Below are 52,213 nucleotides of genomic sequence, written 5' to 3' on the forward strand. Positions count from 1 at the left end.
TGGACGAGACTCACGTCAGTACCACCCGTCGGTCGGCCACCGCGTACAGCACGTCCGCGACGGCGTTGGCGAGGACCACGAAGAAGCCGACGACGAGGACCACGCCGACGACGACGGGCAGGTCGACCACGCTGACGGCGTGCACGAGTTCCTGGCCGAGGCCGGGCAGTCCGAACAGCGTCTCGGTGAGCACGGCGCCGCCGACGGCCGAGCCGAAGTTGTTGGCGTTCAGCGCGATGACCGGCGCCAGCGCCCCGCGCAGGGCGTGCCGCCCGACGATCGACCGCTCGCTCACGCCGTACGCGCGGAAGGTGCGGATGTGGTCCTCGGCCAGGGTCTCCAGCATCGACGCGCGGGTCATCCGGGCGAACGCGGCGGACTCGATGAGGGCGAGGGAGAGCCAGGGCAGCAGCAGGTTCCACGCCCACTGTTCGGGATCGTCGGTGAACTTCACGTACTGCGGGAAGGGCAGCAGTTGCAGTTCGCCGCAGACGACGATCATCAGGACCAGGCCGATGACGAAGACCGGCGTGGCCCAGCCCGCCAGCGTGAGGCCGGTCAGCACCCGCTCGGTGAGCCGGCCGCGCCGCCACACGGAGAGCACGCCCGTGCCGACGCCCAGGACCAGCCACAGCACCATCGCGCCGAACACCAGCGAGAGGCTGACCGGAAGCCTGGTCAGGATGATGCTCAGGACCTGCTGGTCGGTCTGGTAGGACAGGCCGAGGCAGGGCGCGGAGCAGTGCTCCACGGAGGTGCCGGTGGAGTAGTCCTGGCCGACGACCAGGCCCTGGAGGAAGTGCCAGTAGCGCACGTACAGGGGGTCGTCGAGATGCAGTTGCTGGGCGACCTGGTGCACCTGCTCCGGGGAGCAGCGCGGGCCGCAGGTGATCTGGGCGACGTTGCCCGGGGTGACGTAGAAGACGACGTAGACGATCACCGAGATGGCGAGCAGGGTCGCCAGGGTGCCGATGGTGCGGCGGAGCAGGAAGCCGCCGAAGCCGTTCACGCGGATTCCTCCTTCGCCGTCGTCACGGCCTCGCGCCTGCGGCCGGTGCCGACGCCGAGCCGGGAGGCGGCGCGCGGGTCCAGGGCGGTGCGGACGCCGTCGCCGAGGACGGTCATCGCGAGGACGGTCACGAACAGCGCGCCGGCCGGCAGGAGCAGGTACTGCGGGGCCGCCTGGTACCAGACGTCGGCGGCGGTGAGCATCTGGCCCCAGGAGGGCGTCGGCGGCTTCACCCCGATGCCGAGGAAGGACAGGGCCGCCTCGGCGCTGATGTTGACCGGGATGAGGATCGAGGCGTACGTGATGACCGGCGCGGCGAGGCCGGGCAGCAGTTCGCGGCGGGCGATGCGCCAGGCACCCCAGCCGCTGAGCCGCGCGGCGGCGACGTAGTCGAGCCCCTTCAGGGTGAGCGTCTGGGCGCGCACGATCTTCGCGATGTTGCCCCAGGAGATGAGCCCGATGACGAGGGTGACCAGGACGGGCCGGGGGAAGCTCTGCGGCACGATCGCGAGCAGCGCCAGCGACATGACCATCAGGGGCAGCGCGACGAAGATGTCCGTGATCCGGCTCAACAGTTGATCAATCCATCCACCGCCGAGCGCGGCCGCCACCCCGACGAGCAGTCCGAGGAAGACCTGGATCACGGTCGCCGAGAACGCGACGCCCAGGGAGACCCGGGCCCCGTACACCAGCCGCGCGAACAGGTCACGCCCTGTCTGCGGCTCCACGCCCAGCCAGTGGTGGCCGGAGATGCCGCCGAGGGAGCCGGTCGGCACGCCGCCGCGCGCGGAGTCGATGAGCGACGGGTGGTAGGTGGTCGGATCCTGGCCCTCCAGTGCGGTGAGCAGTGGCGCGGCGAGCGCGACCAGGACGAGCAGCGCGACGATCCCCGCCGCGACCGTGGCGGCCCGCTGCGTCCGCAGCCGCCGCCAGAACCGACGAGCCCCCGAAGCCCCCGAGGCGGACGCCTCGGGGGCCTGGGTGGCGACAAGTGCCTCGCTCACGGCGCTACTTCACCGCGACCTGGGAGATGTCCAGGACACCGGTCCAGTCGCTGATCACGACGTTCTTGATGTCCTTGCCGACGAGCCGCTTGTAGACCGGGTGGAACAGCGGCACGGTCAGGGCCTGCGCGCCGATCTTCTTGTCCAGTGCACCCCACCGCTGGGCGGCCGCGTCAAGGTCGGTCAACTTGTTGATCGCGTCAATCTCGGCATTGACCGAAGCATCGTTGAGCTGGGACGCGTTGAAGTTCGCGCCGTCCTTGACGATCTGTCGGCCGTCGAAGATCGGGGCGAGGAAGGGACCGCCGGAGGGCCAGTCGGCACCCCACGCGGCGAGGAAGAAGCCCGGCTCGGTCTTCACGCTGTGGACCGTGTCGGAGTAGTTGTTGTCCTCCAGGCCCTGGAGCTTGACCGTGATGCCGGCCTTCTTGAGGGCGTCCTGGATCGCGGTGGCGATCTCGGGGCTCGTCTTGAAGTTGTCGGCGTTGTCGTGGGTCAGCGTGATCGTGAGCCCGTTCGGGTAACCGGCCTCCTTCAGCAGCTCCTTGGCCTTGGCCGCGTTCCCGGTGTCACCCGCCGGGAAGAGGTCGTACGGCGTGTAGCCGAAGGACTTCTGGTTCGGCAGGAAGGTGGTCGCGGGCTCGGCGAGGGCGCTGCCGCCCGCCGCGTTGATCACGGACGACCGGTCGACGGCGTACGAGATCGCCTGCCGCACCTTGGGGTTGTCGAACGGCTTGACCTTCGGGTTGAACGCTATGTAGTTCGTGTAGCCGAAGTGGCCGGTGCCGACGCGCGCGGCGAGTTCCTTGTCGCCCGTCACCTTGGCGAGTTCGGCCGGGCCGAGGTTGGTGTCCGTCGTCACGGCGGCCGCGTCCGTCCCCTGGGACGCCGACAGCCGCTGGTTGATCACGGACGAGTCGAGGCCGGACTGCACGTCGATCTTGTCCGGGTACGCCTTGCGCTGGTCGTCGACGGCCGCGGACCAGTACTTGTTCCGCTCCAGGATCAGGTGCTCACCGTCGTTCTCGTTCTTCACGACCTTGTAGGGGCCGGACGAGACCGGGTGTTCCTCGTACTTGGTGCCGGTGTCCTTGGCCTGCGGGACCGGCGTGAACTGCGTCTGCGTGGCCAGGAACGGGAACTCGCCCTCGGGCTTGTTCAGGTGGAAGACGATGGTGCGGTCGTCCGGCGTCTCGATCGCCGACAGCCCCTTCTTGTCCTTGTACGGCCCCTGGTAGTCGGCGGCGCCGACCAACCAGTCCCGCAGGTAGGGGGCGCCGCCGGAGAGCTCGGGGGCGAAGGAGCGCTCGATGCCGTACTTGATGTCGGCGGACGTGATCGCGGTGCCGTCCTCGTACTTGAGGCCCTTCTTCAGGGTGTACGTCCACACGGTCGCGTTCTCGCTGGCGCGCCCGGTGTCGGTGGCCAGGTCGGGGACGACCTTGGTGCCGGCGGCGCCGTCCGCGCGGTTGCGGGTGGTGAGCGTACGGAAGACCAGGGAGGGCACGTTGCCGCCGCCGGAGGTGTACAGGCGGGCCGGGTCGAAGTCCGTCTGCGGGTCGGAGTTCAGGACGGTGAGCGTGCCGCCCTTGTGCGGCGTGGAGTCGCCACTGGAGCCGTTGGCATCGTTGTCCTTCGGCCCGCAGGCGGCGGCGCCCGCTGCCACGACCAGGGCAAGCGAAACGTACGCCGCGCGGGCGCTGGTTACGGACGGGTGACGCATCGGAATGACGACCTCTCGGAAGGCGAGTCTCGATTGGCGAGACAGATTGACGAGGAGTGAGACGAAAGTGAACAGACGTCTGCCCCGGCGTCAGGTCGTCGAAAGAGCCGCGACCCAGGTCACGGCAACAGAAGGAGATCGCGACGCGAACGCCTGAGGGCGGGCGTCAGCGACAGTGGATGTCGGCCACGCAGAGCGCGGTCACGCCGATGAGCGCCAGCTCGATGGCGGCGCGCGCGGAGGCGTGAAGGGACGACATGCCCAGAAATATGTACGAACTTTCTGCGCATGTCAATGTGATGTATGAGCCACCTGTCAACTCTTGGGGTAAGGCCACGGATTGGGCAGACAGTGGATTCCGTCATGGTCGAGGAACTTCGTCTGCTGCTGCATGACCGGCGCCAGCTCACCGTCCTTCTCGCAGGTCACATGGCCGTAGCCGAGCCGGTGGCCGACCTCGTGGTTGATCAGCATCTGCCGGTAGGCGTGGATCTTGTCGCCGTACGTCTTGCTGCCCTGGGCCCACCTGTACGCGTTGATCATGACGCGTTCCGTGGAGGCCGAGTCGCAGGACACGTTGTCCTCGGTCGTGTCGAGGCCGGACTTGGCGCACCACTTGGCGGTGGTGCCGGGGCTGGCGAGCGTGATCACGAAGTCGGGCTCGCCGGAGGAGACGCGCTCGAAGGTACGGGCGCCGTCGTGGGCCCAGCTGCGGTCGTCGTTGAGTGTCTTCTGCACGGCCTCGGCGAACAGTTTCCCGTCCAGCCCCAGCCCCTGCTCCACGTCGACGCGGTAGGTGTACTTCCGCCCCTTGCCCGGCGCCTTCGCGCTTCCGGGCACGGTGGTGAACTTCCCGGACCCGGCCAGCTTGGCGCTGAGCGGGTACTTCTCGCCCATCGCCTGCTCGTACGAGAGCGTCGCCACGCTCGGTGAGGCGGAGACGGAGGCGGACGGCGTCGTACGGCTGTTTCCGCGCGAGGCGGCGCCGTCGGTGGCCCGCGTCCCGCCCGCGGCCGACTGCGACCGTACGGCACTGCCGTCGCGGCCGTCGACGACCTGCCCGGCGACGATCACCGCGAGCACGGTGGTGACGGCGGCGGCCGCGATCCCGGTGAAGGCCCGGCCCTTGCCGCCCTTGGACTGGGCGGCCGGTTCGCCGGTGGGCGGCGCGTCGTCATCGCCGTCGTCCGTCCCGGACGGGAGCGGTGACGCGTGCGGGTCGGAGAAGGGCGGATACGTTTCCGCACGCTGGGCGCCGATGCCGGGGCGGGGCGCGAAGACGTCGACGTCCTCGCCGAAAGCGTCGACGTAGTCCTGCCGGGGCCCACCGGGCCCGCTCCGCCGCTGCCGCGGTATCGACACACCGGCAGCACCGGCCGCCCCCGCAACACCGGCCTGCCCGCCCAACTCGCCCCAGCCACCGCCCGCTTCACGCTGTTGGGGGTGACCGCCACGGACCCGGGGGACGCCGTGAGCCGGAGTCCCGTCGGGGAGGCGGGGGACGCCATGCGCGGGGGTGCCGTCCGGGAAACGGGGAACGCCGTGAGCCGGGGTCCCGTCCGGGAAGCGCGGGACGCCATGAGCCGGGGTCCCGTCCGAGTAGCGAGGCACGCCCTGGGCAGGCGTGCCGTCCGCGAACCGGGGCGGCCCGCCCGCGGGTGTTCCGTCGGCCGGACGTGGCACCGTCGCGCCGGCAGGCCCGCGATCCCCGTCTCCCGGGCCCTGCTTCCGGGCCGCACGTACGTCCGCTATGTCCGCATCGTCACCTTTGGGTGCCGGGCCGCGGCGGCTGTGGCGTCCCACTCGCCCCTCAGCTCCCCGCGCCCGGCGCGACCGGTCGGCCGCCGATGGTCCCGGCAGCCGGTCCGTCGGCCAACCCGTCGGCAGACGCGAGAAGTTCACGGAACGCCCCGGCCACCGCCTCCGGGTACTCCATCATCGCCACGTGCCCGGCGTCCGGCATGGACAGCAGCCGGGAGTGGCGGAAGCTGCGCGCGGCCTTCTGGGCCATGCGGTAGCCCACGAGCTGGTCGCGGCCGCCGTAGATCAGCAGGGTCGGGGCGAGGACGCGCTCGGCCTGGCGCCAGAGCCCGTGCTGGCCGCCCAGCGTGTAGGCGTTGACGATCCCGCGCGCGGACCGCGCCATCGCGTCCCAGAAGTACGGCAGCCGCAGCCGCCGCTCCAGCTCCTCCACCGCGTGCTCGAACGCCTCGGGCGTCACCCGGCCGGGATCGCCGTAGCAGAGGGCCAGGACGCCCCGTACCCGCTGTTCGGCGGTCCACTTGCCGGTCGTGCGGGTGAGGAGCCCGGCGACGCCGGGGAGGCCGAGGATGACCGTCGGCATGGCCGTGCGCTGCACGCGCAGCTCGGGCAGGGCCGGCGAGACGAGCGTGAGGGTGCGGACGAGGTCCGGGCGGACGGCGGCGACGCGGGTGGCGACCGCACCGCCGAGGGAGTTGCCGAAGAGGTGGACGGGGCCGCGGCCGACCGCGTCGAGATAGCGGATGACCACGCGCGCGTGCCCGGTGACGGAGTAGTCCCCGTCGTCCGGCGGCGGCGAGTCGCCGAAGCCCGGCAGGTCGACCGCCTCGCCGTCCACGACGCCTTCGAGCCGCTCCATCAGATCCGACCAGTTCTGCGAGGAGCCGCCGAGCCCGTGGATGTACAGCGCGGGCGGCAGGCCCGCGCGCGCGGGCGGCCGCGAACGGACCGAGAGGGTGACACCGGGCAGCCCCACCGACCGCAGCCGCTCGCCCTCCGCGACTCTGACTGCCGCAGCCCCGGAGAGCACGCTGGTGGGCGGCACGGAGGGCAGCTCGGTCGAAGACATGGGCCAATGTTACGAGACGATCACACAGTGATTCATGTGTTCGCCGTCACAGGACCAGCCGGGCGAGCCGCGTACGAGCCACGCACCGGCCGGGGTGAAGGCCACCGGCCGTCCGGAGCGAACGGCCCTGGAGGCATAGCGTCCGCATCCGGTGTCTCCTACGCTCGTACACAGGGCACCCGTTTGTGGCCCCCTGCTTCCGCAGGGATGTTCGAAGGAAGGGAGCCCACCATGGCCCATGACCCCACCGACCCCGACGTGCTCGACGATCTGGAGGCGGAGGACGCCCCGGAGATCGGTGTCGAGGCTCCCGAGGGCGACTCAGCCGAGCAGCACACGGACGTCACACCGTCCCACGACGACCCGCTCACCGGTGACCCGGGCCGCGCGAACGAGGCCGATCTCATCGAACAGGCACGCGTGGTCTCCCTCGACGAGGAGGACTACCGCTGACCGGAACCGGCCTCCGGCGGGCCCACCTGGCCTGTCCGTATTTCCCGGTGCGGCTTTCGCCGTCGTCCGGTACGTGAAATTCTGCGCTCGCACATCGCACAGCACGGTTACCGAAAAGTACGATGGCCGCGCGGAGCGATCCGCATGTGGACGACTTTGGGAGGCGCGGCGTGACAGCCATCGAGCAGACAGAGGCGGCACGCCCGCGGGGCACTCGCCTGCCGCGCCGTGCCCGACGGAACCAGTTGCTGGGCGCCGCCCAGGAAGTATTCGTCGCGCAGGGGTACCACGCGGCCGCGATGGACGACATCGCCGAGCGTGCCGGCGTCAGCAAGCCGGTCCTCTACCAGCACTTCCCGGGCAAGCTCGACCTCTACCTGGCCCTGCTGGACCAGCACTGCGAAGCGCTGATCCAGGCGGTGCGCGGCGCGCTCGCGTCGACGACCGACAACAAGCAGCGGGTCCGGGCAACCATGGACGCGTACTTCGCGTACGTCGAGGACGACGGCGGGGCCTTCCGCCTGGTCTTCGAGTCCGACCTGACGAACGAGCCCGCGGTGCGCGAGCGCGTCGACAAGGTCACCACCCAGTGCGCCGAGGCGATCTGCGAGGTCATCGCCGAGGACACCGGCCTGCCGAGCGCCGAGTCGATGCTGCTGGCCTCGGGCCTCGGCGGACTCGCCCAGGTGGTGGCGCGGTCCTGGCTGCACAGCGACCGCAGCGTCCCGCGCGACCAGGCGGTACAGCTGCTGACCTCGCTGGCGTGGCGGGGCATCGCCGGCTTCCCGCTGCACGGGATCGACTCCCACCACTGACGGATGCGCTGACGGACCCGCACGGCATTCCCGTTCGCTGTTCGCTCCTGGCGTGCACGCCCGCAGCGTGTACGTCCCCTCACCGGGCTAATGTGTGCAGCGTACGGCGCGGAAGGTCGCGCACTTAACTGACCGTCGGAGGGACATAGCCGTGGAGGTCAAGATCGGCGTGCAGCACGCGCCCCGCGAGATCGTGCTGGAGAGCGGTCTGAACGCCGAGGAGGTCGAGCGTCTCGTCGCCGACGCGCTGGCCGGCAAGTCGCAGGTGCTGTCCCTGGAGGACGAGCGCGGCCGCAAGGTCCTGGTCCCGACGGACCGGCTGGCGTACATCGAGCTCGGTGAGCCGACCGTGCGCAAGGTCGGCTTCAGCGCGGTCTGACCACAGCAGCACGGAGGGGCCGGGTGGACGTGTGTCCACCCGGCCCCTCCGCGTGTCGGCCCTCCATATCTGACCCACAAGTCGTCCACAGGGGAGGATTGCATTCCGCAGGTCACGGGTATGACGGGCTACGACCGTGAAGCGCCGGCCGGCCGTGGGAGGGACCCACTCGTGATGCTCCTGGAAGTCCTAGGATCCGCTCTGCTCGGCCTGGCCTTGTCGTGGGCCGCGACCAGCCGCCTGTCCCACCGGCTCCCGGCCCGCCCCCTGGTGTTCTCCACGGGTGTCGCGGGAGCCCTCTTCGGCGACTTCGTCACCCACAGCGCACTCGGCCCCGGCGCGGTCCTGGTCACTCTCCTGGGCGCGGCGATCGTCTCGGCGGCCTCCCTGTCACTGCTGCTCCGCCCGGCGGGCCGCCGACTCCGCCGACGATCGATCCCGGCGTAGCCGAACTTCTCAGCCGTCCTGAGCTGCAGCGCCCCTGAAAGGGGCGCGGGGAACTGCGCGACCAGCCCCCACCGGCTGAAGGCCGCGCACCCCCGGGAACCACCCCCCTCAGAGCGCTACGCCGCCAGCCCCAACGCAGCCATCCGCTTGGTGTGCGCCTCCGTGATCCGCGAGAACATCCGCCCCACCTCGGCGAGATCGAACCCGTCGGCCACGCCCCCGACCAACATGGTCGACAGCGCGTCCCGGTCGGCCACCACCCGCTGCGACTGCGACAGCGCCTCACCCATCAACCGCCGCGCCCACAAAGCCAGTCGGCCGCCCACCCGGGGGTCGGCGTCGATGGCCGCCCGTACCTTCTCCACCGCGAACCCGGCATGCCCGGTGTCGTCGAGGACGGCCAGCACCAACTCGCGCGTGTCGGAGTCGAGGCGGGCCGCGACCTCCCGGTAGAAGTCACTGGCGATCGAGTCGCCGACATACGCCTTGACCAGGCCCTCCAGCCAGTCCGACGGCGCCGTCTGCCGGTGGAAGCCGTCGAGGGCCGCGACGAACGGCTCCATCGCCTGCGTCGCGTCCTCGCCGATCTCCGTCAGCCGGTCGCGCAGCCGCTCGAAGTGGTGGAACTCGGCCGAGGCCATCTTCGCCAGCTCGGCCTTGTCCGCCAGCGAGGGCGCCAGCTTGGCGTCCTCCGCGAGCCGCTCGAACGCCGCGAGCTCGCCGTACGCGAGCGCACCGAGCAGGTCCACGACCGCGGCACGGTAGTGCGGGTCGGCAGCCGCCTGCGCCCAGTCCTGGGCGGCGACACCGGTCGGTTCGGCGGAAGCGGTCTCAGGCTTGTCAGAGCTCGTCATGAAGCGCACAATAGCCCGCCCGCCGCGCACGGGAAGCCCTGGGGAACCCCCGGGGAAGTCCCGGAAGACCGTGGGAAGTCTCCGCGAAGCCCCTGGTCAACCACTGTGACTACCACGACGTGACCAAATCGGCCATCGCATGTGCACGATTCCGGGGTATGGTGGTAATGCGCCTGCTGGTACGCCGTCGATTTTCGACGTACCTCGACAGGCCGCACGTATGAGGATGCCCGGTCGGTGGCCCGATCGGCTCCGACCCGACAGCCCTCCCGGTCCGTACGGCACTGTGCGTACGACGAGCGGAGGGACACACCCTCAGCGGTACGAGCGCTAGAGCGTCGGCAGAGGTCCCGTGCACTACGGCGTGCCCCCCACGGCCCGCACGTAAGGCAGCCGACGTCCCCCGGCACGGTCCGTCAAAGACCCCCGCGCTCGCCTCGCGCCGCGCCACACAGAAGAGGCAGCACCCTGACTACGACGTTTCGTGAACTCGGAATCCTTCCCGAGACCGCCGAGGCCCTGGAAGCCGTCGGCATCATCAACCCCTTCCCCATCCAGGAGATGACACTCCCGGTCGCCCTGTCCGGCACCGATGTCATCGGCCAGGCCAAGACCGGCACCGGCAAGACCCTCGGCTTCGGTCTGCCGCTCCTGGAGCGCGTCACCGTCCCCGCCGACGTGGAGGCCGGCCGCGCCGCCCCCGAGGCCCTCACCGAGGCCCCCCAGGCGCTCGTCGTCGTCCCCACGCGCGAGCTCTGCACCCAGGTCACCAACGACCTGCTGACGGCCGGCAAGGTCCGTAACGTACGCGTTCTCGCCATCTACGGCGGCCGCGCCTACGAGCCGCAGGTCGAGGCCCTGAAGAAGGGCGTCGACGTGGTCGTCGGCACCCCTGGCCGTCTGCTCGACCTCGCGGGCCAGAAGAAGCTCAACCTCAAGCACATCAAGTCACTCGTCCTCGACGAGGCCGACGAGATGCTCGACCTGGGCTTCCTGCCCGACGTCGAGAAGATCATCGCCATGCTTCCGGCCAAGCGTCAGACCATGCTGTTCTCGGCGACCATGCCGGGCGCGGTCATCGGCCTCGCGCGCCGGTACATGAGCCAGCCCACCCACATCCGCGCCACCGCGCCGGACGACGAGGGCGCGACCGTCGCGAACATCGCGCAGTTCGTCTACCGCGCGCACTCCATGGACAAGCCGGAGATGATCGCGCGCATACTGCAGGCCGAGGGCCGCGGACTCGCGATGATCTTCTGCCGCACCAAGCGCACCGCCGCCGACATCGCCGACCAGCTCCAGCACCGCGGTTTCGCCTCCGGCGCCGTCCACGGCGACCTGGGCCAGGGCGCCCGCGAGCAGGCGCTGCGCGCGTTCCGCAACGGCAAGGTGGACGTCCTCGTCTGCACCGACGTCGCCGCGCGCGGCATCGACGTCGAGGGCGTGACGCACGTCATCAACTACCAGTCCCCCGAGGACGAGAAGACGTACCTGCACCGGGTCGGCCGTACCGGCCGCGCGGGCGCGTCGGGTACGGCGATCACCTTCGTCGACTGGGACGACATCCCGCGCTGGCAGCTCATCAACAAGGCGCTGGACCTGAAGTTCCCCGAGCCGGTGGAGACGTACTCGACCTCCCCGCACTTCTTCGAGGACCTCAAGATCCCCGCGGGCACCAAGGGTGTCCTGCCGCGCTCGGAGCGCACCCGCGCCGGGCTGGCGGCGGAGGAAGTGGAGGACCTGGGCGAGACCGGCGGTCGCGGTGGCCGCGGTCGCGGTGGCCGGGGCGGTCGCCCTGAGCCCCGCGCCGAGGCCCGTACCGAGGAGCGCGAGCGTCCGGCCCGCACCCCGCGCCGCCGCCGTCGCACCCGTGGCGGTACGGCCCTGGAGCAGGCATCCGGTACGGCGTCCACGGCGCCGGCCGCCGAGTCCGTGTCGCCCGTCTCCGCCGACGACGCCGTCGCGGCGTCGGAGCCGACGGGCACCCGGACCCCGCGCCGCCGTCGCCGTACGCGCAACGGGGCAGCGCAGGAGCCGGTGGCGGCCGCCGCTCCGGTGACCGTGACGCCGGAGGCCGTCGTCGAGACGGTCGAGGCCGTGGTCGAACCGGCCGCGCCCGAGCAGCCGCGCCGCCGGCGCACCCGCAGGTCCGCGGAGACCGCGCCGGTCGCGGAGGCGACGACGCCGGTGACCGAGGCTCCGGAGGCCGAAGAGGCGCCGGCAGCCCCCGTACGTCGCCGGACCCGCAATACGGCCGAGGCTCCGGAGGCAGCCGCCCCCGCGGCGGCCGTCGAGGCGGTCGAAACCGTGGCCGAGCCGAAGCCGCGCCGCACGCGGAAGACGGCTGCCGCCGCCGAGACCGCGGTGGACACCGCCGAAGCCGCCGAGGCCAAGCCCCGCCGCACCCGCAAGACGGCCGCACCCGCCGCCGCCGACACGGAGACGACCGAGGCAGCCGCCGAGGCCAAGCCCCGCCGGACCCGGAAGACGGCAGCAGCCGCCGAAGCCGCGGTGGACACCGCCGAGACCGTCGAGGCCAAGCCCCGCCGGACCCGCAAGGCGGCAGCAGCCGCCGAGACCGCGGTGGACACCGCCGAGGGCACTGAGGCGAAGCCCCGCCGCACCCGCAAGACGACCGCACCCGCCGCCGACACGGAGACGGCCGAGGCAGCCACCGAGGCCAAGCCCCGCCGGACCCGGAAGACGGCAGCAGCCGCCGAAGCCGCGGTGGACACCGCCGAGGGCACGGAGGCCAAGCCGCGCCGCACCCGCAAGACGGCAGCACCCGCCGCCGACACGGAGACGGCCGAGGCGGTCGCCGAGGCGAAGCCCCGCCGGACCCGGAAGACGGCCGCGGCCGCCCCGGAGAAGGCCGCCGAGGCCGAAGCCGAGGCCGCGCCCAAGCCGCGCCGGACCCGGAAGGCGGCCGAGGCCGCCGTCGACACCGCCGAAGGCACCGAGGTCAAGCCCCGCCGCACCCGCAAGACGACGGCAGCCGCCGCCACCGCGGAGATCCCGGCGCAGGCCACCGAGGAGCCGGCGGCCAAGCCGAGGCGACGCACCACCCGCAAGGCCACCGAGGCCGTCGAGACCGTCGGATCCGCCGAGGCGGCCGACGCGGAGGCGAAGCCGAAGGCCCGCCGGACCCGGAAGGCCACCGCCGCGGCCCCCGAGGCCTGAGCCCGTCACGACGGCCCGGACCACCCCGTGTGGTCCGGGCCGTCGGCGTTTCCGCATCACCCGCCCCACCCGGCTTCACCCCCCACCCCGCCTGCCCCTGCTTCACCCCACCCCTCCCGACCTCACGCGACCTCACGCGCCGCGGGTCGCCGCCCACTCCCCGGCGCAGGGATGCGCCCACCGGCTCCCGGTCGGTGACCCCGCTCCGGATACCCTCTCCCCCATGAGCAGGCCTCCTACCTTCGTCCCGCCCGCCGGTGCCCGTGCGTATGCGCTCGCCACCGACCGGGGTGAGTTCGCCGTCGTCGACGCGCCCGTGGCCGCCGGGGTCGAGCCGAGGGGGGTCGCGCTGTTGCTGCCCGGGTTCACCGGGAGCAAGGAGGACTTCAACCTGCTGCACGAGGCACTGGGCCGGCGCGGTTACCGGACGGTCGCCGTGGACGGGCGCGGGCAGTTCGAGTCGAACGGGCCTGTGGAAGACGAATCGGCGTACGCCCAGGAGGAGTTGGCGCGGGACGTGCTCGCGCAGGCGGCGGCGGTCGGCGCGGGCCGGCCGGTGCATCTGCTGGGGCACTCCCTCGGCGGTCAGATCGCGCGGGCCGCCGTGCTCCTCGACCGCACACCGTTCCGCTCGCTGACCCTGATGGCCTCGGGCCCGGCGCAGATCTCCTCCTCCCAGCAGCAGCGCGTGAAGCTGCTGCGGGACGCGCTCGCCGTGATGTCGATGGCCGAGGTGTGGGACGCCATGCAGGCCATGGAGGCACCGGAGGAGCTGGAGGAACCGGACGCGCCGGCGGAGGGCTTGGAGGACGGCGAGGATCTGCGGCGCCGCTGGCTGGGCAACAAGCCGGCGCAACTCATCGCCACCGGACGCCAGTTGTGCACCGAGCCGGACCGCGTCGCGGAACTCGCCGCCGTACCGCTGCCGTTCCACGTCCTGTCGGGCGCCCGGGACGACACCTGGCCGGTGCCGCTGCTGGACGACATGGCGCTGCGGCTGCGCGCACACCGGACGGTCATCGAGGGGGCGGAGCACTCGCCCAACACCGACCGGCCGGCCGCCACCGCCGAGGCGATAGCCGCCTTCTGGGACAGCACCGGCCCCGCGGACCAGAACCACAACCAGGGCTAGTACTGCGTCTGGAGGTGTTCCCAGAAGCCGTCCCGCAGGGCGCGGCGCAGGTCGGCCTGGCCGCGCAGGGAGTACTGGAGCATCCCCTCGGCCTCGACGAGGAGGTCCTGGTCGACGGATCCCGGCAGGTAGGGGTGGCCGGGCAGCAGCTCGACGAGCGCCTCACGCCCCCGCGAGGACAGCCACTTCGCGGCGATCTGCGCACCGACGAAACGGACGTCCTCGCGGGTGGGTCTGGTGGTGCCGGCCTCGTAGGCGGGGGCGGTGCGTCGGGAGACGTACGGCTTGAAGAATTCGAGGTCGAGGGTGCGCTGGCTGTCGACCTCCCAGAGCAGCGGCTCGGCCTGGTTGCGGCCTTCGGGAGCCTCGATGCCCCACAGGTGGACGCGGGCGCCGTACCCCTGGGCGGCCTCGACCGCGGAGACCAGGTCCTCGTCGCCGCCGAGCAGGGCCGCGTCGCTGATGGCACGGTGCCGGGCGAGTGACTCCAGGTCGGTGCGGATCAGGGAGTCGACGCCCTTCTGCTGGTTGTTGGCGTTGAGGTTGCCGAGGCGGACCTTCACGTCGGGCAGTTCGGCGATGGTCTGCTGCTCGGCGGTGTGGATGCGGCGGCGGGCCCCGTCGTACCAGTAGACGCGCAGCAGCCGGCTGTCGGCGAAGATCTGGCGCGCCTTGTCGATGAGCGCCTCGATCAGCCCTTCGGCGTCGAGGTCGAAGGCGCGACGGTCCTCCGTCCCGGCGACGAGCCGGCCCGTGGCCGCGTAGAGGTACCCCGCGTCGACGAAGATCGCATGGGTCGAGGGCGTCTTCGCCACTTCGGCGAGCATGCGGGTGAGCAGCTCGTTCGTGCGGTCGATACGGGCCTGGAGGGCGGCGAGGTCGTCGTTCATCGCCTCCATTGTCCCGGCGGTCACGCTGCGAACACAACCGGTCCCGGTCAGTCTCCTTGAGACTTGTACCGGTCGGTAATTAGACGTTCGAAAAATTTCTTTAGCGTAGGGAATGTTTGTAACACGCAAGCCGTTGACTCCTACGGAACACGACGACGAAGGGAGAAGCCATGCGCTTCGAAATCATGCGACTCGACGAGGTCGACGGCACCACCGTGGACAGCACTGTCGTGGACGCCGCCTCCGTCAGCAGGATCGTGCAGCAGGCCGCCGCCGTGGGGCAGCGCCTGTGGATCCGACCGGCCGAGACCCAGGCTTCGTAACGAGGCTTCGTAACGGGGCTTCGCAGCACGACGACGCGATACGAGAGACGAGCAGCAACCACACCGACGACACGCGGAACACCGCACAGTCTTCAGAGCCCCCGTACGGCACCGACGCCGTACGGGGGCTCTGCGTTCGGAGCTCTGTGTACCCGCGTGTACCCGCGCCCCCTACCCGCCCTTGATCACCTGGGTGACGCCGTTGATGATCTGCTGCACGGCGATCGCGGAGAGCATCATGCCCGCGAGCCGTGTCACCAGGACCACGCCGCCGTCCTTGATGACCCGGATGATCAGCAGCGAGTAGCGCATCACCAGCCACAGCACGACATGGATGGCGAGGATCGCGGTCCACACGGACACCTGCATGGCCACGCTGTCGGCCTTCTGCACGGCGAGGATGACCGACACGATCGCACCGGGACCGGCCAGCAGCGGCATGCCCAGCGGTACCAGCGCCACGTTGACGTCCTTGGTCTGCTTCGGCTCGTCGTTCTTGCCGGTGAGCAGGTCCAGGGCGATGAGCAGGAGCAGCAGCCCGCCCGCGATCATCAGCGCGGGCACGGAGACGTGCAGGTAGTCCAGGATCTGGTGCCCCAGCAGCCCGAAGACCGTGATCACGCCGCCGGCCACGCACACGGCCTGGAAGGCCATCCGCTTCTGCACCTTGCCGGGCCGGCCGGCGGTGAGGGCGAGGAAGATCGGGGTGATCCCGGGGGGATCCATGATGACGAACAGGGTCAGGAAGAGGGAGCCGAAGACGGCGAGATCGAACATGGTGGTGCCACAGGCCTTGCGGGAGTGAGGGACTTGGACGGGCGAGGGCCGAGCCTCAGAGTCCGCCGGTCCCCGGGACGGGAAACGCACCGGTCGCCCGGCGCGTGATCTCGCCGTACACCTCGGGGTCGGTGGTGTACTCGCCCAGCGTCACGGTCTTGCGGCTGCCGTGATAGTCGGACGACCCCGTGACCAGCAGCCCCAGTTCCCCGGCGAGACCCCGCAGCCGGGTGCGCGCGTCCTCGTCGTGGTCCATGTGGTCGACCTCGATGCCGTCGAGGCCGGCCGCGGCCATCTCGGCGATCGCCGACTCGGGCACCGTACGCCCGCGCTTGGCGGCCGCGGGGTGCGCGAACACGCACACTCCGCCGGCACCCTTGACCAGCCGGATCGCCTCGAAGGGGTCGGTCTCGTGCTTCTCCACGAAGGCCCGGCCGCCGTCGGCCAGCCACTCCTGCGTGAAGGCGTCGCTCACGGTCGGTACGACGCCGAGCTCGACGAGCGCGGAGGCGACATGCGGCCGCCCGACCGAGCCGTCCCCGGCGATCCGCTTCACCTGCTCCCAGGTGACCGGCACCCCCAGCGCGTTCAGCTTGGCGATCATGCCCTGGGCGCGCGGCACCCGGTCGTCCCGGACCAGCTCGCGCTCGGCGAGCAGACCGGGCTCCTCGGGGTCGAAGAGGTAGGCCAGCATGTGCATGGAGACGCCGTCGACACGGCAGGACAGCTCGGCCCCGGTGACCAGGGTGAGCCCCTCGGGCAGCGCGGCGATCGCCTCGGCGTACCCGCGAGTCGTGTCGTGATCGGTCAGCGCGACGACGTCAAGACCGGCAGCGGCGGCGTTGCGCACCAGCTCGGCCGGGGTGTCCGTACCGTCGGACGCGGTGGAGTGGCAGTGCAGATCGATGCGCACGACACAGACTCCAACGGGACGGACGGAACGGAAGGGAACGCGTCAAGGATAACGGCCGACAGAGGGTGCCCTGTCACACCCGAAAGCGGGCGGCGCCCCATACAGGCACGGCACAGGTCCCACCCAGGGGCGCGGGGAACTGCGCGACCAGCCACAGCCAACCCGCAGTCGCGCACCGGCCTACACCCCACCCCTCTTGGGCGTCACGGCTCCAGCAACCGCGGCGACAACGCCCCGCAGGGCACCAGGTCCAGCTCCGCCCCCGCGTCCCGCAGGTCGGTCAGCACCAACTCGTCGTACATCAGCAGACCCGTCTGCTCGGGCCACACCACGATCCAGAGCCACAGCCCCCGCGCCTCGCCCAAGAAGACGGCCCTGTCGTCCGGCGCCCCGGAGACATGCCACAGCGGCGCCGGCCGCCCCGCCGCCAGCACCTTCGCCTGCGGTGGCTTCTCCACGTTCATCGACGGCCCGGGGTCCGGCCCGTCGATCCCCGCGTACCGGGCTCCGAGGCCGACGCCCAGCTCCTCGGCGACCAGGATCATCTCCCCTATGCCGCCGAGCGGCGCGGGTCCGGAGCAGGCGACGGCGGTCGCGCGCCCGCCGCTGCGGTCGTCACCGGCGCACGCCACACCCGTGAACAGCCAGCCGACCGGCAGCGGCCAGGGCATCCACACCGGAACCTGGGTGCGGTGCACCACCACGCCGAGGGCCTCGACGCTGGGCGGGATCACGGGCTGTACCGGATGCACGGTCCCGTGCACATCGCACTGCCAGGTGTCGGCGAAGAGTCCGGGAGCCCTGACCCGGCCACCACACTTCGGGCAACTGGGTTCGCCCCTCATAGGGCCCCACGGTCCTACCCGGAATCGTCCACGTCAAGGACGATCACCCGTCCGGAGGGACCCGTTCACCGAGGGGAACTAGATGCATCTTGCATTAATTAGCTGCCCTAACTTACTATATGCATACGCCAACTAAATCCGTCTGAGCGGAGGAAGCGCATGGACGACCCATTCGACGCGGGAGCGGGCAGCATCCTGCGGCAGCCGAAGGCCGTGTGGGCGACCGCCGGCGCATCCGTCGTCGCCTTCATGGGCATCGGACTCGTCGACCCGATCCTGCCCTCCATAGCCAAGGGCCTGGACGCCACGGCCGGCCAGGTCTCGCTGCTCTTCACCTCGTACTTCCTGATCACCGCCGTGGCGATGCTGTTCACCGGCTTCGTCTCCAGCCGCATCGGCGGCCGCAGGACGCTGCTGCTCGGCCTCGCGTTCGTCGTGGTCTTCGCCGGACTCGCCGGCACCTCGAACACAGTCGGCCAGCTGGTCGGCTTCCGGGCCGGCTGGGGCCTCGGCAACGCCCTCTTCGTCTCCACCGCCCTCGCCGTCATCGTCGGCGCGGCGGCCGGCGGCAGCGCCGCCGCGATCCTGCTCTACGAGTCCGCGCTCGGCCTCGGCATGGCGTGCGGCCCGCTACTGGGCGCGGTGCTCGGCAACATCAGCTGGCGCTACCCCTTCTTCGGCACCGCCACCCTGATGGCGATCGGCTTCCTCTGCATCACGGCGTTCCTGAAGGAGCAGCCGAAGCCGGCCCGCAAGACGTCGGTCCTGGATCCCATCCGGGCGCTGGGCCACGGCGGCCTCGCCTCCGCGGCCGCCTCCGCCTTCTTCTACAACTACACGTTCTTCACGGTGCTGGCCTTCACCCCGTTCGTGCTGAACATGACCCCGTACCGCTCGGGCGCCGTGTTCTTCGCGTGGGGCGTGCTGCTCGCGCTCTTCTCGGTGGTGGTCGCCCCGCGCATGCAGCGGCGGTTCGGCTCCCTGAAGGTGCTCGGCGGCTCGCTCGTCCTGCTCGCCGCCGACGTCCTCGTCCTCGGCTACGGCGACCACACCACCGCCGTCGTCTGCACGATCCTGTCCGGCGCGTTCATCGGCGTGAACAACACCGTCTACACCGAACTGGCCCTCGGCGTCTCGGACGCACCGCGCCCGGTGGCGAGCGCGGGCTACAACTTCGTCCGCTGGTTCGCCGCGGCGGCCGCTCCCTACTTCGCGCCGAAGATCGAGGAGTGGAGCGACATCCACGTCCCGTTCGTGGTGGCGGCGGTCACCGCGGTCCTGGGCGCGGTCGTGGTGCTCGTACGACGGAACGCGCTCACTCACGACGCCGAGCAACTGGAACCGCGGCACGCCACCGAGGACGGCGTCACGGTCTTTGCCAACTGACTCTCCCCGAGCGGCGCTTGGTGAGCTTGCTCACCCCGCCCGTTCAGTCCAGCGGGGCGGATTTCCGGTGCGGGTCCCGGAGGTCCGTCCCGTTCGCGAGCCAGCGCTCCTGGAGGGCGCCGGCACCGTGCACGCGTTTCCAGGCGGCCTCGTTCGGTGTCATCGGCAGCAACGGCAGGAACCGTACGGGGTCGAGGGGCTCGTCCAGCTCCAGATCCTCGACGAGGCCGCCCGGCTCGCCGACCAGGACGGAGGTGAAGGGCGCGCCCGGCCACAGCGGACCGCCGACGTCCAGCGACGCGCCCGGCGTCACGACCAGGCCCTCCACCTGCGGGGACGCGGCGAGTACGGCGAGCGCGCGGAGCACCTTGTCGGTCTCGGCGAGCCCGGCCCGGACCGACAGGACCAGCTCGGCACGCGGACCCTTGACGGGGTCCGCGACCATCGCGGTGGGGTCGGTCATCGGGTGCGCGGACATGCCGAGCGTGGCGTAGCGGACGACGTCCTCGCCCTGGAGGTCCTCGTGGAAACGGAGCACCTCGATGCGGTCCGTACCGAGGAAGGTGACCGCCGCGCGCGCGTCCGGTTCGCCCAGCGTGGTGGTCAACCGGGCCTCGACCAGAGGAAGAACTTCAGCCATGTCGTGAGCATAGAACTCGTCAGTACCGGGCAAAGCGGCGCCTTGACACTGAGGGCTGCTGCTACTCTGGCCGCGGCGGTTCGGGGCAGCACGCAGCGCGTCGCGGCCAGACCCGACGCCGACAGGACTCCCTTACGAGGGACCGGCTGGAGGAGGTGGGGCTGTCATGGATCGAAGTCACCCGTGCAGTACCACTCGCTCTTCCGGCCTCTGATTTCTTCTCTGGCTGGCTGCCGCCTTCTCGTGCGCGTTGTCGTTCGGAAGAGCACTTCGTTTCGCTTGCCTGATCCTTCTGACCGGTCCGTTCCGGATCTGTCTGGATCCGTTCGTCTGATCTGAATCAGTAGCGAAGTCGCCACCGCAACGGTGCGGTGCTCCCCGCTTTGTGGACGTGCCAAACATCCGCAGTCAGGACGTCCTCATTCCGGGTAGTTCCACCCGTTCGCATGCGATCTTCCGCTGCCTGTCGCGAAGGAGCCTGCCCATGTCGATGATCCGCGACCTCCGTGCCGTCGTCCGCCCCTCCCGCCCCTCGCTGCGCAAGAGCCTGCGTCCGGACAACGGCGCGTACGACACCACCCGCGACCCCGGTACGCCCTCGGCCGTCGTCGACTGTGCCGTCTACCGCGACGGCGCCCGGGTCCAGACCGGCAAGCCGCTCACCCCGCACGAGGCGATGCGGCTGGTGCGCCGTGACGGCGGGTTCGTGTGGATCGGCCTGCACGAGCCGACCGAGGCCGAATTCGCCGGTATCGCGAGCGAGTTCGGGCTCCACCCGCTGGCCGTCGAGGACGCCGTCCAGGCCCACCAGCGCCCGAAGCTGGAGCGGTACGACGACTCCCTCTTCACCGTCTTCAAGACCATCCACTACGTCGAGCACGACCAGCTCACCGCCAACAGCGAGGTCGTGGAGACCGGTGAGGTCATGTGCTTCACCGGCCGGGACTTCTTCATCACCGTCCGGCACGGCGGGCAGGGCTCGCTGCGGGCGCTGCGGCACCGGCTCCAGGACGACCCCGAGCTGCTCGCCAAGGGCCCCTCGGCCGTGCTGCACGCCATCGCCGACCACGTCGTCGACGGCTATGTCGCGGTCGCCGACGCCGTCCAGGACGACATCGACGAGGTGGAGACCGAGGTCTTCACGCCGGGCCGCAAGGGCGGGGTCTCCCGAGGCGTCGACTCGGCGCGGATCTACCAACTCAAGCGCGAGGTACTGGAGTTCAAGCGCGCCGTCTCGCCCCTCCTGCGCCCCATGCAGCTGCTGAGCGAGCGGCCGATGCGGCTGGTCGACCCCGACATCCAGAAGTACTTCCGGGACGTCGCCGACCACCTCGCCCGCGTCCAGGAACAGGTCGTCGGCTTCGACGAACTCCTCAACTCGATCCTCCAGGCCAACCTCGCGCAGGCGTCCGTGGCGCAGAACGAGGACATGCGGAAGATCACGGCATGGGCCGCGATCATCGCCGTACCGACGATGGTGTGCGGTGTGTACGGCATGAACTTCAAGTACATGCCGGAGTTGCACTGGAAGTACGGCTATCCGGTGATCATGGGCATCACGGTCTGCATCTGCCTCGGCATCCACCGCACGCTGAAGCGCAACGGCTGGCTCTAGGCTGGGCGTCATGACAAGCGAGCTGCTCGACCAGGCCCTCATCGAGGAGGCCACGAAGAAGTCCGGCCTCATCTGGGTGCGGGGCTCGGGGGCGGCGGCCGCGCGTGCGGTGTGGCACGCGTGGGCCGACGGGGGCGTGTGCCTGGTCGGCGACGGAGCCGAGCAGTCGCTGGGTGAGCTGGCCGACGGGGGGTCGGCGGAGGTCACCGTCCGCAGCAAGGACAAGGGCGGCCGGCTGGTCACCTGGACGGCGACGGTCATGGAACTGCCCGCCGGCACCCCGGAGTGGGACTCGGCGGTCGCGGAACTGAAGGGCAAGCGCCTCAACGCCCCCGACGGCGAGGCGATGACCGGCCGCTGGGCGAGGGAGTGCAGGGTGCTGCGCCTGACGCCGACGGGAGCGGTGCTGCCCCTGCCGGAGGGGAGCCTGGCAGAGGCCCCGGTCCCGTCCCCGGCAACGACCCGGCACCCGATCCCGGCCGGCCTGCCGCGACTGCTCTCCAGACGCCGCAAGCCCAAGTAGCGGACACCTGAGCCGAGTTCGGCACGGCCGAACAGGACCGTCGTGGCGGATCGCCGTTGCGGCGGGATTCGGGGGCCGTCGGCCGCAACGGCGCTCAGCCCCCGCGGCGCTGGTCGGTGGTGCCGGACCCGCCGAAGCCCCTACGCGCCGCCCCCTACGACGCGGGCAGCTGCTTGCCGTAGTCGACCGTCTCGCTCTTCTCCGGTTCGGCCACGCTGAAGTCCTTGCCCCAGTCCGAGAAGGTGAGGGTGCCGGCGCCGCCGCCGCGTTCCAGGCGGAGGGGGTACGGCTTGCCTTCGAGGGAGACGTCCAGGGTGCCGCCGGAGCCGTTGTCGCCGGCGATGCGGATCGTGCGGGTACCGGACTGCTCGTGGTGACCGGCCACGGAGAGCGAGCCGTGCAGGGTCAGGAGGCCCGAGAGAAGAACGTCCTTGTCCGTGAATCCGCTGAACTTCTTGTACGCGGGATCCGTCCGCGGCACCTTGACGTACTTGCCGTCGAGCTTGGTCGCGGCCGTCGTGTCGCTGCCGTCGGCGTGGTTCCAGAACCCCGAGTCGGCCTGCAGATACAGCGTGGCGCCGACCCGGACGAGCTGGAAGGTCGACCCCTTCGACGTGACCGACCCGGTCCCGCCGTCCTTGTTCAGGCGCATGTCCAGCTGGTACGTACGCCCGCTCGTGACCACCGTCCCCGCCATCCGCACCGTCGCCACCGCCGACGCCGCCGCCCGCGTCTTCGACTGGATCACGGCCGGCGACAGCTTGCCCACCCCGTTCGTCCCGGCGTCCGGATCCCCGCTGCACCCGGTGAGGACGGCCAGTGCGCACACGGCGGTGACCAGTGCGGCGTGGCGAGTACGGCCCGGAGCAATCGCGGTCACAGACAGGGCCACCTTTCTGAGGGGTCCGGCACGGCGTACCGCAGCGTACCGGTGCCCCACCCGCCCGGCGGAGCCAGTCCGTCCGGACCGCCCACCAGGGCATATCCGATCGGTACGGGCTAGCCTGAAGCCCACCGAGCGGTCAAAAGGGACTGAAAACAACGCAAGCAGCACTTCGGTAGGCAAAGGAAGCAACCCCATGGCAGCCGGCGCTCCCCGCATCTTCGTCTCGCACCTCGCCGGCATCCCCGTCTTCGACCCCAACGGCGACCAGGTGGGCCGCGTCCGGGACCTCGTCGTCATGCTCCGCGTCGGCCGCAAGCCCCCGCGGCTGCTCGGCCTGGTCGTCGAACTGTCCACCCGGCGCCGCATCTTCCTGCCCATGACCCGGGTGACCGGCGTCGAGTCCGGCCAGGTCATCACCACCGGTGTGGTCAACGTCCGCCGCTTCGAGCAGCGCCCCACCGAACGCCTGGTCTTCGGCGAGCTCCTCGACCGCCGCGTCCAGCTGGTCGAGACCGGCGAGGAGGTCACCGTCCTGGATCTGGCCGTACAGCAGCTGCCGGCCCGCCGGGTCTGGGAGATCGACCGGGTCTTCGTCCGCAAGGGCCGCACCGGCACCTTCCGGCGGACCAGGGGCGAGACGCTCACCGTCGAGTGGTCGCAGGTCACCGGGTTCTCCCTGGAGGAGCACGGCCAGGGTGCCGAGAGCCTGCTCGCCACCTTCGAGCAGCTGCGCCCCGCCGACCTCGCCAACGTGCTGCACCACCTCTCCCCCAAGCGCCGCGCCGAGGTGGCCGCGGCCCTCGACGACGACCGCCTGGCCGACGTACTCGAGGAACTCCCCGAGGACGACCAGATCGAGATCCTCGGCAAGCTGAAGGAGGAGCGGGCGGCGGACGTCCTGGAGGCCATGGATCCGGACGACGCGGCCGACCTGCTCGCCGAACTCCCCGAGCAGGACAAGGAACGGCTGCTGAGCCTGATGCAGCCGGCGGACGCGGCCGAGATGCGGCGCCTGATGTCGTACGAGGAGCACACGGCGGGCGGTCTGATGACCACCGAGCCGATCGTCCTGCGCCCCGACGCCACCGTCGCCGACGCCCTCGCCCGGGTCCGCAACGCCGACCTCTCCCCGGCCCTCGCCGCCCAGGTCTACGTCTGCCGGCCGCCCGACGAGACCCCGACCGGCAAGTACCTGGGCACCGTGCACTTCCAGCGGCTGCTGCGCGATCCCCCGTACACCCTGGTCAGCTCGCTGGTCGTCGACGACGACCTGCAGCCCCTGGACCCCGACGCCACGCTCCCGGTCATCGCCGGGTTCTTCGCCACCTACGACATGGTCGCGGCGCCCGTGGTGGACGAGGCGGGGTCGCTGGTGGGCGCGGTGACCGTCGACGACGTACTCGACCACATGCTGCCGGAGGACTGGCGGGAGACCGAGTTCCACCTGGACGAGGAGGAGCAGGCGGCGGAGAAGACGGGCGAGAAGGGGGCGGGGATCCATGGCGGCTGAGCGGGAGAGCACGCGAGAGCGGACGCCGGCCGGCGCCACCGCCGCCGGCCGGTCGCGCGCCCGCCTGGACCAGCCGCGCCCGCCGCGGCGCAGGCTGCTGCCCGAGTGGGACCCGGAAGCCTTCGGACGGCTCTCCGAGCGCATCGCGCGGTTCCTGGGCACCGGGCGGTTCATCGTCTGGATGACGTTCGTGATCATCCTCTGGGTGATCTGGAACATCTCGGCACCCGGCGGGCTCCGCTTCGACGAGTACCCGTTCATCTTCCTGACGCTGGCCCTGTCCCTGCAGGCGTCCTACGCGGCCCCGCTGATCCTGCTCGCGCAGAACAGGCAGGACGACCGGGACCGGGTCAACCTCGAACAGGACCGCAAGCAGAACGAGCGGTCCATCGCCGACACCGAGTACCTGACCCGGGAGATCGCCGCCCTGCGCATGGGCCTGGGCGAGGTGGCGACCCGGGACTGGATCCGCTCCGAGCTCCAGGACCTCCTCAAGGACATGACGGACGAGCGACGGGACGGGCATGTCGTATTCCCGGCAGAACGGTCGGCGCGGCGTGACGTAGACGACCGCTGAGGGGCGTTATAGGGGCACTGTGCCGCGCCGTACCATCGTCTGTATGGCTAGCGAAGACGCGGTGCGCGAGGCACTGGCGACGGTGAACGACCCCGAGATCAACCGACCCATCACCGAACTGGGGATGGTCAAATCGGTGGCGATCGGGGAGGACGGCGCGGTCGCGGTCACCGTGTACCTGACGGTCTCCGGCTGCCCCATGCGGGACACGATCACCCAGCGCGTCACCGAGGCGGTCTCCCGGGTCGAGGGCGTCACGCGGGTCGACGTCACCCTGGACGTGATGAGCGACGAGCAGCGCAAGGAGTTGGCCACCGCCCTGCGCGGCGGCCAGGGCGAGCGCGAGGTCCCCTTCGCCAAGCCCGGCAACCTCACCCGCGTCTACGCGGTCGCCTCCGGCAAGGGCGGCGTCGGCAAGTCGTCGGTCACGGTCAACCTCGCCGCCGCGATGGCCGCCGACGGCCTCAAGGTGGGCGTGGTCGACGCGGACATCTACGGCCACTCCGTCCCGCGGATGCTCGGCGCGGACGGCAGCCCGACCCAGGTCGAGAACATGATCATGCCGCCGTCGGCGAACGGCGTGAAGGTCATCTCCATCGGCATGTTCACCCCGGGCAACGCCCCGGTCGTCTGGCGCGGCCCGATGCTGCACCGAGCCCTCCAGCAGTTCCTCGCGGACGTCTACTGGGGCGACCTGGACGTCCTCCTCCTCGACCTCCCGCCCGGCACCGGCGACATCGCCATCTCGGTCGCCCAGCTGGTCCCGAACGCCGAGATCCTGGTCGTCACGACGCCCCAGCAGGCGGCGGCGGAGGTCGCGGAGCGGGCCGGCTCCATCGCGGTCCAGACCCACCAGAAGATCGTGGGCGTGGTGGAGAACATGTCGGGGCTGCCCTGCCCGCACTGCGGCGAGATGGTCGACATCTTCGGCACGGGCGGCGGCCAGCTGGTCGCCGACGGTCTCACCCGTACGACGGGCACGACCGTCCCGGTCCTCGGCAACATCCCCATCGACGTCCGCCTCCGCGAGGGCGGCGACGAGGGCAAGCCGGTCGTCCTGACCGACCCGGACAGCCCGGCGGGCGCGGCACTGCGGGGCATCGCGGGGAAGCTGGGAGGACGGCAGCGGGGCCTGTCAGGCCTCTCGCTGGGGATCACCCCGAAGAACAAGTTCTAGAGCCGCTACGACGAAGGGGGGCGCTGTCCGTGACGGACAGCGCCCCCCTTCGTGCTACTCCGCCGCCCGTCCCGGGCAGAGGTCGAGCGGGGTGCAGAGCTGGATCACCTGATAGGGGCCACCATCTGCGGCCTCGGTATGCGGCAGGAACCGCCACTGCGAGGCTTTGGTGTGCCGAGTCCCGTCCGCCTTCTCCACATGGGCGTGCAGGGTACGGGTTCGAGGGTCGTTGGTCTCCACCAGCACCTCGTCGGCAGCGATCGGGAAATGATCGTGCAGCAGGCACAGACCGAACCGGTTCAGATTGCCGTGCTTGGCCAGTACCGCGGCCAGATCCCGCACGAACTCGGCGTCCTGAGGGCCTAGCGCCTCGGCCTCCTCGAAAACGGGAAGCGAAATTCTCGGCGCGGAAACGTTTATGTCAGCCATAACCCCTCCGTCGAATAGCTGACGGTGATCGGATTCCATTATCAGCCACTGGCAGCTTTCCTGCAATTCGGGAGACTGGGACGAAGGGGTGGGGTTGCCCTGCTCCGCAGTGCGCCTGGGTGTGAAACGTGGAACATGTGTCTAAATTCTCCGGTCAGGAGGTGCTGGAACTTGCCGGAGATCAGATGGTGGCGACTGGTGTCGCTGATGGTGTTGGCGGTGGCGTGGTGGGGGTGCTCCCCTGCGGAGGCACGGGAAGGCAGCCCCGACCCCTGCTTGACGGATCAACTTCGGACAAGCGAGGTGACTGCAGACATCCGGTTCTCACAGCACCACCAGACTTACATCAAGATGTATTCCGACATGACGATCAAGGTACCCATGAAATGGGACCTTGCAAAGAACCTCACATTCAGCGACAGTTCCGGGGATTACCGAAGGGCAATACACTGCCTGCTACTCGGCAAAAAGGGCGTGGCGAGTGACAGGGAATGGCGGTCCAGCAACCCTGGAGTGACCGCAAAGGACGGCCTGGTCACCGTACGTTACGGTGCATACACCTGGATCGACAGATACGGCATCTTCCAGCTCGGCCCCTGGCGGGTTTCGGCTCTGAAAAAACACCATTGGGAGGTCGCGCTTCAACCGCCGAGCCTCGACGGGTTCGCCTGGAAGCATATCGGAGTGCAACTGGACGGACTGGACTTCGACAATCACTCCACACGGGATGTGAAATCTTCGGACGCGAACGGACTGGAGTGGGACCATGAAATGCCCAAAGATGTCAAGGTCGATTTTGATATTCCCCTCCAGCATTCTGTGACACTGGTTTTCACTGAGTCGTTCTTGAGCAAAGCGGGTGTCGCCACGTGGTGGGTGTCCGCTTCCTGCGTGATGGCGCTGGCCGCACTTCGCAGCCGGCAGTCGTACTCTTCCGCCACCCAATGTGCATCAGGCCAGAGTTCGCGGACACCCGGGTGGCGGTCCGACGTCATCCGAATCGAGAGTCCTGTGGGGACGGTGCTCCAATGGGCCGTGCTCAGCACAGCCGTTGTCGTCACGTTGATTCTGGTCATTCCCGAGAATTCCATCCCCCGCAAGTGGCGCAGCCTCATCTGCATGGGCGCGGGTCTGGCTCTGCTCTTCGTCGCCCGCCCCTGGAAGCGAGGTGGGTCACCGGTCGCGGCAGACACAGAGGCGGAGGGGGCCGCCGATCCGGATGATGTCCAGCGCCGCCAGATCCACGCCGTGGCCGTGGCCGCGGCCGTGGCCACGGCCGTCGGCCTGCTGGTACTCCTGGGCCATGGGCTCTTCGGCTTGCCGGCGAACCTGGTGCCGAAAGCGCCACCGACCGTTCTGGGCCTGTTCGGGCTCACATTGCTGGGACTGGCGACCGTGTGGTTGTGGCTCGCCGCGATGACCGCCTGGGCCTGGCGCTTCGCGCGCGAGGGAGGTCTTGCACGTACCTGGGCCGCCGCATGGGATCGCGCGCCGGGCCGCTGCACCGCAACGGTCGGAATCCTGCTGACGGGGGTCGCGTTGGCCCTGCTCGGGTGTGCCTTGTGGTCGAGTTATCGGCAGTGGGAGCGCGCCAATTGGCTCACCGGCGGAGGCTCGTTCGCCAAGGCGCCGTACGTCAACCAAATCATGGCGGATTTCTCCTTCACCGACCTGATTTGGGTCTTCTCGCACAGCTGGATTTTGACCGTGGTCGCTTTGGTGGCGCTTTTGTATCTTCGCGTCAGGACACAGCAGGAGCAGGCTCGGAGCAAACAGGAGCAGGCCTCTTTGTGGCCGGGAACTCCCGAACTCCTGCTGATCGCAGCCGTATTCGCCTTCCTCGTGGGCGTGCCAGGGGGAAGCTTCGCAGGTGCCAGCGCCTTGTACGGCAGCGCCTGGATCCCGCTGAACATCGGCTCGCTGTACCTGGTTCTCGCTATGGGTCGACGATACTCGGTATTGGGCCAGTTGCGAGCTTGCTTCCACGGAAGGCAATTGAACAGCAAGAAACGCCGACCCGAACTGCTGTCGAAGGCGCAGCGCTATCGCAGCCTGAACCACCAGCTGCACCTGTTGGACCAGGGCCATGGGGGCAGCGCCACACGTCAGCAGCTGGAGGACGAGCTGCATGGACTGCATCGATGGCTGGTCGACACGTGCGGCGGGGAGAGTCCCCCCGAGCACATTTCCGTACTGGACGTCGCGCTCGCCTGGGGTCCACAGGGGCACTGGTGGTCGAATGCCGTGCATGCCGCACGCCTGGCGTTCTGTTTCGGAATCCCGGCCAGTGCGGCCCTTGTGTTTCTCGATCTACAGGACGACCGGAATGTTATGCAATACACCTACCAGGCCGCCGGGATTCCGGAATTCGTCGCGCGTTTCTTGCTCTATCAGCTGGCATGGACCGGCGCCGGATTCGCCCTCGGGGCGTTGTGGCGCCTGCTGCCCGGGCACCGCAGTCCGGTACGCGCCTGGAGCCTGACATTGGCATCCGCGTTGCCGATCTGCCTCGCGCTGCTGATCATCAGGATCACCGATGCACCTTTCGGCCACGTACTTCTCTATCTCCTGCTCATGCTCATCACGCTCGCACTCACCAGCATTTGGCTGGACACGGCGACCTTCAAACACGAGCAGGAATTGTGGAGCAGTCGAGTCGCCCTGCTTCTGTCGATCTACCAGGTGCGGGGCTTCTCGACACACGTCGGCTGGATCTTGGCCCAAGTAGTGGCAGCCGTGGGGCTCTGGCATACGTTGGCCCACCGCTGAGGCAGCATGCGCCTGGGCCCGGGCGCGCGACTCGCGCCAAGGCCCTTTCCCTACGCGTACGTCGTGATGTCCTTGATCACCGCGAACCCCAGCCCGTACGCGGACATCCCCCGCCCGTACGCCCCCAGATGCACGCCCTCCTCCGTGGACCCGGCGAGCACCCACCCGAACTCCGACTCCCGGTAGTGGAACGGCGTCGAAACCCCGTCCACCGGCAGCGAGAGCGTCGACCACTCGGGCCCGGCCAGCTCGTCGGCCAGCTCCCACGCCGTCTCGGTCTGCTGCTCCAGCCAGTCGTCCCGCAGGCTGTGGTCCATCTGCCCCGGCCAGGTGAAGGACAGCAGCCCGACCCCGGCCAGCCACGCGGCGGACGACACCGACGTGGCCTCCAGCAGCCCCGTCCCGTCGGCACTCCTCCGGGACGGACTCTCCGCGACGGTCACGACCACCGCGAACTTCTCCCGCGGCTCACCGACGGCCGAGGCGAGATGTTCGTTCCGCACCGACGGCTCGTCACCGTGCCCGATCGACCCGTGCTCCACCGCACCGTCGGCCGCCGCACCCACCTGCATCAGCCAGCGCGGCCCCGTGAACGCCTCGTCAAGGCCGTACCAGGGGAAGGGCGCCTCCAGGTAGCCGTCGACCGTGCGGCGGACGGAGGGGACCTGCTGTTCGCCCTCCGCGACCGGTGCCTGTCCGTCCAACTGACTTGTCGTCTCCATCTGCCCCGACGCCTCCTAGCTCTCGTCGGTCCGGGGCGGCCCGCCCCCCTTCGGGCGCACTCGTCCGGTCCGCACAACAACTCGGCAGCATATCGATCCCGCCGGGACCAGCAGCGAAACCGCCCGGTGCGTGGGTCGCACGGGCGGCGGGTTAGGGCTGTAAGAGACGTATGAGCGGCGCACACGCGGTATGAAACGCGTCACGTGCGCCGCTCATGGGCGAGTCGGTGATCCGGGCTCAGGTGGCGTCCGCGTCGAAGGGCGGACGGTCTTCCTTGCCCGGGTCGTCCGGCTTCTTGGTCATGTCGATCCGGCCGCTCCCCGAAGAACCGCTTCCGGAGGACGAGGGCGAGGTGTCGGTGTCGCGGCTGTGCACCGCGTCCGTGACCTCGGCCATCTCCTTCTTCAGGTCGAAGCCGTTGCGGATCTCCTTCAGCCCCAGCTCGTCACTGTCCAGGTGCTTGCGGATGAAGGTCTTGGGGTTGAGGTCCTCCAGCTCGAAGTCCTTGAACTCCGGGCCGAGTTCCTGCCGGATGTCCTCTTTGGCGCTCTCCGAGAACTCCCGGATCTTGCGGATGGTCCGCATGACGTCCTGGATGACCTTCGGGAGCTTGTCCGGACCGAAGACGAGCACGGCGAGCACAATGATCGTCACCAGCTCGAGTGGTCCTATGTCATTGAACACCTGAAGCTCCTTGCGATGTCCTCGGTCCTCGGCCCTCCGGTCGCTGTTGCGGCTGTTCCGTGGTCCGGGCCGGGTCCACGGTACCCGGCGCACCTGTCCGACCGGTACTGCCCCGAGGTGTCCGACCGCGTGTGTACGACCGGTTTTCCGGGTTGTTTGCCTAGTCGGGGCACGAGTGGGGCCCCGCCTGTGAGGTTTCTGTCAGTTCCTGTCCGAGGAGCCGGGGCGGTCGCCGGGGCTGTCGAGCGGCAGCGGGGTGAGGTCGTGCACGCCGTACACCTGGAGGACGGCGAGGTCGTAGCCGGCGTCCAGGCGGACGACGGTCGCCCGGGCGGTGGCTCCGCTGCTGAACGTCACGGTGATCCGGCCGCCCGCGGCGACCGCGGGGGCGACGACGTGGTGGTTGGTGAGGATGCGCCCACGGGTGTCGAGGACGAAGCCCGTGCCGGTGGCCTGGTCACCGGTGCCGGCTCCGGTTCCGGTGACGTGCAGGGTGACGAGGCTGGGCAGCGCCCGCGAGGCGATGCCGGCGGCATTGCCGGGCGGCCGTCCGGGCGGCGGCGGGCCCGGCTGGGGCAGCTGTACGGCCTCCAGGCCGTTGGTGCGCTCCAGATAGCCGCCGATGAGCCCGCCGGCCGCACCGGAGAGCACGGAGAGCACCAGCGCCCCCACGACGAGCGTCCGCCGGCTCCGCGACCGCCGCCGTGCCGCGGCCCCGGCCGCATCGCCCTGCGGCAGGGACGGGGCGCTGCCGGTGGTGTCGCCGGGTGTCGTCGGTATCCCCTCGTCCATGGTCTCCTCGCGGGCTCACCGCGGCCCCGTGCACCGGCGGCTCGCGGAAGGTCGGCTCCATGCCCGCGGTGGTGTCACGGGCATGGCTGATTCACAGGATTCAACCAGGTTCGCGAGTCGCCGCGCAGGGCCGTTCAGCAGGTGGGCAGGGCCCGGTCAGTGGGCGGCGCGGTAGGAGCGGGACGGGGACGGGGAGGGTGCGGAGGTCGTGTCGGGGACGGGTGCGGCGAACAGGCCGGTGCCGGTCGCCTCGGGGGTGCTGGTCCACGAGGTGAGGGCGAACGGCGGGTTGGCGCTCAGCGGCCGTATCAAGGGGGAGACCGCGGCCGCGCCGGCCATCACCGGTGCGGTCAGTTCCCGCAGCTTCTGCTGGGCGGCGGCCGGGGAGGGCACTCCGGGCAGCAGTGGCGCGGACACCGAGGTGGGCATGGCGGGGGCGACGCCGAGCAGCGTGCCGGACGACAGCAGCGGGGTGAGCAGGCGGCGGCGCTGCGTGTCGGCGGTCCCGCTGATACCGGAGCCCGCCGTGCCGGCCGGGGCGACACTGCCGCCGCCGGTGCCGCTGCGGGCGTCGGCGGCCGGGGCGCCGGGCAGGCCGGCGGTGACCCCGCCGAGGGCGACGGCGGCCAGCGAGACCGCGCCGGCGGCGACGAACGCGAACCGCATGCCGCGCGAGGCGGAGCGGTCGCCGTCCGGGCGGCCGACGGGGTGGATGCGGAAGCCACGGCCGGCGGCCGCGGCCGGGTCGTGGGGGCGGGCGGGGACATAGCCGAACTCGAAGCGGTCGTCCCGGCTCAGGTCGAAGACCCCGCTGTCGGATCCGCGTCCCGAGGGGTCTCCCCCGCCGAACGGCGAACCGCCGCCGTCCGGGTCGCCGCCCGCGGGCAGCCCCTGGAGACGGGCCAGGAAGCTCTCGGAGGGCGGGGGCGGGGCGGCCGCCGCGAAGACGCTCTTCAGCGCGCGCTGCGCGTCCGCCTCCGCTTTGCACCGGGCGCAGGTCGCCAGGTGGGCCAGGACGCGCTCACGCGTCTCATGACCGAGCTCTCCGTCCACCAGGGCGGAGAGTCGGTCTCCCAGGTGCTGCTCGGCGAGCTGTCGCTCAGCCGGTTTCGGTCGTGATCCACTCACGCGGTCGCGCCCCCTCCTCCCAGTGCGGGAACACGGGGCACGAAGGAACGGCGCTCGGCCTTGCGGGCCTCCGGGGAGCGGTGCGCGAGGGCCTTGCGCAGCTGGGAGCGGCCCCGGTGGATGCGGGAGCGGACCGTGCCGAGCTTGACGCCGAGGGTCGCGGCGATCTCCTCGTAGGACAGGCCCTCGATGTCGCAGAGCACGACGGCGGCGCGGAACTCGGGCGCGAGGGTGTCCAGGGCCTGCTGCACGTCGGCGTCGAAGTGCGCGTCGTTGAAGGCCTGGGACGGGGTGGGCTCGCGGCTGGGCAGGCGCTCGGCCGCGTCCTCGCCGAGGGCGTCGAAGCGGATGCGCTGCTTGCGGCGGACCATGTCGAGGAACAGGTTGGTGGTGATGCGGTGCAGCCAGCCCTCGAAGGTGCCCGGAGAGTAGGTCGACAGCGAGCGGAAGACGCGGACGAAGACCTCCTGGGTGAGGTCCTCGGCGTCGTGCTGGTTACCGGTCAGGCGGTAGGCCAGGCGGTAGACGCGGCCGCTGTGCGTGCTGACGATCTCCTCCCACGTGGGCGGAGTCCATGCCTGCCCGTCCGCGTCGGTGGAGAAGGTCGCGGTCCGGTCCTCGCCCGTGGCGAGCGCGGCGGCGTGGCTGGGGTCAGCAGCGGTGTCGTTCACGGATTTCGGCCTGCCTGCCGATCCGAGAAAGCGCCGCAGCACTCCTCCCCGATCCCCAGGCGCGGCCGCACCTCCCCTGTCGGCTCTGGTGGTGTCCAGTGGAGCCCCTACCATAGCCACCTCGCCCGTTAGCACCGGATAAGCGGTTTTACGAGAATTTGATCTGTGCTGATAGGGCTCATCCGACCGCACCAGCAGTTGCTCGACCACCGTCTCGTCATCGTGATCCATTCGTGTCCCCCCGCCCTGTCTTCCACCCCTCTAAACGCCTGGTCCCATCTGCGGGTTCCCAGTGCCAACGGATACAGTCACGCCCAGGCAACCACGGGGACAGGAGAGGGTCATTACCGGCAACCGGCAGACGAGCTGGGCGTTCGCCGACGCCTTTGTCGCCGAGGACGAAGCACTGCGGTGGGCCCGTGACCGGGCCCGCGAGGCAGGGCTGCGCTCGGTGTCGCCCGGCACGGGCGCCGCGCTGCGCATGCTCGCCGCCTCCGTGGACGCCAAGGCGGTCGCCGAGATCGGCACCGGGTGCGGGGTGTCCGGGATGTATCTGCTGCACGGCATGCGCCCGGACGGCGTGCTGACCACCGTGGATCCCGAGCCCGAACACCAGCAGTTCGCCCGGCAGGCCTTCCGCGCCTGCGGCTTCGCCAGCAACCGGGCCCGCTTCATCCCCGGCCGCGCCCTCGACGTGCTCCCCCGTCTCGCGGACGCCGGCTACGACCTCGTCTTCTGCGACGGCGACCGCCAGGAGTATTCCGACTATCTCGCTGAATCGTTGCGCCTGCTGCGTCCGGGTGGCCTGGTGGTCTTCGAGGGCGTCTTCGCCAACGGCCGCACCGTCGACTCGGGGCCGCAGCCGACCGAGGTACTGCGGCTGCGCGAACTGCTGCGCACGGTGCGGGAGAGCCAGGAACTGGTGCCGTCGCTGCTGCCGGTGGGCGACGGACTGCTGTGCGCGGTCAAGCGATAGCCCTCACGGGCAGGGACCGGGTTCCAGCGGACAGGGATCCGGCGGGCAGGGATCCGGCGGGCAGGGACCAGGCGGACAGGGACCGGAGAGACGGCAGCGCCCCGGCACCTCTTGGGATGCCGGGGCGGCCGAAAGGGTATGGTCGCTGACGCCTCAGCCGACGACGTTCTTGAGGGCGTCGGCAAGCGCCGCGGCCTCATCAGGGGTCAGCTCGACGACGAGCCGACCGCCGCCTTCGAGCGGAACGCGCATGACGATGCCCCGCCCCTCCTTGGTCACCTCGAGCGGGCCATCACCCGTCCGCGGCTTCATGGCCGCCATGCTCGTCCCCTTCCTCAGAACAGCTCATCGTCTACCGACGGCCCTGGAGGGCACGCGTGATCCTCACGGGACACGCGACACCGGCATCGAACACATTGCTTCCAAGCCATTATCCCGCATCTCAGGACCCGATGACCAACATCAGTCGGCATCGCTTGGGCAACGCACGCGAGCAAAACCACCCAATTCGGCGATGTGGCTGCGATACTTCGCCACCCTGCGTCCTTACGCCGACCGAGTCGGCTCCTGAATTCTTTGACGCAGGTCACACGCCGGGTCCGGTCCCCCGACGGCGATCTCCGCCATGCTGTCCTTCGGACATCGACGTACTGAGCGGTACGTCAGCCGCGACGGCGGAGACGACGGAGGGGACGCACCATGACCGACACCGTGCTCTACGAGGTGAGCGACGGGCTCGCGACGATCACGCTGAACCGCCCCGAGGCGATGAACGCGCTGAACATCGCGACCAAGGTGGCCCTTCGGGAGGCCGCGCAGGAAGCGGCGGCCGACACGGCCGTCCGGGCGATCCTGCTGACCGCCGCCGGGGACCGGGCGTTCTGTGTGGGCCAGGACCTCAAGGAGCACATCACGCTGCTCGCGTCCGACCGGGAGACCGGGGCGGGGCAGACGATGACGACGGTACGGGAGCACTACAACCCGATCGTCCGGGCGTTGGTGGGAGCGCCGAAGCCGGTGGTGGCCGGCGTGAACGGGGTCGCGGCCGGGGCCGGGTTCGGTTTCGCGCTCGCCGCGGACTACCGGGTGGTCGCCGACACGGCCGCGTTCAACACGTCGTTCGCGGGGGTCGCGCTGACTGCGGACTCCGGGGTGTCCTGGACGCTGCCGCGGGTTGTGGGGCCGGGGCGCGCCGCCGACCTGCTGCTCTTTCCGCGGAGCATCGGTGCGCAGGACGCGTACGAGCTGGGCATCGCGAACAAGGTGGTGCCCTCGGCCGAGCTGCGGGCCGAGGCCGAGAAAGTGGCGCGGAAATTGGCCGAAGGACCGACTGTGGCGTACGCGGCGCTGAAGGAGGCCGTCGCCTACGGGCTCACGCACTCCCTCGACGAGACCCTTGACAAGGAGGACGAGCTGCAGACTCGGGCCGGGGCAGCCGAGGATCACGCGATCGCCGTGCAGGCGTTTGTGAACAAGGAGAAGCCGAAGTATTTGGGGCGGTGACGGTCGGGGGGGAACTGCGGGTCGGTGGGGGCTGGTCGCGCCCGCGCGGCGGAGCCGCGTATCGATGCGGCCCCGCGCCCCTCAAGGGGCGCTACGGGCGACGCATGTTTCCAGGTGGTCGTTGACCAACCCGCACGCCTGCATCAAGGCGTACGCCGTCGTCGGGCCGATGAAGCGCAGGCCGCGCTTCTTCAGGGCCTTGGACAGGGCCGTCGACTCGGGGGTCACCGCCTGCACGTCGGTGATGGTCTTCGGTGCGGGATACGTGCCCGGCTCCGGGGCGTGCGACCAGATCAGGGCGTCGAGCTCGCCCGGGGCCCACTCCGCCAGGACCCTGGCGTTGGCCATCGTCGCGTCGATCTTCGCTCGGTTGCGAATGATGCCGGGGTCGGCCAGCAGGCGTTCGCGGTCCTCGTCCGTGAACGCGGCCACCTTCTCGATGTGGAAGCCGGCGAAGGCGGCCCGGAAGCCGGGGCGGCGGCGGAGGATCGTGATCCAGGAGAGGCCGGACTGGAAGGCCTCCAGGCTGAGGCGTTCGTAGAGGGCTTCGTCGCCGTGGACCGGGCGGCCCCACTCCTCGTCGTGGTACGCCACGTAATCCTCGGTGGACAGGGCCCAGGGGCAGCGCAGCCTGCCGTCCGGCCCGGCCACCGCCGCTCCGTCGATGACGTCGGGCACGTCAGGCGCGTCGGTCATGGCCGGTCCTCCGGCTCGGGCTTGTCCAGCGAGGTGTGCGGGGCGTGCGGCGCGGCCTGGGCGCCGGCCAGCGCGGACTCCAGGTCGTTGATCCGGGCGTCACGCTCCGCGAGCTCGGCGCCGAGCCGGCTCAGCGCGTCGTCGACGTCCGCCATGCGGTAGCCGCGCGGGACCAGCGGGAAGCGGATGCTCTCCACGTCCGCGCGGTTCACCGGGCGGTCCGGGGGCAGCGGGTCCTGGAACCGCTCGGGCGCCACCTCGGGCAGCGGTCCGCTCTCGCCGCCGCTCACCACGGAGAGGGTGACCGCGGCGACCACGACCGCGAGCGCGACGACGAGGAACAGGAACATAACCATCGCGGTGGGCCCCCAGGCTCGATGAAGCTCGGTGCAGCAGCACTCGTTGTGCTCAGTGTGCTCGGTGTCGAATGTGTCTGTGTCCGATCGTGCCATGCGAGTCTGACAGTTAGGGTCGCAGGCGGTCTTACCGAGGGAATTACTACGAGAGGTCACAGGCGATGCTCAGGCTGGGCAGGCGGGAATTCGGGCCGTACGAACCGGTGATCATGGCCATCGTGAACCGGACGCCGGACTCCTTCTACGACCAGGGGGCGACCTTCCTCGACGAGCCGGCCCTCGCGCGCGTGGAGCAGGCGGTCGCCGAGGGGGCCGCGATCATCGACATCGGCGGGGTGAAGGCCGGGCCGGGCGAGGAGGTCGGCGCCGAGGAGGAGGCGCGGCGCATCGTCGGGTTCGTCGCGGAGGTGCGCAGGCGTTTCCCGGACGTCGTGATCAGCGTGGACACCTGGCGGGCGTCGGTCGGTGAGGCCGCCTGCGAGGCCGGGGCGGATCTGCTGAACGACGCGTGGGGCGGGGTCGACCCGGGATTGGCGGAGGTCGCGGCGCGGTACGGGGTGGGGCTGGTGTGCACGCATGCGGGCGGGGCCGAGCCCCGGACGCGGCCGCACCGGGTGACGTACGACGACGTCGTGGCCGACATTCTGCGGGTGACCCTGGGGCTGGCCGAGCGGGCCGTCGCGCTGGGGGTGCCGCGGGAGTCGGTGCTGATCGATCCCGGGCACGACTTCGGCAAGAACACCCGGCACAGCCTGGAGGCGACGCGGCGGCTCGGGGAGATGGTGGAGACGGGGTGGCCGGTGCTGGTCTCCCTGTCCAACAAGGACTTCGTGGGCGAGACCCTGGACCGGCCGCTGAAGGAGCGGGTGATCGGCACGCTGGCGACGACGGCGGTGTCGGCGTGGCTGGGGGCTCAGGTGTACCGGGTGCACGAGGTCGCCGAGACGCGGCAGGTGCTGGACATGGTGGCGTCGATCGCCGGGCACCGGCCTCCGGCGGTGGCCCGGCGGGGGCTGGCGTAGCGACCTGGGGGCTCCGCCCCCAGACCCCCGAATCCCTCGCCCACCCACTACCCGACTCGGCCGGTTGAAAGGATGAGGCAGAAAGACCGTTCGAGGTCCACTCCTCAAGAAACCGAGTCGGGTGGGCGGGTGGGCAACGGCCGGTCCTAGCGGCCCGCTTCCTTCGAGACCAGGCCCACGGCCTCCTCCACGTCGTCCGTGACGTGGAAGAGGAGGAGGTCCTTCTCCGCCGCCTTGCCTTGGGCGACCAGCGTGTTCTTCAGCCACTCCACGAGGCCGCCCCAGTAGCCGCTGCCGAACAGGACGATCGGGAAGCGGGTGACCTTCTGGGTCTGGACGAGGGTGAGGGCCTCGAAGAGTTCGTCGAGGGTGCCGAGGCCGCCGGGCAGGACCACGAAGCCCTGCGCGTACTTGACGAACATCATCTTCCGCACGAAGAAGTAGCGGAAGTTGAGGCCGATGTCGACGTACTGGTTGAGGCCCTGTTCGAAGGGGAGCTCGATGCCGAGGCCGACCGAGACGCCGCCCGCTTCGAGGGCACCCTTGTTCGCCGCCTCCATGGCGCCGGGCCCGCCGCCCGTGATGACCGCCCAGCCGGCCTCGACCAGGCCCCGGCCCAGCTTCACGCCCGCGTCGTACTCGGCCGAGTCGACCGGCGTCCGCGCGGAGCCGAACACGCTGATCGCGGGCGGCAGTTCGGCGAGCGTGCCGAAGCCCTCGATGAACTCCGACTGGATGCGCAGCACCCGCCAGGGGTCTGTGTGCACCCAGTCGGAAGGGCCGCCCGCGTCCAGGAGACGCTGGTCCGTCGTGCTCGCGGTCACCTGGCCGCGCCGTCGGAGGACCGGTCCCAGGCGCTGCTCGTCCGGCGGCACCTTCTTCCCCTCGGGGTTCCCGGTAGGCATATGCGCGCTCCCTCCGCTTGCAGGTGTATCCGCCCCAGCGTAGATCCGTGCGGGTTACAGGCGCGGGACGTCGGCATGTCGGGTGCGCAGCGCCGTCGTACGGCTCAGCTGGTCAGCCAGGTGCGCAGGCGCTCCTCGCCCGCCAGGATCTTGGCGGTTTCCACCCTTTCGTCCCGCTTGTGTGCCAAGTGCGGGTTGCCCGGGCCGTAGTTGACCGCGGGGACGCCGAGAGCCGAGAAGCGGGAGACGTCGGTCCAGCCGTACTTGGGCATCGGGGTGCCGCCGACCGCCTCGATGAAGGCGGCCGCGGCCGGGTGGGAGAGACCGGGCAGCGCTCCGGGGCTGTGGTCGTCGACCACGAACTCCTCGACCCCGCAGTCGGCGAAGACCTCGCGGACGTGGGCGATGGCCTCGGCCTCGGAACGGTCGGGGGCGTACCGGAAGTTGACGGTGACCACGCACTCGTCGGGGATGACGTTGCCCGCCACCCCGCCCGAGATGCCGACCGCGTTCAGGCCCTCGCGGTACTCCAGGCCGTCGATGACCGGGTAGCGGGGCTCGTAGGCGGCGAGGCGGGCCAGGATCGGGGCGGCCGCGTGGATCGCGTTGGAGCCCATCCAGGAGCGCGCCGAGTGGGCCCGTTCACCCGTGGTCCTGAGCAGCACGCGCAGGGTGCCCTGGCAGCCGCCCTCGACCTCGCCGTTCGAGGGCTCCAGCAGGACCGCGAAGTCGCCCGCCAGCCACTCCGGGTGGGCCTCGGCGACGTGCTTGAGGCCGTTGAGGTCGGCGGCGACCTCCTCGTTGTCGTAGAAGACGAAGGTCAGGTCGCGGTTGGGGGCCGGGACGGTGGCGGCGATGCGCAGCTGGACCGCGACGCCCGACTTCATGTCGCAGGTGCCGCAGCCCCACAGCACGCCGTCCTCGTCGAGGCGGGAGGGCACGTTCTCCGCGATGGGGACGGTGTCGATGTGGCCGGCCAGGATCACACGCTCGGGACGGCCGAGGCCGGTCCGGGCGATCACGTTGTTGCCGTACCGGTCGACCGTCAGGTGCGGCAGGGCACGCAGCGCGCTCTCGATCGCGTCCGCGAGCGGCTTCTCGGTGCCGCTCTCGGAGGGGAGGTCGACGAGCCGCGCGGTGAGCGCGGCGGCGTCCAGCGTGAGGTCAAGCGAGGTGTCGGCCATGACCTCGACCCTAGCGCCCGTCGGCCTGCGGGCTGGTTCACAGGCTTCCGGACCCGGGGGTGGGCGGCTCGTACTCTCCAGTATGTTGTACGCGTGCCAGAGCCGTCCCCCATCCGCCCCAAGCGTCGCAGCCGCGTCCTGCGTTTCGTGTCGGGCTTGCTCATCCTGTGCGCCGTCGCGGCCTACCTGGTCGTCCAGTACGTCACCGGCGGCGGTGGCGCCGAGGGCTGCAAGGTCGTCTCGGGCCGAAGCGACGGCGAGTCGTACGAGTTCACGCCCGAGCAGGCGGTGAACGCGGCCACGATCGCCGCCGTCGGTACCGGCCGCGGTATGCCCGAGCGAGCGGTGGCCATCGCCCTGGCGACCGCGATCCAGGAGTCCGGGCTGCTCAACATCGAACACGGTGACCGCGATTCGCTGGGCCTGTTCCAGCAGCGGCCCTCGCAGGGCTGGGGCACCGAGAAGCAGATCCTGGACCCGGCGTACGCGGCGGGCATGTTCTACGCCCACCTGGCCAAGGTGCCCGACTACGAGACCCTGCCGCTGACGGTGGCCGCACAGCGCGTCCAGCGCAGCGGTTACCCGGAGGCGTACGCCAAGCACGAGACCGACGCCACGCTGCTCGCGGCGGCCCTGACCGGGCAGGCGGCGGCCACGCTGACCTGCGACGGGCGCCCGGCGGCCCGCACCGCGACGGCGACGGAGGCGGCGACGGCGAGTACCGGTACGGGTACGGACGCGGTACGGACCGCGCTCGTACGGGACTTCGGGCGGGACGCGGTCGAGGAGGCCGGCGCGGAGGTGAGCGGCTCGTCCGCGAGTTCGCCGACGCCGACGCCGAGCGTGACCGCCACGGCGCACGGGCGGACCGTGACCGTGCCGGTGCCGGAGGGGAAGAAGAAGGACAAGTCGGGCCGCACCGAGAGTGAGCGCGGCTGGCAGCTGGCGCACTGGGCGGTGGCCAACTCCTCGGCGCTGCACATCCAGCGGGTGTCGTACGCGGGCCGGGAGTGGGCCGCCGGGAGCACGGACAGCCAGTGGGAGACGGCGTCCGGCACGCAGGGCACGGGCGGAGCGGAGAAGTCCGCGGGCTCGGTGCGGATCGTGACCGGGCAGTAGTTCGGGGAGTCCCTCCGGCGGGTCAGCCGGGACGCGACGCATGCGTGGTGGGCCCACGTTTTCGCACGGTCACTCGCGCATGCGTGAATTTCCTTGGGAACACTGAGCCGTAAGGATTCTGCGGATCCATCGACAGGGCGCCGTTTGCCCGTTTTTCTCCACACCCGATAATGCGATGCGTTACCAATTCTTTACCTTGGGTCTCCGCAACCTTCGCGGGCTTCGAGCGGTAGTCACGGCGATCACGTTCCCTCCCGTCGAATGGAGCACCATGTCTCTCCCCCTGACCCGCCGGATCGCCCGTGCCGCGCTGCTCGTCGCAGCGGGAGCGGCTGCCGGGGTCGGTGCGGCCGGCTCCGCCAGTGCGGCCCCGAGCCTGCCGGCCACCCCGAACCTGGGCGGTCTGACCGCGCTGGACGGGGCGAACGTCGGCAACACCGCCGACGGTGCGGCGCAGCACGTCACCGGGGTCGTCGGCCACACCGGCGGCAAGGCGGTCGAGTCGGCGGTGCCGGCCGCGGGCAAGACCGGCGGCAAGACCGTCAAGAAGGCGGCGCCGGTGGTACAGCACACCGCGGGCGACGCGGCCGGCTCCGCCGGTGGGCTGCTGGGTGACACGGCGTCCACCGCGACGAAGGGTGGGCTGCCGACGGACGGACTCGCCAAGGGTGGGCTGCCCGTCAAGGGTCTGCCGCTGGGCTGAGCTGCCTGACCGGTGGTTGAAAGGGACCCGGGGTTTTCCCTGGGTCCCTTTCCGTTGTGTTTCGGGTGCGGGTGGGTGGGGGCTGGTCGCGCCCACGCGGCGGAGCCGCACATTGATACAGCCCCGCACCCCTTACGGGGCGCTACGAAAGCTGCGGGCCGGTGGGGGCCGGTCGCGCCCACGCGGCGGAGCCGCACATTGATACAGCCCCGCACCCCTTACGGGGCGCTACGAAGGCTGCGGGCCGGTGGGGGCCGGTCGCGCCCACGCGGCGGAGCCGCACATTGATACAGCCCCGCGCCCCTTACGGGGCGCTCCAGCTGGGGCGGGTTTCAGGAAAGCCGCTCCACGGCCGCTCGTACTCGCTCGTCCGTCGCCGTCAGGGCCACGCGTACGAAGTTCTCGCCGGCCTCGCCGTAGAAGTCGCCCGGTGCCACCAGGATGCCGAGGTCGGCCAGGTGGGACACCGTCTGCCAGCAGGACTCGTCCCTTGTCGCCCACAGGTAGAGGCTCGCCTCGCTGTGTTCGATGCGGAAGCCGTGGGCGAGGAGGGCGTCGCGGAGGAGGCTGCGGCGGGAGGCGTAGCGCTCGCGCTGTTCGTGGACGTGGGTGTCGTCGGACAGGGCCGCCACCACCGCCGCCTGGGTCGGGGCCGACGTCATCATGCCGCCGTGCTTGCGGATCTCCAGGAGGGGGCCGAGGACCGCCGGGTCGCCTGCCAGGAAGGCCGCGCGGTAGCCGGCGAGGTTGGAGCGCTTGGAGAGGGAGTGGACGGCCACGATGCCGTCGTACGAGCCGCCGTTGACGTCCGGGTGCAGGACCGAGACCGGGTCGGCCTCCCAGCCCAGCTCGAGGTAGCACTCGTCGGAGAAGAGCAGGACGCCGTGGGCACGGGCCCAGGCGACGGTCTCGGTGAGCTCCTGCTTCGAGAGGACCTTGCCGGTCGGGTTGGACGGGGAGTTCAGCCAGAGGAGCTTCAGGCCGGCCGGGTCCAGGTCGCGCGGGTCGTCGTAGACCTCGTAGTCGGCGCGGGCCAGGCGGGCGCCGACCTCGTAGGTGGGATACGCGAGGCGCGGGTAGGCGACGCGGTCGCCGGGGCCGAGGCCCAGCTGGGTGGGGAGCCAGGCGACGAGTTCCTTGGAGCCGACGATCGGGAGGACGTGGCGGTGGGTGACGTCCCTGGCGCCGAGCCGGCGGGTGACCCAGGCGGTGATCGCGTCGCGCAGCGCCGGGGTGCCCCAGACCGTGGGGTAGCCGGGCGAGTCGGCCGCGTCGATCAGGGCCTTCTGGATCAGGTCGGGGACCGGGTCCACCGGAGTGCCGACCGACAGGTCGACGATGCCGTCCGGGTGCGCCGCTGCCGTCTTCTTGTACGGTTCCAGCTTGTCCCAGGGGAAGGTGGGCAGACGGTCGGAGACTGCGGACACGGTTCCTTGCTCACTTTCTTCGGTACGACCGGTTCGTCCGGTACGGCAAACGCCTCGGTCCCGCAGGCGCTGATCGGGCGTGATCAGGCCGTGCGGGACCGAGGCGGCACGATGGTGCGGCGGGCCGCCGGTGCGGACTACTCGGCCTGCGGGGGCAGCGCGGCGATGAACGGGTGGTCCCGCTCGATCAGGCCCAGCTTGCTGGCGCCGCCCGGGGAGCCGAGGTCGTCGAAGAACTCGACGTTGGCCTTGTAGTAGTCCTTCCACTCCTCCGGAGTGTCGTCCTCGTAGAAGATCGCCTCGACCGGGCAGACCGGCTCACAGGCACCACAGTCAACGCATTCGTCCGGGTGGATGTACAAGGACCGCTGGCCCTCGTAGATGCAGTCGACCGGGCACTCCTCGATGCACGCCTTGTCCTTCACGTCGACACAAGGCTGCGCGATGACGTAGGTCACGCTGTCGTTCCTCCTCGATTGGGCGCCGGCGGGCCTCCGTAGGCTCCGCCGCCTGGCGCGCGGGAGCGCGGCGTCGTCGATGCCCGCCCCTAGTATCTCCGTTCCTGGGCATGATCCGAACAGGAGGGGTGAACTGACCAGTGGAAATCTCTGCCGCAGGACGCTTCGAGGTCCGTATCACCGCTGCTGACGTGGGTAAACGAGTATCTGTGCGCCGTTTGACCGGAAATGGTGTCACCACGGAGAAGTTCACCGACACGGTGGGTGTTCTCACATCATGGGACGACGACGGCATGCTGACGATCACACGGCGGGACGGGGAGAGCGTCCGGATACCGGAGTCCGCGCTGGTGGCGGGGAAGGTGGTGCCGGCCGCTCCGGCGCGCCGCCGGGGACCCGCGGCGACCTATCGGGAACTCGCGCGTGTCGCCTCGCGCGGGTGGCGGCCGGTGGAGAGCGAGCGGCTCGGCGAGTGGGAGCTGCGGGCGGCCGCGGGGTTCACGCGGCGGGCGAACAGCGTGCTGCCGCTCGGTGATCCCGGGCTGCCGCTGGACGCGGCGCTGGCGGCCGTACGGCGGTGGTACGGCGAGCGGGGGCTGCCCGCGTACGTGCAGACCGCGACCGGCGCCGAGGGCACGCAGGAACTGCTCTGCGCGGAGCTGGAGCGGCGCGGCTGGGTGCGCGAGGTGAGCGCCGAGCTGTGGACCGGAGGGCTGGCGCCGGTGGCGGACCGGGCGGCGGGGGCCGGTGTGGTGCTCGCCCGGGAGGCCGGCGAGGACTGGCTGGCGCGGTACCAGCGCAAGGGGGTGAGCGAGGTTGCGCTCAAGGTGCTGGGGAGCGGGCCGTCCGTGTGGTTCGCGACCGTGTCGGGCGAGTCCCCCGGAGCCGCCCCCGCGGCCATCGGGCGGCTGGTGGTGGACGGCAGGTGGGCCGGGTTCGCCGCCGTGGAGGTGGATCCGGGGCTACGGCGGCGGGGGCTGGCCACCGAGGTCATGGCCGCGCTCGCGCGCCGGGCGCTGGAGGAGGGCGCGTCGGCGGCCTGGCTGCAGGTGGAGACGGACAACGAGGGGGCGCGGGAGCTGTACGGGCGGCTGGGCTTCGCGGCGCATCACGCGTACCACCACTACCGGGCGCCGGGGGCGGACGGCTCCTGAATCCTGGAGTCGAGGCGGTACCGATCATTCCGAAGGGGCACGAGACAGCTATGGCTTCCGGTCAGCCACACCCACGTCCGCCGTCGTCGGGGCGGGCCGCCGAGGTACGGCGGCGGTTCGCCGAGGAGGCGCGGTCCGAGCGGCCCGATCTGGCGACGCTGTGTCTGCTGCTGGGCGCGGCGGCCGACGGCTCGCTGGACGAGGCCGGGATCGACGCGGCGCAGATGGAACTGGACCGGCTGGCCGGGCAGCTGCCGTACCGGCCGGGCGGGCCGCACGCGTGGGCTACCGCGGCGCACCGGGTCCTTGGCGAACGGTTCGGCTTCCGGGGCACCGCCGCGGACTACCAGCGGCTGGACTCCTCGCTGCTGCACGAGGTGCTGCGGCGGCGGCGCGGGCTGCCGATCCTGCTGTCCGTGGTGTGGCTGGAGGTCACCCGGCGGGCGGGGGCGCCGGCGTACGGGGTCGCGCTGCCGGGGCACTTCGTGGTCGGGTTCGGGGCGGCGGAGGAGCAGGTGCTGGCCGATCCGTTCGACGGGGGGCGGGTGCTGACCGGGGCGGACGCGGAGCTGCTGGTGGTGGGGGCGGCGGGGGTGCCGCTGGAGCCGTCGATGCTGGAGCCGGCCGATGCCCTGGACGTCGTACGGCGGATCCTGAACAACGTGCGGGCGTGGGCGGCGACCCGCCCCGAGCGGTCGGACGTGGGCCTGTGGGGGGTGGACCTGTCCCTGCTGATGCCGTCGCATCCGGCGCGGCTGCGGTACGAGCGGGCGCGGTTGCTGGTGGAGCGGGGCGACTTCGTCGACGGGGCCGAGGAGCTGGAGGAGTACGCGGGGCTGATCGACGTGGTCGACGAGGGGGCGGCGGAGAAGGTACGGGGGGAGGCCCGGGCGGCACGGGCTCGTCTCAACTGAGCCAACTGGTGGAGACGCAGTATTCCGAGGGCGCGCTGTTCAGCCCTTGCGACTGGTGGGCATCCAGGGGCAGCGGATCCAGACTTCCTGACCTTGCTGCGTCCTATTCGCGGATACCTGCGGCCTCGATGGCACGCCCGCGGGTCGCGCTCAGGGTCGCGGCCGACGCGGTGGCCAGGGCGACGAGGGCGCAGAGCGCGACGGTCCCCCAGATCTGGGTCCACGGGATCGAGCACCTGGCCGGGCGGGTGCGGGCCCTGGACGCGGCCTGACGGCTGATGGCCGAACGCCTGGAGGAGGCCCCGGGCAAGACGCGAAGCTCAGCTTCGAGGTCCAGCCCAACGGCCGTCTGAAGCTGCACGTCGACCGGCTCGGCGCGCTCGGCCTGGTCTTCAACGCGACGCGAGCACGACGTCTTGGACGAGGACGTCGCCCGAGTCTCCCCGTTCAAGCTCGCCAACCTCAACGTGCTCGGCCGCTGCAGCGTCCGCGCCTCCAACCGGGTCGACGGCGGTCTGCGCCCACTGCGTGGCCCAGGGGGCGGCGGTCTGGACGAAGACGACGACGGCGAGGTTCAGGGCCCGTCTTCCGGACCCTGCGATGCGCTGATCCAGCTTGACGCCCGAGCGCAGCCGTTCGTGGAACCGGCCCACACTGGTCGGCGTCCCTCCATGAGTCCGAAAGATCGACTTCACTGAAGGACGTGCCCGTGACCGGTATGGCTGCCCGCTACCTCTATCTCACCCGCCACGGCGAGGCATCGTCGGACGAAAGTGAACTGACGGATGCGGGCCGCCAACAGGCCGCCTTACTGGGGGAGCGGCTCCGTGGGGTTCCGCTGGCGGCAATCCACCACGGGCCTCTCGCCCGTGCTGAACAGACCGCCCGGCTGGTCGGTGAACGGCTCGACGGCGTTCCCCACCATCGCTCCGAAGCGGCCGGCGACTACCTCCCCTACCTGCCGACACGCGAAGAGCTGCCGCCGGAGGCAGCTGACGCCTGGCTCAAGTTCCTGGACCAGTTCACGGCTGAGGAACGCGAGCAGGGCCCCGGGCTCGCGGCGGCGGCGCTCGCAGATTTCACCGGACCTGTCGTCGGCGACGAACCGCGCCACGAGCTTGTCGTCACCCACAACTTCCTCGTCGGCTGGCTCGTTCGAGCCGCCCTCGACGCGCCGAAGTGGCGGTGGCTGGGCATTAACCATGCCAACGCGGCCCTGACCGTCATCCGCTACGCACCCGACCGCCCCCCGGCGGTCCTCCTCTTCAACGACACCGGCCACCTCCCCACCGAGCTCCGCTGGACCGGCTTCCCACCAGAGCTCCACGTCTGAGGCCCGTAGGTGAGATCGATGTTCATCCATCGGAGGGAGCATCTGATGTCGCCATCGACAGCCAGGGCGGTGTAACGGCCCCGGGCCGCGTGCCGACGGGCATCGCGGACAACGTGCCACTCGCCTGCTCGCGCGAGAGCGCAAAGCCCCGCTCGGCCGGCAGTGAGTGCGATTCGTTGCGTTCCCACCAGTCCCTCAGCCCACCGGTCGCCCCTACAGCCAGCCCTTCTCTCGCGCGATCCGGACCGCTTCCGCCCTGTTCCGTACCGCCAGTTTCTGGATCGCCGTGGAGAGGTAGTTCCGTACCGTCCCCTGGGAGAGGTGCAGCGCTGCCGCCAGTTCCGCGTTGGTCGAGCCGTCGGCCGCCGCGCGGAGGACCTCGCGTTCGCGGTCGGTCAGGGGGTTGGCGCCCTCGGCGAGGGCCGCCGCCGCGAGCGTGGGGTCGATGACGCGTTCGCCGGCGAGGACCTTGCGGACGGCCTCGGCGAGCTGGGCGGCGGGGGCGTCCTTGACGAGGAACGCGTCGGCGCCCGCCTCCATCGCGCTGCGAAGGTAGCCGGGGCGGCCGAAGGTGGTGAGGACGACCAGTTTCACCGCCGGCAGCGCCTTGTGGAGCTGGGCCGCCGCCTCGATGCCCGTACAGCCCGGCATCTCGATGTCGAGCAGGGCGACGTCGATGTCGTGCTGCCGCGCCGTCGGCAACACCTCGTCGCCGCGGGCGACCTGGGCCACGACCTCGATGTCGTCCTCCAGGCCCAGCAGGGCGGCCAGCGCCTCGCGGACCATCGACTGGTCCTCCGCGAGGAGGACCTTGATCGTACTGCTCATGCCCCGGATCCTACGGCCATGCCGGAGCCGAGCGGGACCCGGGCGACCAGCCGGAAACCGCGCTTCGCACGGCCCGCCTCCAGCGTGCCGCCCGCCTTCTCCAGCCGCTCGGTGAGCCCGGTGAGCCCGTTGCCGGGGCCCTTGCCTGAGCCGCCCGAACCGTTGTCCTCGACGGCGAGTTCGAGGACCGGGCCGTCCAGGGTCTGACGGCGCAGCAGCTCCACCGTGCAGACACTCGCACCGCTGTGCCGTACGACGTTGGTGATCGCCTCCCGCAGCGCCCACGCGAGGGCCGCCTCGCCGTCGTCGGGTACGCCGGCCAGGTCGGGGTCGGCCGGGACCTCGGCGGTGACCGCGGCGGCGGTCAGGGCGACCTGGGCGCCCGCCAGTTCGGCGGCGAGCCGGGGCCGCCGGTAGCCGGTGACCGCCTCGCGGACGTCCACCAGGGCCTGGCGGCTGACCTGTTCGATGTCGGAGACCTGCTGGGCCGCCTTGTCGGGGTGGTCGGGGAGCATCCGGCCGGCCAGCTCGCTCTTCAGGGTGATCAGGGAGAGGGAATGGCCCAGCAGGTCGTGCAGGTCGCGGGCGAGGCGCAACCGCTCCTCGTTGGCGGCCAGTTGGGCGACGGTGGCGCGGGCCTTGCGCAACTCGATGGTGGTGGCGACGAGTTGCCGTACGCCGGTCATGGAGAAGCCGACCAGCAGCACCACCAGGAACAGGCCCCACGCCTCGTCCATGTCGTGGACGTACCAGCCCGCCAGCACCATGGCGGCGGTGGTCAGCGGGATCGTCCAGTAGGCGATCCGCAGCGGGAAGGTCACTCCGCACATCACGGAGACGTACACGAACAGGCCGAACCAGGAGCCGCCGAGGGTGAAGGCCAGAGTGACCGCGAGCGTCCCTTCCAGGACGATCGCCGCGGTGACGATCCAGCCGCGGTAGGGCCGGCCCATGGAGCGGAAGACGATGGTCAGGTAGATCCCGACGAAGGCCGTCAGGCCCGCCCAGCCGGCCGCCGTGGCCCCGGTGGTGTGGTGGCCGGAGGCCAGGTCCTGCGCCGGGGAGGCCAGGAAGACCAGCCAGGGCAGGACCCACACCAGCTTGCGCATCGCCTCGCTCCGGTTGCGGGGCGGCTGGCCGATCCGCACCAGCCGGTCCGCCCGGGCTTCGTCCTCGGACCGCAGGTCTTCCGTCATCATGCTCACGCCTTCAGCGTGTCCTTCCGGTACAGCCAGGCCGCGCCGCCGACGAAGAGGGCGAAGAAGGCGACGAGGATGGCGATGTCCTGGGCGCGCGGGGCCTGGCTCTGCTCGATGGCCCGCCCGAGTGCAGCGTACGCGTGCGTGGGCAGCCACTTCGCGATGTCCTGGAGCCAGGTCGGGAAGGAGGAGGACGGCCACCACAGGCCGCCGAGGATCGACAGGCCGAAGTAGGTGATCATCGTGATCGGGCGGACCGCGTCCCCGGAGGCGAGGTAGCCGATGGCGACGCCGAGCGCGGCGAAGACCAGGCTGCCGGCCCAGATCGCGCCGGTCAGCGCCAGCCATTGCCAGGCGTCCAGGCGTACGTGCTTGACCGAGGCGGCGACCAGGAAGACGACCACGATGGAGGGCAGGCTCACCACGGCGGCGCTGGCGGTCTTGGCGAGGACGTAGCCGCGCCCGGGCAGCGTGGTCAGCCGCAGCTGCCGTACCCAGCCGCTCTCCCGCTCCTTGGCGATGCGCTCGCTGTTGCCCATCAGGACGGCGGTGAGGGCGCCGAAGGAGGCCATGGAGACCATGACGTAGGCGGCGACGGACAGGCCGGAGTTGTCCACGGTGGCGCTGGTCCCGCCCTGGCTCGCGACCAGCAGGAAGATGATCGAGGGGTAGATCACCGAGAAGAACAGGAACTTGCGGTTGCGCAGGGCGCGGGCGAGCTCCAGCTTGATCAGGGCGTTCATGACTGCGTGGCCTCCTTGGCCTCTTCGGCCTCCGTGATGGCGACGAACGCCTGCTCAAGGCCGAGCCCGGCGACTTCGAGGTTGCGGGGGTAGAGACCCAGGCCGTAGAGGGCGTGGACGGTGGCGTCGGCGTCGGACGACTGCATGCGGACGGTCTGGCCGCTGACGTCGACGGCGGTGAGGAAGGGCAGCGCCCGCAGCGGGGCCTCGTCGATCTCGCCCTCCAGGTCGAAGGAGATCCTTCTCGCCCCGGCCTTCGCCTTGATCTCGGCGGCCGTCCCGTCGGCGAGGAGCCGGCCGCGGTGCAGCACCAGCACCCGGTCGGCGATGGCGTCGGCCTCCTCCAGGTAGTGCGTGGCGAACAGGACGGTCCGCCCCTGGTCGGCCTGCTCGCGCATGGTGGCCCAGAACGCCTGGCGGGCGGAGACGTCCATGCCGGTGGTGGGCTCGTCCAGGACGATCAGGTCGCTGTCACCGGCGGTGGCGAGGGCGAAGCGGACGCGCTGGGACTGGCCGCCGGAGAGCTTGTTGACCTTGCGGTCGGCGATCTGCGAGATGCCCGCGCGGGCGAGGACGTCGGTGACCTTGTACGGCTTCGGGTGCAGGTCGCAGGCGAGCTTGACCAGTTCCCGGACGGTGACCTCGTCCATCAGGCCGCCGCTCTGCAGCATCGCGCCCACGCGTCCGGCGACAATGGCCTCGCGCGGGCTCAGGCCGAACACGCTCACCGTGCCGCTGTCGGCCAGCTTGAGGCCGAGCAGCAGGTCGAGCGTGGTCGACTTGCCGGCGCCGTTGGGCCCGAGCAGGGCCACGGTCTCCCCCGGGTGCAGCCGCAGCGAGAGCCCGTCGACGGCCCGCACGTTCCCGTAGGTCTTGCTCACTTGGTCGAACCCGACCACCACCGGGGTCCCGGTGGCCGTCGTCGCCGCTGTCGTTGTCATGCCTCCATGCTGGCCGCGAGCCCCAGGCCGGGGGCAGTGTCGGGCGTCCGGAGAGCCGCATGACAGATGTCATGAGCAGCGCCTGACAAGCGCGAAGGGGCGCCCGGCGAGCACCGGGCGCCCCTTCGCCGCGCGTCAGTTCGGGTTGGTGTCGATGACGCCCACCCGGTTCGTCTTGCTCAGCAGCGCCTGGCGCAGGGCGACGTAGACGTCCTGCGGGGTGACCGCCGTCTTCTCGCCGGTGGCACGGGCGATCTTGACCCCGTCGAAAGCGCCACCGTAGAGCCCCTTGAGCGCGTTCAGGTCCGGGCTGTCGACGAGCTTGCCGTCGACAGCCTTGACCCGGAGGAACTTCCACAGGGAGTTCTGCGGGCTGAACGACACCGGGGTGCCGCCGGTGTCGGCCTTGACCGTGACCAGCCCCGACATCGCCGGCTCCGCGAACGCCTTCATCTCGCGGTCGACCTCCGCGTTGGAGACCGTCGGCTGCTTGGTGGTCGTCGGGACGGACACCGGCGAGGCCGTGTCGGTCTCCACCATCGCCTCGTACGCCTGCTGGACAGCCTGCATCGAGCCGGCCGCGTCGATGCCCTTGCCCGCCTTGCCGTAGACCGCGACGGCCTTGCCGGAGGTGAACTTGATCGTGCCCTCGGTGACCGAGCCGGAGCTGCCGCCGAGGCCGTTGAGGGCGGCCTGGAGCTTCTCCTCGTCGACCGGCATGTCCGGGGCGACGACCCGCTTCTGGCCGAACAGGGAGCCGATCACGGAGACGGGGTTGTAGTCGCTCTTGGCGGCCGCCTCGACCGTCGACTGGATGTCGAACTGCAGACCCGCCTGGTCCGGCGGCAGCGAGACCGTCTTGCCGCCGACCGACAGCTTCAGCGGCTTGTTCACCCGGCTGCCGAACGCGTCGTCGAGCTTCTTGACGGCGTCGTCGCGGGTGCCGCCGCCGATGTCGACGCCGAGCACGGTGGTGCCCTTGGGCACGTCGGAGTGGTTCATGAGCAGCCCGGCGCCGTAGACGCCGATGCCGGCGACCACCACGACACCGCCGAGCAGCGGCAGCTTGCCGCGCTTCTTCTTGGCCTTCGCCTTGCCCTTGCCCTTGGCCTCGGCCGGGGGCGGCGAGACCGGTTCGGGCAGCTTCGGGGGCGTGTGCGGCAGCGGCCCGTCGGTGGGCGCGCCGGGCGCGAACGGGGAGTTGGCGCCCGGCGGCACGACCGGGATGCCGCTGGTGACGGTGTGCCCGGAGACGTTGTCCGCCGGGGAGCCGTAGCCGGGCATGCCCGGTTCGGGGGCGGGCTTCTGCGGGGTGAGGATCGCGGTGTCGTCGCTCAGGCCGCCGCCGGGAAGGCCGGCGGGGGCGGTGCGCACACCGGGCCGGGCCTGGCCGGTACGGGCGCGAGGACCGCCGGGCCCACCGGGACCGCCGGGCCCACCGGGGCGCGCGGGGCCGCCGCCGGGGCCCGCGGGGCCGCCCGGGGCGCCGAACGGCTCACCGCCGTTGAAGGCCTCGCCGACCGGGCCGCCCATTCCGTTGGGGCCGGCCGGGCCGCCGAAGGGCTCGCCGCCGTTGACCGGCGGGACGAACGGGCCGTCCCCGGTGACCGAACGGCCGTGGCCCACGGTCACCTGGGTGGGCGTGCGGGACGCGGCGGCACGCAGCCC

The 52,213-nt window shown here is 70.8% G+C and carries 55 protein-coding genes and 1 pseudogene (1 of these 56 running past the window's edge); 23 read left to right on the forward strand and 33 right to left on the reverse strand.

Annotated features, from left to right (window positions below; all coding sequences use genetic code 11):
* The 7 genes from KVT45_RS38370 to KVT45_RS38395 all read right to left on the reverse strand — a co-directional run.
* Window positions 1-14, reverse strand: the beginning of a protein-coding gene (locus KVT45_RS38370) for an ABC transporter ATP-binding protein (protein WP_217553812.1). 1,579 nt of this gene lie to the left of the window's left edge; only the first 14 of its 1,593 coding nucleotides appear in the window; its start codon is at window positions 12-14; its stop codon lies off the left edge, out of view.
* Window positions 11-1,009, reverse strand: a complete 999-nt coding sequence (locus KVT45_RS38375; protein ID WP_217553813.1) for an ABC transporter permease — start codon at window positions 1,007-1,009, stop codon at window positions 11-13. The genes KVT45_RS38370 and KVT45_RS38375 overlap by 4 nt, the downstream gene beginning before the upstream one ends.
* Window positions 1,006-2,013 (reverse strand): ABC transporter permease, encoded by a 1,008-nt coding sequence (locus KVT45_RS38380; RefSeq protein WP_217553814.1) that lies wholly within the window; start codon window positions 2,011-2,013, stop codon window positions 1,006-1,008. The genes KVT45_RS38375 and KVT45_RS38380 overlap by 4 nt, the downstream gene beginning before the upstream one ends.
* Window positions 2,014-2,017: 4 nt before the next feature.
* A complete protein-coding gene (locus KVT45_RS38385) occupies window positions 2,018-3,736 on the reverse strand; it encodes an ABC transporter substrate-binding protein (protein ID WP_217553815.1) in 1,719 nt (572 codons plus the stop codon).
* A 166-nt stretch (window positions 3,737-3,902) separates the two neighbouring features.
* Window positions 3,903-3,995 carry an Ms4533A family Cys-rich leader peptide gene (locus KVT45_RS58520; RefSeq protein WP_351321593.1) on the reverse strand — a complete coding sequence of 31 codons (93 nt, stop codon included), beginning with the start codon at window positions 3,993-3,995 and terminating at the stop codon, window positions 3,903-3,905.
* 56 nt (window positions 3,996-4,051) lie between these two features.
* Complete coding sequence (locus KVT45_RS38390; RefSeq protein WP_217553816.1) at window positions 4,052-5,539, reverse strand: DUF3152 domain-containing protein; 1,488 nt, start codon at window positions 5,537-5,539, stop codon at window positions 4,052-4,054.
* Between the two features lie 7 nt (window positions 5,540-5,546).
* Complete coding sequence (locus KVT45_RS38395; RefSeq protein ID WP_217553817.1) at window positions 5,547-6,566, reverse strand: alpha/beta fold hydrolase; 1,020 nt, start codon at window positions 6,564-6,566, stop codon at window positions 5,547-5,549.
* Window positions 6,567-6,797: 231 nt separating this feature from the next.
* On the opposite strand from KVT45_RS38395, the gene KVT45_RS38400 reads away from it, so the two are divergent.
* The 4 genes from KVT45_RS38400 to KVT45_RS38415 all read left to right on the forward strand — a co-directional run bounded on the left by KVT45_RS38400 (window position 6,798) and on the right by KVT45_RS38415 (window position 8,660).
* Complete coding sequence (locus tag KVT45_RS38400) at window positions 6,798-7,019, forward strand: hypothetical protein (RefSeq protein WP_089098914.1); 222 nt, start codon at window positions 6,798-6,800, stop codon at window positions 7,017-7,019.
* A 170-nt stretch (window positions 7,020-7,189) separates the two neighbouring features.
* Complete coding sequence (locus KVT45_RS38405; protein ID WP_089098915.1) at window positions 7,190-7,834, forward strand: TetR/AcrR family transcriptional regulator; 645 nt, start codon at window positions 7,190-7,192, stop codon at window positions 7,832-7,834.
* Between the two features lie 151 nt (window positions 7,835-7,985).
* Window positions 7,986-8,213 (forward strand): DUF3107 domain-containing protein, encoded by a 228-nt coding sequence (locus KVT45_RS38410; protein WP_046730492.1) that lies wholly within the window; start codon window positions 7,986-7,988, stop codon window positions 8,211-8,213.
* Window positions 8,214-8,387: 174 nt separating this feature from the next.
* A complete protein-coding gene (locus KVT45_RS38415) occupies window positions 8,388-8,660 on the forward strand; it encodes a hypothetical protein (RefSeq protein ID WP_089098916.1) in 273 nt (90 codons plus the stop codon).
* A gap of 116 nt (window positions 8,661-8,776) precedes the next feature.
* Here the strand turns inward: KVT45_RS38415 and KVT45_RS38420 are convergent, their stop codons facing one another.
* Window positions 8,777-9,523, reverse strand: coding sequence for a ferritin-like fold-containing protein (locus tag KVT45_RS38420; protein ID WP_217553818.1), 747 nt, complete (start codon window positions 9,521-9,523; stop codon window positions 8,777-8,779).
* Between the two features lie 552 nt (window positions 9,524-10,075).
* On the opposite strand from KVT45_RS38420, the gene KVT45_RS38425 reads away from it, so the two are divergent.
* Window positions 10,076-12,694 (forward strand): DEAD/DEAH box helicase, encoded by a 2,619-nt coding sequence (locus KVT45_RS38425; protein ID WP_254647969.1) that lies wholly within the window; start codon window positions 10,076-10,078, stop codon window positions 12,692-12,694.
* 223 nt (window positions 12,695-12,917) lie between these two features.
* A complete protein-coding gene (locus KVT45_RS38430; protein WP_217553819.1) occupies window positions 12,918-13,826 on the forward strand; it encodes an alpha/beta fold hydrolase in 909 nt (302 codons plus the stop codon).
* Here the strand turns inward: KVT45_RS38430 and KVT45_RS38435 are convergent.
* On the reverse strand, window positions 13,823-14,725 hold the full coding sequence (locus tag KVT45_RS38435; protein ID WP_217553887.1) for an NYN domain-containing protein: 903 nt from the start codon (window positions 14,723-14,725) through the stop codon (window positions 13,823-13,825). The genes KVT45_RS38430 and KVT45_RS38435 overlap by 4 nt on opposite strands.
* 161 nt (window positions 14,726-14,886) lie before the next feature.
* Between KVT45_RS38435 and KVT45_RS38440 the strand changes: the two genes are divergently transcribed.
* Entirely contained in the window at window positions 14,887-15,039 is a 153-nt protein-coding gene (locus tag KVT45_RS38440; protein WP_089098921.1) for a hypothetical protein, read from the forward strand.
* Window positions 15,040-15,210: 171 nt separating this feature from the next.
* Here KVT45_RS38440 and KVT45_RS38445 read toward each other — a convergent pair whose 3' ends face one another.
* The 3 genes from KVT45_RS38445 to KVT45_RS38455 form a co-directional block, all read right to left on the reverse strand.
* On the reverse strand, window positions 15,211-15,816 hold the full coding sequence (locus KVT45_RS38445) for a MarC family protein (protein WP_089098922.1): 606 nt from the start codon (window positions 15,814-15,816) through the stop codon (window positions 15,211-15,213).
* A gap of 55 nt (window positions 15,817-15,871) precedes the next feature.
* Entirely contained in the window at window positions 15,872-16,729 is an 858-nt protein-coding gene (locus KVT45_RS38450) for a PHP domain-containing protein (RefSeq protein WP_217553820.1), read from the reverse strand.
* Window positions 16,730-16,932: 203 nt separating this feature from the next.
* Complete coding sequence (locus KVT45_RS38455; RefSeq protein ID WP_217553821.1) at window positions 16,933-17,574, reverse strand: DUF6758 family protein; 642 nt, start codon at window positions 17,572-17,574, stop codon at window positions 16,933-16,935.
* Window positions 17,575-17,733: 159 nt separating this feature from the next.
* On the opposite strand from KVT45_RS38455, the gene KVT45_RS38460 reads away from it, so the two are divergent.
* Window positions 17,734-18,960, forward strand: a complete 1,227-nt coding sequence (locus tag KVT45_RS38460; RefSeq protein ID WP_217553822.1) for an MFS transporter — start codon at window positions 17,734-17,736, stop codon at window positions 18,958-18,960.
* Between the two features lie 43 nt (window positions 18,961-19,003).
* On the opposite strand, the gene KVT45_RS38465 is transcribed toward KVT45_RS38460, so the two are convergent.
* A complete protein-coding gene (locus tag KVT45_RS38465) occupies window positions 19,004-19,600 on the reverse strand; it encodes a suppressor of fused domain protein (RefSeq protein WP_217553823.1) in 597 nt (198 codons plus the stop codon).
* Window positions 19,601-20,084: 484 nt separating this feature from the next.
* Here KVT45_RS38465 and KVT45_RS38470 point away from each other — a divergent pair, with 484 nt between their 5' ends.
* Window positions 20,085-21,215 (forward strand): magnesium and cobalt transport protein CorA, encoded by a 1,131-nt coding sequence (locus tag KVT45_RS38470; RefSeq protein ID WP_217553824.1) that lies wholly within the window; start codon window positions 20,085-20,087, stop codon window positions 21,213-21,215.
* Between the two features lie 10 nt (window positions 21,216-21,225).
* Window positions 21,226-21,738 carry a hypothetical protein gene (locus tag KVT45_RS38475; RefSeq protein WP_217553825.1) on the forward strand — a complete coding sequence of 171 codons (513 nt, stop codon included), beginning with the start codon at window positions 21,226-21,228 and terminating at the stop codon, window positions 21,736-21,738.
* 154 nt (window positions 21,739-21,892) lie between these two features.
* Here the strand turns inward: KVT45_RS38475 and KVT45_RS38480 are convergent, their stop codons facing one another.
* On the reverse strand, window positions 21,893-22,618 hold the full coding sequence (locus KVT45_RS38480; RefSeq protein ID WP_217553826.1) for a hypothetical protein: 726 nt from the start codon (window positions 22,616-22,618) through the stop codon (window positions 21,893-21,895).
* Between the two features lie 199 nt (window positions 22,619-22,817).
* On the opposite strand from KVT45_RS38480, the gene KVT45_RS38485 reads away from it, so the two are divergent.
* From KVT45_RS38485 to KVT45_RS38495, 3 genes are read left to right on the forward strand one after another with little or no spacing between them, the layout of a single operon-like run.
* Entirely contained in the window at window positions 22,818-24,134 is a 1,317-nt protein-coding gene (locus tag KVT45_RS38485) for a CBS domain-containing protein (RefSeq protein WP_217553827.1), read from the forward strand.
* Window positions 24,124-24,711 (forward strand): DUF1003 domain-containing protein, encoded by a 588-nt coding sequence (locus KVT45_RS38490; RefSeq protein ID WP_217553828.1) that lies wholly within the window; start codon window positions 24,124-24,126, stop codon window positions 24,709-24,711. Before KVT45_RS38485 ends, KVT45_RS38490 begins: the two co-directional genes overlap by 11 nt.
* 43 nt (window positions 24,712-24,754) lie before the next feature.
* Window positions 24,755-25,888 (forward strand): Mrp/NBP35 family ATP-binding protein, encoded by a 1,134-nt coding sequence (locus KVT45_RS38495; RefSeq protein ID WP_217553829.1) that lies wholly within the window; start codon window positions 24,755-24,757, stop codon window positions 25,886-25,888.
* 54 nt (window positions 25,889-25,942) lie between these two features.
* Here KVT45_RS38495 and KVT45_RS38500 read toward each other — a convergent pair whose 3' ends face one another.
* Window positions 25,943-26,317: a hypothetical protein gene (locus tag KVT45_RS38500; protein ID WP_217553830.1), complete on the reverse strand. Its 375-nt coding sequence runs from the start codon at window positions 26,315-26,317 to the stop codon at window positions 25,943-25,945.
* A gap of 207 nt (window positions 26,318-26,524) precedes the next feature.
* On the opposite strand from KVT45_RS38500, the gene KVT45_RS38505 reads away from it, so the two are divergent.
* Entirely contained in the window at window positions 26,525-29,086 is a 2,562-nt protein-coding gene (locus KVT45_RS38505; RefSeq protein ID WP_254647986.1) for a DUF6185 family protein, read from the forward strand.
* Window positions 29,087-29,136: 50 nt separating this feature from the next.
* Here KVT45_RS38505 and KVT45_RS38510 read toward each other — a convergent pair whose 3' ends face one another.
* The 5 genes from KVT45_RS38510 to sigE form a co-directional block, all read right to left on the reverse strand.
* A complete protein-coding gene (locus tag KVT45_RS38510; RefSeq protein ID WP_217553832.1) occupies window positions 29,137-29,808 on the reverse strand; it encodes a hypothetical protein in 672 nt (223 codons plus the stop codon).
* 238 nt (window positions 29,809-30,046) lie between these two features.
* Window positions 30,047-30,493: a sec-independent translocase gene (locus tag KVT45_RS38515; protein ID WP_217553833.1), complete on the reverse strand. Its 447-nt coding sequence runs from the start codon at window positions 30,491-30,493 to the stop codon at window positions 30,047-30,049.
* A 201-nt stretch (window positions 30,494-30,694) separates the two neighbouring features.
* Entirely contained in the window at window positions 30,695-31,285 is a 591-nt protein-coding gene (locus tag KVT45_RS38520; protein ID WP_217553834.1) for a serine protease, read from the reverse strand.
* 156 nt (window positions 31,286-31,441) lie between these two features.
* Complete coding sequence (locus KVT45_RS38525; RefSeq protein WP_217553836.1) at window positions 31,442-32,413, reverse strand: zf-HC2 domain-containing protein; 972 nt, start codon at window positions 32,411-32,413, stop codon at window positions 31,442-31,444.
* The gene (sigE, locus tag KVT45_RS38530) at window positions 32,410-33,126 is read right to left on the reverse strand and encodes an RNA polymerase sigma factor SigE (protein ID WP_217553839.1); all 717 of its coding nucleotides are present in this window, start codon (window positions 33,124-33,126) and stop codon (window positions 32,410-32,412) included. The genes KVT45_RS38525 and sigE overlap by 4 nt, the downstream gene beginning before the upstream one ends.
* A gap of 250 nt (window positions 33,127-33,376) precedes the next feature.
* On the opposite strand from sigE, the gene KVT45_RS38535 reads away from it, so the two are divergent.
* Entirely contained in the window at window positions 33,377-34,060 is a 684-nt protein-coding gene (locus KVT45_RS38535) for an O-methyltransferase (protein WP_089098939.1), read from the forward strand.
* A gap of 153 nt (window positions 34,061-34,213) precedes the next feature.
* On the opposite strand, the gene KVT45_RS38540 is transcribed toward KVT45_RS38535, so the two are convergent.
* On the reverse strand, window positions 34,214-34,381 hold the full coding sequence (locus KVT45_RS38540; RefSeq protein WP_069751535.1) for a DUF3117 domain-containing protein: 168 nt from the start codon (window positions 34,379-34,381) through the stop codon (window positions 34,214-34,216).
* Window positions 34,382-34,759: 378 nt separating this feature from the next.
* Between KVT45_RS38540 and KVT45_RS38545 the strand changes: the two genes are divergently transcribed.
* Complete coding sequence (locus KVT45_RS38545; RefSeq protein ID WP_217553843.1) at window positions 34,760-35,563, forward strand: enoyl-CoA hydratase/isomerase family protein; 804 nt, start codon at window positions 34,760-34,762, stop codon at window positions 35,561-35,563.
* A gap of 81 nt (window positions 35,564-35,644) precedes the next feature.
* Here the strand turns inward: KVT45_RS38545 and KVT45_RS38550 are convergent, their stop codons facing one another.
* Entirely contained in the window at window positions 35,645-36,259 is a 615-nt protein-coding gene (locus KVT45_RS38550; RefSeq protein WP_217553845.1) for a DNA-3-methyladenine glycosylase I, read from the reverse strand.
* Window positions 36,256-36,615, reverse strand: coding sequence for a DivIVA domain-containing protein (locus tag KVT45_RS38555; protein ID WP_217553848.1), 360 nt, complete (start codon window positions 36,613-36,615; stop codon window positions 36,256-36,258). Before KVT45_RS38555 ends, KVT45_RS38550 begins: the two co-directional genes overlap by 4 nt.
* A 161-nt stretch (window positions 36,616-36,776) precedes the next feature.
* Here KVT45_RS38555 and folP point away from each other — a divergent pair, with 161 nt between their 5' ends.
* The gene (folP, locus tag KVT45_RS38560) at window positions 36,777-37,637 is read left to right on the forward strand and encodes a dihydropteroate synthase (protein WP_217553851.1); all 861 of its coding nucleotides are present in this window, start codon (window positions 36,777-36,779) and stop codon (window positions 37,635-37,637) included.
* A 146-nt stretch (window positions 37,638-37,783) separates the two neighbouring features.
* Here folP and KVT45_RS38565 read toward each other — a convergent pair whose 3' ends face one another.
* Window positions 37,784-38,542, reverse strand: coding sequence for a TIGR00730 family Rossman fold protein (locus KVT45_RS38565; RefSeq protein ID WP_089098944.1), 759 nt, complete (start codon window positions 38,540-38,542; stop codon window positions 37,784-37,786).
* A gap of 104 nt (window positions 38,543-38,646) precedes the next feature.
* Window positions 38,647-39,726 (reverse strand): succinyl-diaminopimelate desuccinylase, encoded by a 1,080-nt coding sequence (gene dapE / locus KVT45_RS38570; protein ID WP_217553852.1) that lies wholly within the window; start codon window positions 39,724-39,726, stop codon window positions 38,647-38,649.
* A gap of 93 nt (window positions 39,727-39,819) precedes the next feature.
* On the opposite strand from dapE, the gene KVT45_RS38575 reads away from it, so the two are divergent.
* Both KVT45_RS38575 and KVT45_RS38580 read left to right on the forward strand, forming a co-directional pair.
* Window positions 39,820-40,845: a heavy metal transporter gene (locus tag KVT45_RS38575; protein WP_308310997.1), complete on the forward strand. Its 1,026-nt coding sequence runs from the start codon at window positions 39,820-39,822 to the stop codon at window positions 40,843-40,845.
* A gap of 271 nt (window positions 40,846-41,116) precedes the next feature.
* On the forward strand, window positions 41,117-41,548 hold the full coding sequence (locus KVT45_RS38580; protein WP_089098947.1) for an ATP-binding protein: 432 nt from the start codon (window positions 41,117-41,119) through the stop codon (window positions 41,546-41,548).
* A gap of 332 nt (window positions 41,549-41,880) precedes the next feature.
* On the opposite strand, the gene KVT45_RS38585 is transcribed toward KVT45_RS38580, so the two are convergent.
* Both KVT45_RS38585 and fdxA read right to left on the reverse strand, forming a co-directional pair.
* A complete protein-coding gene (locus tag KVT45_RS38585; RefSeq protein WP_217553855.1) occupies window positions 41,881-42,975 on the reverse strand; it encodes a bifunctional succinyldiaminopimelate transaminase/glutamate-prephenate aminotransferase in 1,095 nt (364 codons plus the stop codon).
* A gap of 137 nt (window positions 42,976-43,112) precedes the next feature.
* Window positions 43,113-43,433: a ferredoxin gene (gene fdxA / locus KVT45_RS38590; RefSeq protein ID WP_089098949.1), complete on the reverse strand. Its 321-nt coding sequence runs from the start codon at window positions 43,431-43,433 to the stop codon at window positions 43,113-43,115.
* Between the two features lie 140 nt (window positions 43,434-43,573).
* Here fdxA and KVT45_RS38595 point away from each other — a divergent pair, with 140 nt between their 5' ends.
* The 3 genes from KVT45_RS38595 (at window position 43,574) to KVT45_RS38605 (ending at window position 45,773) form a co-directional block, all read left to right on the forward strand.
* Window positions 43,574-44,587 carry a GNAT family N-acetyltransferase gene (locus tag KVT45_RS38595; RefSeq protein ID WP_217553857.1) on the forward strand — a complete coding sequence of 338 codons (1,014 nt, stop codon included), beginning with the start codon at window positions 43,574-43,576 and terminating at the stop codon, window positions 44,585-44,587.
* 50 nt (window positions 44,588-44,637) lie between these two features.
* On the forward strand, window positions 44,638-45,501 hold the full coding sequence (locus KVT45_RS38600; protein ID WP_217553858.1) for a transglutaminase-like domain-containing protein: 864 nt from the start codon (window positions 44,638-44,640) through the stop codon (window positions 45,499-45,501).
* 128 nt (window positions 45,502-45,629) lie between these two features.
* The gene (locus tag KVT45_RS38605) at window positions 45,630-45,773 is read left to right on the forward strand and encodes a hypothetical protein (RefSeq protein ID WP_217553860.1); all 144 of its coding nucleotides are present in this window, start codon (window positions 45,630-45,632) and stop codon (window positions 45,771-45,773) included.
* A 120-nt stretch (window positions 45,774-45,893) separates the two neighbouring features.
* Here KVT45_RS38605 and KVT45_RS38610 read toward each other — a convergent pair whose 3' ends face one another.
* A complete protein-coding gene (locus KVT45_RS38610) occupies window positions 45,894-46,154 on the reverse strand; it encodes a hypothetical protein (RefSeq protein ID WP_217553862.1) in 261 nt (86 codons plus the stop codon).
* Between the two features lie 56 nt (window positions 46,155-46,210).
* Between KVT45_RS38610 and KVT45_RS38615 the strand changes: the two genes are divergently transcribed.
* Window positions 46,211-46,834, forward strand: coding sequence for a histidine phosphatase family protein (locus tag KVT45_RS38615; RefSeq protein WP_217553864.1), 624 nt, complete (start codon window positions 46,211-46,213; stop codon window positions 46,832-46,834).
* Between the two features lie 213 nt (window positions 46,835-47,047).
* On the opposite strand, the gene KVT45_RS38620 is transcribed toward KVT45_RS38615, so the two are convergent.
* The 5 genes and pseudogenes from KVT45_RS38620 to KVT45_RS38640 form a co-directional block, all read right to left on the reverse strand.
* A complete protein-coding gene (locus tag KVT45_RS38620) occupies window positions 47,048-47,662 on the reverse strand; it encodes a response regulator transcription factor (protein ID WP_217553866.1) in 615 nt (204 codons plus the stop codon).
* Window positions 47,659-48,858 carry a sensor histidine kinase gene (locus KVT45_RS38625; RefSeq protein WP_217553891.1) on the reverse strand — a complete coding sequence of 400 codons (1,200 nt, stop codon included), beginning with the start codon at window positions 48,856-48,858 and terminating at the stop codon, window positions 47,659-47,661. The genes KVT45_RS38620 and KVT45_RS38625 overlap by 4 nt, the downstream gene beginning before the upstream one ends.
* 5 nt (window positions 48,859-48,863) lie before the next feature.
* Window positions 48,864-49,604 (reverse strand): ABC transporter permease, encoded by a 741-nt coding sequence (locus KVT45_RS38630; RefSeq protein WP_217553869.1) that lies wholly within the window; start codon window positions 49,602-49,604, stop codon window positions 48,864-48,866.
* Window positions 49,601-50,545: an ABC transporter ATP-binding protein gene (locus KVT45_RS38635; protein ID WP_217553872.1), complete on the reverse strand. Its 945-nt coding sequence runs from the start codon at window positions 50,543-50,545 to the stop codon at window positions 49,601-49,603. Before KVT45_RS38635 ends, KVT45_RS38630 begins: the two co-directional genes overlap by 4 nt.
* A gap of 135 nt (window positions 50,546-50,680) precedes the next feature.
* A pseudogene (locus KVT45_RS38640) lies at window positions 50,681-52,213 on the reverse strand (hypothetical protein); the annotation flags it as partial.

Source organism: Streptomyces sp. GbtcB6, assembly GCF_019091475.1.
Taxonomy (GTDB): Bacteria; Actinomycetota; Actinomycetes; order Streptomycetales; family Streptomycetaceae; genus Streptomyces; species Streptomyces hyaluromycini.

Excerpts from the sequence above, each read along its gene's own strand:
- KVT45_RS38385 (WP_217553815.1), bottom strand. The coding sequence starts at position 3,736 with ATGCGTCACCCGTCCGTAACCAGCGCCCGCGCGGCGTACGTTTCGCTT.
- KVT45_RS58520 (WP_351321593.1), bottom strand. The coding sequence starts at position 3,995 with ATGTCGTCCCTTCACGCCTCCGCGCGCGCCGCCATCGAGCTGGCGCTC.
- KVT45_RS38395 (WP_217553817.1), bottom strand. The coding sequence starts at position 6,566 with ATGTCTTCGACCGAGCTGCCCTCCGTGCCGCCCACCAGCGTGCTCTCC.
- KVT45_RS38400 (WP_089098914.1), top strand. The coding sequence starts at position 6,798 with ATGGCCCATGACCCCACCGACCCCGACGTGCTCGACGATCTGGAGGCG.
- KVT45_RS38415 (WP_089098916.1), top strand. The coding sequence starts at position 8,388 with ATGCTCCTGGAAGTCCTAGGATCCGCTCTGCTCGGCCTGGCCTTGTCG.
- KVT45_RS38425 (WP_254647969.1), top strand. The coding sequence starts at position 10,076 with ATGACACTCCCGGTCGCCCTGTCCGGCACCGATGTCATCGGCCAGGCC.
- KVT45_RS38430 (WP_217553819.1), top strand. The coding sequence starts at position 12,918 with ATGAGCAGGCCTCCTACCTTCGTCCCGCCCGCCGGTGCCCGTGCGTAT.
- KVT45_RS38435 (WP_217553887.1), bottom strand. The coding sequence starts at position 14,725 with ATGGAGGCGATGAACGACGACCTCGCCGCCCTCCAGGCCCGTATCGAC.
- KVT45_RS38440 (WP_089098921.1), top strand. The coding sequence starts at position 14,887 with ATGCGCTTCGAAATCATGCGACTCGACGAGGTCGACGGCACCACCGTG.
- KVT45_RS38445 (WP_089098922.1), bottom strand. The coding sequence starts at position 15,816 with ATGTTCGATCTCGCCGTCTTCGGCTCCCTCTTCCTGACCCTGTTCGTC.
- KVT45_RS38455 (WP_217553821.1), bottom strand. The coding sequence starts at position 17,574 with ATGAGGGGCGAACCCAGTTGCCCGAAGTGTGGTGGCCGGGTCAGGGCT.
- KVT45_RS38460 (WP_217553822.1), top strand. The coding sequence starts at position 17,734 with ATGGACGACCCATTCGACGCGGGAGCGGGCAGCATCCTGCGGCAGCCG.
- KVT45_RS38465 (WP_217553823.1), bottom strand. The coding sequence starts at position 19,600 with ATGGCTGAAGTTCTTCCTCTGGTCGAGGCCCGGTTGACCACCACGCTG.
- KVT45_RS38470 (WP_217553824.1), top strand. The coding sequence starts at position 20,085 with ATGTCGATGATCCGCGACCTCCGTGCCGTCGTCCGCCCCTCCCGCCCC.
- KVT45_RS38475 (WP_217553825.1), top strand. The coding sequence starts at position 21,226 with ATGACAAGCGAGCTGCTCGACCAGGCCCTCATCGAGGAGGCCACGAAG.
- KVT45_RS38485 (WP_217553827.1), top strand. The coding sequence starts at position 22,818 with ATGGCAGCCGGCGCTCCCCGCATCTTCGTCTCGCACCTCGCCGGCATC.
- KVT45_RS38490 (WP_217553828.1), top strand. The coding sequence starts at position 24,124 with ATGGCGGCTGAGCGGGAGAGCACGCGAGAGCGGACGCCGGCCGGCGCC.
- KVT45_RS38495 (WP_217553829.1), top strand. The coding sequence starts at position 24,755 with ATGGCTAGCGAAGACGCGGTGCGCGAGGCACTGGCGACGGTGAACGAC.
- KVT45_RS38500 (WP_217553830.1), bottom strand. The coding sequence starts at position 26,317 with ATGGCTGACATAAACGTTTCCGCGCCGAGAATTTCGCTTCCCGTTTTC.
- KVT45_RS38505 (WP_254647986.1), top strand. The coding sequence starts at position 26,525 with ATGGTGTTGGCGGTGGCGTGGTGGGGGTGCTCCCCTGCGGAGGCACGG.
- KVT45_RS38510 (WP_217553832.1), bottom strand. The coding sequence starts at position 29,808 with ATGGAGACGACAAGTCAGTTGGACGGACAGGCACCGGTCGCGGAGGGC.
- KVT45_RS38520 (WP_217553834.1), bottom strand. The coding sequence starts at position 31,285 with ATGGACGAGGGGATACCGACGACACCCGGCGACACCACCGGCAGCGCC.
- KVT45_RS38540 (WP_069751535.1), bottom strand. The coding sequence starts at position 34,381 with ATGGCGGCCATGAAGCCGCGGACGGGTGATGGCCCGCTCGAGGTGACC.
- KVT45_RS38545 (WP_217553843.1), top strand. The coding sequence starts at position 34,760 with ATGACCGACACCGTGCTCTACGAGGTGAGCGACGGGCTCGCGACGATC.
- KVT45_RS38550 (WP_217553845.1), bottom strand. The coding sequence starts at position 36,259 with ATGACCGACGCGCCTGACGTGCCCGACGTCATCGACGGAGCGGCGGTG.
- KVT45_RS38555 (WP_217553848.1), bottom strand. The coding sequence starts at position 36,615 with ATGGTTATGTTCCTGTTCCTCGTCGTCGCGCTCGCGGTCGTGGTCGCC.
- folP (WP_217553851.1), top strand. The coding sequence starts at position 36,777 with ATGCTCAGGCTGGGCAGGCGGGAATTCGGGCCGTACGAACCGGTGATC.
- KVT45_RS38565 (WP_089098944.1), bottom strand. The coding sequence starts at position 38,542 with ATGCCTACCGGGAACCCCGAGGGGAAGAAGGTGCCGCCGGACGAGCAG.
- dapE (WP_217553852.1), bottom strand. The coding sequence starts at position 39,726 with ATGGCCGACACCTCGCTTGACCTCACGCTGGACGCCGCCGCGCTCACC.
- KVT45_RS38580 (WP_089098947.1), top strand. The coding sequence starts at position 41,117 with ATGTCTCTCCCCCTGACCCGCCGGATCGCCCGTGCCGCGCTGCTCGTC.
- KVT45_RS38600 (WP_217553858.1), top strand. The coding sequence starts at position 44,638 with ATGGCTTCCGGTCAGCCACACCCACGTCCGCCGTCGTCGGGGCGGGCC.
- KVT45_RS38605 (WP_217553860.1), top strand. The coding sequence starts at position 45,630 with ATGGCACGCCCGCGGGTCGCGCTCAGGGTCGCGGCCGACGCGGTGGCC.
- KVT45_RS38620 (WP_217553866.1), bottom strand. The coding sequence starts at position 47,662 with ATGAGCAGTACGATCAAGGTCCTCCTCGCGGAGGACCAGTCGATGGTC.
- KVT45_RS38625 (WP_217553891.1), bottom strand. The coding sequence starts at position 48,858 with ATGACGGAAGACCTGCGGTCCGAGGACGAAGCCCGGGCGGACCGGCTG.
- KVT45_RS38630 (WP_217553869.1), bottom strand. The coding sequence starts at position 49,604 with ATGAACGCCCTGATCAAGCTGGAGCTCGCCCGCGCCCTGCGCAACCGC.
- KVT45_RS38635 (WP_217553872.1), bottom strand. The coding sequence starts at position 50,545 with ATGACAACGACAGCGGCGACGACGGCCACCGGGACCCCGGTGGTGGTC.